Below are 57,671 nucleotides of genomic sequence, written 5' to 3'. Positions count from 1 at the left end.
ATATCTAGTTGCTCAGAAAATGTTTTTCCTATCAGGTTGTTGTCTTTATAATCTATTTTGATAAAAAGTGCTGATATAGCTTCTTTGTGTTTATTTAAAGCTTCTTTTAAGGCAATTTCATGAGTTATTGAAATTTCAGGAGACTCATTTCTTTCAAGAAAAGAGAGAAACGTAACGGGTATTTTCTCCTCCTGAATAGCACGATGAACAGATTGTAAATAACTTGAAGCATTGATGACAAACTGCCAATCTGTTCGTAGTTTTTGCCAATTACTTCCAAAAAGCCTAATTGCAATTGATTCCAAAGATTGAACAGTAGAAGCTAAGCGTTTCCCTTCCATCAAAGTATTAATGTATACGAGCTTAGTATCTAAATCTTCTGGCATAGAAGTATTCAACAAACCAGCTAATTGCTTAATACTTTTTTTATAATCACCAATTAAAAACTTATACCATTTATGTCCATGAGTAATTAAATTCTGTCGTATTTCTAGTAAATTTTGTTCCCATGCTTCTGGAATAAAGATAGAATCATATTTTTTATGTAATTCTGCTAGTCTAGAACCTGCTTCTAATATTTCAGAAATATCAATTTGATGATTTAGCCAAGCTGAATCATTTACAACCATATCTTTAATCCCTGGATTCTTAGATGCAAGTATAGTTATATCTATTAGCTTTATACTTGAGCTTCTATCAACAGGATTAGAGAAAGACATAAACTGTGAAATATCTTCTACCAGCTTAAATATATATTTCGTTATTTGTATCGCATTTGCTAAATATTCTTTGGTAATTTCTTCATCTCTGGGCAAAAAAATATTTAGTCCTACTCCGTAAAATAAAAGTTTTTCAGGTTGTCCTATTTTAGTTAATCTTGTTTGTATTTGTTCAGCTAGCAATTCCGCTGTTTTCATACTTGAAAGATTCCAAGACGCTAAATCTTCAATAATGATTTTAGGAAATTTATAATCTTTATTCAATTCTGAAATTTTAAGAAGTTGACCAATAACTTCTTGTGCAGATTGCCCACTTTCTGCTATTTGATTATTCACTTCGTTACAATAAGCATTAAGTTCATTAATTAGAAAACCCAAAATTCTTATTTCCTCTTCTAGATGAGTTAAAGTTGGCTTTCCTAACTCTAATACTTTTTTTAATCCTTCATGAAGTTCTCTTTTATTTGCCTTATGGCTATGCAATTCTAAACAAGCTTCCCCAAGATTAATATTATCTAGTCTTCTTTTTACAACTTCTAATGCAGCCATTTTTTCTGCAACGAAAAGTACTTTTTTACCATTCCCGACTGCATTCGCAATAAGATTAGTTATTGTCTGAGACTTTCCAGTACCTGGAGGTCCTTGTATCACCATATTGCGTCCTTCGTGAACAGCTAACATAGCTATAACCTGTGAACTGTCTGCGTCAACTACATGCAAAAGTTCATTAGCTTTCGTTACCCTATCAAGATGATGATTTTCATCTACTGATGGTTGAGGTTCATTAAATCCATTTCCAAAAAGAGATTGTATGATTTTGTTATTAAAAGGTTTTTTATTGTCTGGCCATTTAGAACTATCTAAATCATGATAAATCATAAATTTCCCAAATGAGAAAAAACCCAATTCTATTACATCAGCATCAACTTTCCAGTTTTCTTGATGGACTATACGTTGATTTATATCTTCAATATAGCTAACAATATCTAGCTCTTCTTGTTCAGGGAAATCAGGAATAGTAATATTGAAATCTACCATCATTTTAGCTTGTAATGACAAATTCATTCCAATATCAGCACCCGAATATCTTAATCGGAAACGCTCATTGGCACTTGAACGCTCTAAACTCACTGGCACTAAAATCAAAGGTGCAAATCTAGTTTCTTCTGTATTGCCTTTCTCATACCAATTAAGCATCCCTAGAGAAAGATACAATATGTTTACCCCTTGTTCTTCTATACTTGTTTTAGCAAAATAATAAGTATTAAGAATTTTAGTTTGGAGTTTTTGCTCTGTTTCATTAGTTTGAAGCTTAGTATCATTATACGCATCCTGCAATTCTGGCTCACTAAGCGATGGAAGGTCTAAAAAAGTTTCATCATCATCCTTACCCACACGACCTAAAAAAGTCATTGCCTTATTTTGCTTGACAAGAATATTGAAAATACTACTAGCTTGTTCTTGTACAATGCGTAGACCTCTTACTTTAGGTGTTTTATAATTTAATAGGGTATTTCGCATCCCAAGATCTAAAAGTTCTTTTCTTGAGGCTTCTAATTTAGGTAGTATTGTTTCTTGCATTTGTCGAACTTTATAAGTCTTTTAATTTTTAAAAAAACATTATATAATTTAATAATTTTATATGACTTTTTTGCACTTAATCATGAATTAATAATTTAGTAATTACTATATTATCACATTTTTCAAAGAAGATCTGTTCTTCATTGACTAACCTTACCATATATTAAATAAAACTAACGTACTATAATCATCAGAAAACAAAAATTGCCCACCAAAACCAAAGTCTTGATGGGCAATTTTATTTACTAAACTTATGTATTACAAACTAGTATTTGAATACTTTTCCGCCTGCTAATACTTCTTGTGTTTTCTCGTCAAAAGTAACTTTCAAGCCTGTTCTGTAAGCAGCGTTCGACATGATTGTTGCGATTGAGTGAGAATATCCTGCTTCAATTGGTGCATGGCTTTGCTTACGCGAACGTACGCATTCCATCCAGTTCTTGATGTGACTGAACGTCAATGGGTCTCCACCAGTGTTTGCTTCTGACGCCACTTTCTGACCTTCTAGCTTCATCGGTGCTAACAAATTAGCTTTCAAGCCCATTGTTTTAGCATGTCCTTCTGTTAAACCTCCAGTTGCTGAAATCTCGTTGGTATCCAAGTTAATCATACCACCGTTTGAATAATACAATTCTTTCGTTTCACCTGCTGAGTTAGAGAAACGTGAAGTAAACTGTACTTGGAAACCTGATTTAGGGTCATCTAGTGGGCCGTAATCAAATACTACTGTTAATGTATCTGCATTCGAACGACCATCTTTCCACTGATAAATACCACCGTTGGCTACTACGCTTCTTGGGTGTGGTAAACCTGTGAACCAGTGAACTGTATCAATTTGGTGACTCATCCATTGCCCTGGAATACCAGAAGAATATGGCCAGAATAAACGGTATTCTAAATATTTACGTGGGTCAAATGCTTCGAAAGGACGGTTCATTAAATAACGTTTCCAATCTACATCTGTTTCTTTCAAGTTTTTAACCAATTCTGGTCTTCTCCAACGTTCTGGTTGGTTTACGTTCCACATCAATTCTACCATCACAATCGGACCAAATTTACCTGATTTGATAAAATCTTCCGCAGCAAAGTAGTTTTCACCACTTCTACGTTGTGAACCAATCTGAACGATTTGCTTAGATGACTTCACTGCTTTTAATACCGCACGTGCATCTTCCATGGTTTCAGCCAATGGTTTTTCAGTGTAAGTATCACAACCAGCCTTTACGGCTTCTACCGTGTGTAAGGCGTGTTGGAAATCGGCAGTTGAGATAAATACGGCATCCACCATTTTAGAATCGTAAAGCTCTTCGTTGTTTCTGAACACCTTTACATCGCTACCCAATTGCTTATCTAAATAGGCTTTACCTTCTTCTCTACGACGATTCCACAAATCAGAAAGAGCCGTCATTTCAAAGTTCATTTCTTTTTGTAAAGCCTTGAATGGCCCTACGTGAGAAGATCTGTGACGGTCAGAAAAACCTACACAACCTACTCTTACGCGGTCGTTTGCACCGATAATTTTAGCGTATGATTTAGCACTAAATGTTAATGCTCCCAAGGAAGCAAAGGTTGTTTTTTGGATAAATTCTCTTCTTTCCATAGTTTATTTGTTGTTGTTTTGTGATTAGTAATTGGTGATTAGTGATTAGCATTCTAAATAAGTGATTGTTAAATAGTAATTAGTTTTTAAGTCTTGTAAAATCCATAAAAATCTACTCCCAATTTATTCTTCACTTTAAACTAATTACCAATCACTAATTACTAATCACCAAAAAATTACTAATCACTCTATTACAATGTTTTAATCTTCATATTCTTAAACGATACATTATTGCCGTGGTCTTGAATAAGGATGTTTCCTTTTTCACCAGCACCAAAGCCATTGTATTTCTCGTATTTACTTCTTGCTACTAAAGCCTTGAAAATATTACTATTACGTTCATATTCTACTACTTTGAAACCATTCAACCAATGTTGTACAATGTTGTTTGGATATACAATTACCCTCGCTTGGTTCCATTCGCCAATTTTACGTTGGAAACGCTTGTCTAATTTATACGAAGGAATCAAATCATACAAACTACTCATGGTACGGTTTCCTATAGATCCCATTTTTGCATCTGGGTGTTTTTCATCATCTAATACTTGATATTCTAAACCAATTCCAGATTTACCATTAGAATCAAAGGCTTCATTCACAAAGTATTTCACGCCTGAGTTCGCACCTTCTGTCAATTTAAAATCAAAAGTTAATTCAAATGCCCCGTACTGTTCGGTACTTACAATATCGTTGCCTGTTTCAGAACCGTCTGACGGACTAACATTGATTGTTCCATCAACTACTTTCCAGTGAATATCAGGCATTTTGTCTTGGTGAACGCCTCTCCAACCTGTGAAATCTTTACCATTGAATAATAATTTTACGCCTTGTGCTTTTTCTTGTGCAGATAAAGTATTTAACGTTAAATTAACCACTGGCTTATTATCCGTCGGACGAGGTTTTAAATTTTCAGTTTGGATTCTGATGTTTTTCCAGCTTATTTCCATGCCTTCTTTCATATCTGCATAAATAGAATGCACTTGCAAGGCGATAAAGCCTTTTGCTGTCATATCATCTACCAAATTAGCTACTGGTACATCGTTTACCCAAGTACGAATTACATTTCCGATGGCTTCGATACGATATTTATTCCATTGTCCGTGTAATTTAAAGGCTTTTTTACCTTCTGGGTTGATATTCGGAATATACAACCAGTCACGACGAGCTTCATCATAAATTCCACCCGACCATGCACGCTCTGAAGGATCAACTTCTGCTTGATAGCCGTGTACTCTACCATTTTGATAATCTGGGCTCGACAAACTTCTGAATTGAATTCCAGAATTCATACCATCAGCTACTTTAAGCTCTAGTTCTAAAATAAAATCGCCATAATCGCTTTCGGTACATAAAAATGAATTAGGAGTATCCTTTACGGTAGTGCCTACAATTTCTCCATTTCTTACACTGTATTTAGCTTTCCCTCCTAATTGCTTGAAACCTTTCAAGGTTTTTCCATCAAACAAATTAGTCCATTTTTCTTTTTGAGCAAATGACGAAAAAGATAAAATACTGATAATGAATAAAATACTTAAAAACTTTTGTCTCATTGTTTTATTATAAAATTAGATTTATTGTTATAAAGAATACAACATAATTTTTATACTGGATTTTATGAAAGAATATTGGAGGGTCTGTAGGGTATGGGAATTTTCATTGTACACAAGAATTAGACATTACTATCATATTATTAGAATGTTCATGACAAAACATTGTATTTCTATCTGGCAGTTTTATAGATGTGTATCTAAACAAATTTGCCGAACGATTCCTTTTTGTTTAATTTGATTTTCCCCAATATTAAATTTTACAGGTTCAGGGAGTTATTTAGACTAAATACAAAGTAATTATTGACTTTTAGTATTTTTAAAACTAGCTTTGTTCATTATTTATAATAAATCTAAATAAATATTCATTTTAAAAGATTGGATTAAAAAAAATGAAGATTGTTTAGCCTATAATATATGATAAATAGAAGTAGTAAACATATTCCATCAGCATAAACAAAACGCTGTCTGTAGCGCGTATGTATATAAAAACTAACCATGAAACAACAATATACTTTTCGGAAATTCATTTATGATATTCACTTATGGCTTGGTTTACCTAGTGCTATTGTGTTATTAATCATGTGTTTGACGGGTACACTATATGTTTTCCAAAAAGATATTACGCAATGGGTAGATAAAGACAAATTCAAAATTCAGCTACAAGCAGGAACAACAATACTTCCTGTCAATCAATTAGCGAAAGCCGTTGCAAAGGAGAAAAATGGAAAAGTAACCCTTATTCAGGTTCCTCAAAATGCTGATGAAGCATGGACTTTTACCATCTTACCAAAAAAAGATAAAAAATCAGACAAGGCCAGTGACGATAAAAAAGTAGCAAAGGCCTCTAAAGATAAAGCTGAAAACGGGAAAGAAGCTCCTAAACAAGAAAAAACAAAGAGCTATCTGGTAAATCCCTATACGGGTGTAATTCAAGGCGATGCCCAAACGCCTACTGCTGAATTTTTCGCTACGGCTTTAAAATTGCACAGATGGTTGTTGATAGAAAACCATGATATCGGTGGTGTTATTACAGGTGTGGCTTGTATCATGATGATTTTCCTACAAATCACAGGATTGATGTTGTGGGCACCTACCAAAATAAAAAACTGGGGAAAATTTAGTGCTTGGAAAGCGGGCTTCAAGATTAAAACAGATGCTAAATTCAAGCGTGTAAATTTTGATACACACAAGGCCTTAGGCTTTTATGCCTTTATTTTTGTTACGATAATGGCTTTGACGGGTCCTTACTTCGCCTTTACATGGTACAAAAATGCCTTTTCCCAAACATTGACTGGCAAAAAGCCTAGTCCAAAAGAAACTTCTGAACAATCTGTTTATATCAATGCCGAAACTAAACCATTGGCATTTGAGAAAATACTGGATAAAGTAAATACTATTTATCCATACCAAGGCACTACCCGCATTACATTACCCAAAGATTCGTTAGGTACCGTGAATGTATTAAAGTATAAATCTGGTTTCTTAACTTCCGCGGGTCTCGACCGTGTGATATTAGACCAATATTCGGGCAAGGTAATTGTGCTAAACAGCTTTGCACAAAAAAGCCTTGGTGAAAAAATTGTATCCTCCGCCAAGCTTATTCATACTGGCGAATTGTTTGGTACTTTCTCTAAGATATTATATTTCATCGCTTGTCTAATCGCCACTAGCCTTCCAGTAACTGGCTTCTTGATTTGGTGGGGCAGAAATGGTTATGGCGCAAAAAAGAAAACATTAATCACTAACAAAAGTATGAAAGAGACTATTTCTTAATTGGAATATAGGTTGCTTTAACTTTTACCCAATCGGCAACTGCTCCTACTCTTCTCGTTCAGAGAAGTAAATCTCATCTAGTCATAAAAACTTCCCACTGAAAAAGGTAGCAACTTTCACAGAGGCTGGAGAAGTAGTAGTTACAGATGACGTTTCATTTATTTTTTACGGTTTTTCTACCATGAAAAACCTATCACAATCGTATTTTTAACAATTTAATCACCATGAAATATTTATTACTTTTTGCGTTGTTCTTGGCATCATTAACAGCTACTTTTGCCCAAAACAATGGGAATATAACAGGACGCATTACGTCTGTAGAAAGCCTTCCCTTAGAGCTTGTCTCTATCTCTATCAAGCAGTTGAACAAGGCAACCCTTACGAATGTTGATGGACAATACCAATTTGCTAATGTTGCAGCGGGTAATTATACTATCACCATTCAGATGCTTGGTTTAGCAGAAAAAAATATTGCTGTGGAAGTAAAAGCAGGTGAAACCGCTACACTTAACTACCAACTTACTGAAGAAAATATTCGTGCCCTACAGGAAGTAACGGTAGTAGGAAGTGCTAACAAGTTTTCTCATAAAGAAAGCGTATATATAGCAAGGTTACCCCTTAAAAACCTTGAAAACCCACAAGTATATAATACCATCCCGAAAGCATTGATTCAAGAACAAATGGCGCTTGATTTAGGAAGTATCGGTAAAAATGTGCCAGGGGCAGGCATTCCGATGTTGGCAAACCAAGGTAGAGTAACGTTCCGTTCAAGAGGTTTTGAAACAGAACCAAATGCCCGAAATGGTGTAGCTGGACAGGCTTTTTCTTCTATCGACCCTGCTAATATTGAACGAGTAGAAGCTATTAAAGGGCCATCTGCTACATTATTCGGTACGAGTGTATCAAGTAGTTATGGTGGACTTTATAACCGTGTTACTAAAAAGCCTTACAATGGTTTCGGTGGCGAAGTAGGATATTTTGGCGGAAGTTGGAATTACAATCGTTTGGTATTCGATATTAATACACCTGCTAATGCAGATAAAACGGTATTGTTCCGTTTGAACGGTGCGACTACTTTTGAAAAAAGTTTTCAAGATATGGGCTTTACCAATTCGTTGAGCTTGGCTCCTAGTTTTTCTTACCAAATCACAGACCGACTGGCTTTGTTGGTTGACGTAGAGCTTGGTAAGGCAGAAGCAACTTCGGTCGTGCGTTTTAACCCTTTCACAGGAAGTAACAAAACGCAATCGATTGTAGATATGAAGTTTCCTTACAACCGTTTATTTGGGGCAAACGACCTTACCTACCAAACGGAAATGATGAATATATTTGCCCAATTCAACTATAAGATTTCGGACAAATGGACTTCACAAACGATTATTTCTCGTGCACGTTCTTCTATCAATGGATATATCTCAGCATTGAACGGACGTACAGATACAACATTGAGAGCATCCGTTATCAGAGGCTACACCGCTTTTATTGCGAATGATATTCAGCAAAACTTTATTGGCGATTTCCAAATTGGCAAATTCCGTAATAGATTGGTTGTTGGGTTAGACTATTACAATAACTCAAACTCGTTCGATAGACTTACTATCAACGGACCTACGCTTAATTTTGTCAATCCGGGAAATACGTATAAAATAACCAAACAAACGATAGACGGCTTGGCATCTACAGGAACTTTGCGTGCAGAAAACAATGGTGATAATACCTATGCGATGTATGCCTCTGATGTATTCAATGTTAACGATAGATTGATGGCTATGCTTAGTTTAAGGGTAGACCGTTATTTCAACCAAGGTGTGTATAACATCAATACGGCTGTGACTACTGGTACTTATAATCAGACTACGCTTTCGCCTAAATTAGGCTTAGTGTATCAATTGGTAAAAGATAGAGTTTCGTTGTTTGGTAACTACATGAATGGATTTTTCAATAGAAATGGCTCGGATGCACAAGGAAATCCATTTAAGCCAGAACAGGCTAACCAACTTGAATATGGCGTTAAAGCAGATGTGTTAAACCATAAATTAGTAGGTACAATTAGTTACTATGATATTCAGGTAAAGGATGTGTTAAGAATAGATCCAAAGGATGCGAATTATTCAATTCAAGATGGTACGCAAGAAAGCAAAGGGGTAGAAATTGAGCTTACGGCTACGCCATTTACAGGTTTCAACATCGTAGCGGGCTATGCTTACAACGATAGTAAATATACCAAAGCAGATGAAACTGTTCAAGGATTGCGTCCTGCTTTATCTGGCCCTCCAAGAACCCTTAATTTCTGGGTTAGCTACCGTCTTTCAAAAGGAAACTTAAAAGGTTTGGGTCTTGGGTTTGGTGGTAACTCAGGTAGTTCATCTTTCCAGACAAATACACAAAAAGCAAAGGTTATTATACCTTCTTATACCATGTTTGATACTACTGTTTTTTATGACCACAGCAAATTTCGTATAGGCTTTAAAGTTGATAACTTAACAAGCGAGCAAGCTTGGTCAGTACGTTTAACGCCACAAGCGCCTGCTAAATTTACAGGAAATGTTACGTTGAAGTTTTAGTAGGTAGCAACAAAAACTTTATTCTTCAAAGAAATAGGGTCAAACCATAATCCCTAGCGAGGTACTTAAGTGCCTCGCTAGGGATTATGATTTAATAACAATTAATGGTCACCAGAATTTCCACCAAGGTTTTATTGTCTCAGGTAATTGGTAATCATTATTCATATCGTTGTTATCATATTCGCCACGAAAAATACCCCCACTTGGCGTAGTGTTTACTTTTTCAAAGGATGCCCCAGCCAAATCATTATCAAAGGCATTAATAAAAAAGGTATTTCGATTAAAGCTGTTTTTATATTATGGGTATTTAATGCCATAGCCATAATTAGCAAAATGACAATAGCATTCAGTAAATTACCTACAAAATAAGTTTGGGGAAATAATACCAACAAACATATTGCTAATGACACCACACCTATCGGTAAAACAAAGCCTTGACTTAAACCGATGTCAGATAGCATTTTAGTTTCTTCAGGTTTCATGCTCATCGTAAGAGCAGACCATGTGTGTTTTGCATTTAAAAATACCGTAATGGCTATCAAGATTCCGCTAATGATTTTCATATTTATTGCTTTTTATTTGATTGTAACTATAACACAAAGATTATACTTTAGAAACAAAATATCCTTGCGAAAATCAAAGGAGGATTTGCGAAAAACAAAGAAAAAAGTCAACTAAACCCTAAAATTAATGGGGGAAAATGTAGTCTGACGCTTGAAAAAATTAGAGAAATGGGCTACTTCTTCAAATCCTAACGAATTGGATATTTCAGAAATATTCCAATTGGTTTGCTTTAGTAAGTATTTGGCTTCTTGGGTTATTCTACTAGCTATTAAGTAGGTTGTAGTTTTGCCAGTATGTTCCTTTAGGATAGTATTAAGATGATTCACGTGTATTGCCAAACGGTCGGCATAATCTTTAGCAAAACGTAATTGTAATTGCTGTTGTGGTGATTCAATCGGGAACTGTCTTTCTAATAATTCTATAAATAAAGAGACTACCCTTGTTGACGCATTTTGGGCTGAATATAAAGTGGTGGCTGGTTGTAATTTTTGTCCATAATGGATTAGTTCAATCACATAATTACGGAGTAAATCATATTTAAAAGCATAGTTTGAATTGATTTCCTTATGCATTTTCTTGAAAATTGCTTCTATTTCTAAATGGTCTTCGTCCGACAATTGAAATACAGGATAGCCATTTGCTTTAAAAATAGGCAATTCATCTAACACAACCCCACTTTTACTTTTCAATAAAAACTCTTCTGTAAAAACGCAAAAATGCCCCGCTTGGTCAAAGTTTACAGGTTCCCAATGATATGGAATTTTTGGTGTAGCAAACAAAAGGGCATTCTTTTCAATATTAATTACTTTATCAGCATATTCTGCTCGGTTTTGCCCACTAATCAGACTGATTTTATAGTATGCTCGACGGTTGTAAGGCATTATTTTCTTTTCCTTCATTTTTTCAAATAAAGCCTCCACATCAAATACATTAAAATGTCCAATTTCTTTACTGATTCCATCTGGCAGTAAAGTGTTGATTTCGCGATAAAATTCTTCTATGGATGTCGATTTCATATCCTACTTAATTTGCAAAATTCAAAAGTAGGATAAAAAGCCGAATACTTAAAATCAAAATATAAAGATTAGTAATACCATCATATTTGTGTATAATGATAAGTGCTTTTTTGAGTAGATTGTATAAAAAGATATTCCGAATTTTAGCATCAAAAAATCCATTATAAATCGGTTTTCTGACCGATTTATAATGGATAGTTATAGTTCTGTTAGGAAGACTATTATTAAATAAACATTCCACCAGATACTTCTATTCTTTGAGCATTTATCCATCTGGCTTCGTCTGAACATAAAAAGGCAACCACACCGCCAATGTCATCAGGCAATCCTGCTCTACCTAATGCTGTTACAGAAGCTACAAAACTATTCATGGCAGCATTGTCTCTTACACCACCTCCACCAAAATCTGTTTCGATAGCACCTGGGGCAACAATGTTGGCAGTAATGCCTCGTGGTCCTAATTCTTTGGCTAAATACCTTGTAAAGGTTTCAACTGCACCTTTCATAGAAGCATACGCGGCAGCACCAGGAATTGAAAAACGTGCTAAACCACTTGAAATATTAACGATACGTCCACCATCATTAAGTAATGCTAATGCTTTTTGTGTTAAAAAGAACACACCTTTAAAGTGTATATTCATCAGTGAGTCAAACTGTTCTTCAGTATTGTCGGCAATGGGTGTATGCAAACCAGTACCAGCATTGTTGACAAGGAAATCAAAATGAGTTGTGTTAAATGTGTCACTTAATACAGTAGTGATATTTGCAAAAAAAGCATCAAACGATTTGACGTCACCTGTATTTAACTGAAGCGCTACTGCTTTTTGTCCTAAGGTTTCAATTTCGGCAACTACTTTTTGGGCTTCTGTTACATTCGTATGATAAGTAAATATTACATCAATCCCTTTTTTGGCCATGCTTAAAGCCATGTTTTTACCTAAGCCTCTGCTTCCCCCTGTTATCAAGGCGATTTTGTTCTTTGTATCCATTTTGTTGTTTTATTTTAATGATACAAAGTTGAGACAAAAAGTAGCCATCCTGTTTGCAAAAAACAAAGTAAGGTTTGCGAAAATCAAAGATTGAAATTTACAAATGATTATTGGGAGGGAAAGCATCCGTTGTAGTCTCTCGCTTGGCGTATTGTTCTACTACGTCAGTGTGAACTGCAATGTTACATTGCAAAAATGAAATGCATTTTATAAGTTTGTCCAGTTGTGGCCTTGGCGTTACTTTCTAAAAACGCCTCACACACTGATGTAGTGAAACATTACACCAAGTGAGGAATTAGTTGTAGTAAATTCATTAAGATAGTTAACAAGTGTTTTAAAATATTAAAAATATGGGAACTTTATGCCATGTACTTAAAAATTGGGAAAATCACAATCCTGAAAAAGTTTTAGTTGATGTAGTTAAAGTTTGTTTAAAGATTGATGTCAAATTTATTTATGATAATTACAAAAAATACTTTGATGATGGTCGTTTGAGTTATACATTTATTAGCCTTGAAGATAATAAAAAGCTTGATGAAGAAGGATATAGCCCCGGATTCACATTCAACATTGAAGGCATTGATGTTAGACAAAGGGGATTAGGGGCTGATAAAAGATTTGATTTTTTAATTCCTAATAAAAAGTTATACAACCTTATTTTTATCGAACCTCTTTGGGATGAAAACTCAGAATTGATTTTTAAGTTTGCCTTTGAATATTTAAAAATTAATAAAGATGAATATTTTTGGTTTGAGGGAAACCATGCCTATTCTTTTGAAGATATGCAAATACTAAAACAGTTACCATTCAACAAGGATTGGTACTTTAATGAGGTGCCAACATCTTTTCGCTTGATGTAATACAACACTTACTCCAAGCGAGAGCAAAGGGTTTAATAAGATAATCCTCAAAATCCTTTCCTATTAGCTGGTGACTTAAGTCCTATTGATTACCCACATCTTTTAAAAAGTTGAAATAAGGATGTGATTATTGATAAAATAGGTTCAAATAGGCTTAAATCGCCTTTCAAATCGAGCTTTGGTCGCCTCATGTCACAGCCTGACTACGTGAATCTCTTATCCCTAGCGAGGGACTTAAGTCCCTCGCTAGGGATAAGAGATTGATTGTTAGTTATATACTTATGGGTAATCAGTAGGACTTAAGTCACCAGCTAATAGGAAAGAATTGAATTTAAACCGCAGCGTGTACCGCTCAAAACTCATCACTTATAATTCATCACTCAAAGCCCCACCTTCCCATCCGCCCAATATGGTTGTGTATAGATGTTTTTGCTAGATACACCTTTGTCTTTTAGTGCTTTCCTGAAATTTTGGATTGATTTGGCATTGCCCATCAAATAAAAAAATCCATTCTGCCACAGTTGCCAAATTTTATCGTCCAATTTATTTAAAGTCTCAATAGCAAACTCAGCTCTATTAACTGATTTGGGGACGGTATCCACCATCAATCCTAATGATTTTGGCACTTCTAATGATGTGTTGTCTAGTTCTAAAATACCTAGATAATTGTTTTCACTATGATTGATTTCGTCTTTGATACTTTTAAACACACTAATGCAAGATTCATCCCCAAAAAAGAATTGATATTTTGCTTCCTGTTTATAAATATTAAAGCCTCGGGGCAAACCAACGGTTACTTGGTCACCTTGTTGTATATTTTCTATAAAATGACTTCCTGGTCCATTGCTGTGAACATGGAAAATTACTTCAAATGTCCCTAAGTCACTATCCCATTTGCTAGGGGTGTAATTGCGGTAATTGGTATCATCTATTCTGATGATGATGGCTTGTCCAATTTTAAATTTCACTTGTGGAAATACTCCCTTAAACGTAACGATTTTTACGCTGGGACTTGGCATGACAGTTGAAACAACGTTTACTTTGCAGATTTTACTACTAAACGTTAACTCCATAAAGTCTCCTATTATTTTGGGTATCGACGGCATATTTTTCTTGTATTAATTCTCTTACAAAATTGATACAAAAACATCAATTGATGGTTGAATAGGCAAGGGAGATGATAGGACTATTCACGGAATTTATTCCGAAATCCAAGAGGGGTTTCTTTACTTATTTTTTTGAATAGCCTTGAAAAATAGGAATGGTCTTTAAAGCCTAAATCATAGGCAATTTCTTTTACTTCATTTTCGGTGTAATACAAAAGCCTTTGTGCTTCCAAAAGCATTGCGTTTTGTAACCAATAGGTGACAGATTTCCCTGTCGTTAAACTCACACAGTCGTTCAGATGCGTAGTGCTAATGTTTAGTTTTTTAGCAAAAAAAGAAGGGCTTTCTAAGAAGTTGTTTTTAGAAATTAACTTTTTGAAATTGGTAGTAATCAATGATGATTGATTTTTACGTTCGGGCGTAGGTGTTTCTGACGATTGAAATAAATTTGAGAAATGGTACACCAAAGCATTAAAAAGCCCATTGATAATTTGACCTTTGTATAATTGTTGTTTGATAAAAGCACTATTCAATAAAGCAATGTTCGCCATCAAGTCTTCTTGTAGTGGTTCTTCTATTTTTTTCGCTTGTTCAGAAATTTTCAAATTTTGAAAAATTTCTGAACAAAGATTAGGAATTAAAAATGGAGCAATGCTGATAAAATACCCTGCGGAACCTGCTGATACTTGTTGGACAGCATGAATCTGAAAGGGCTTCATCAAAAGCACACTTGGCGCTTCTATTTCAATATTAACGGTATCACACTCCATGATTACAGAGCCACTTGTGATGACAAAAAAAATAAAGAAATCGTCTCGATGTCTTCCCTTTTTATTATCATGAGAATCAACATCGTCCACAGACAATTTTGCGATATAAATACCTCCAATGGCTTCACTACTTTGATTAAAAACGGGTATATCACGTTTCATTTTCAATATTGTATTATTAAAATCTGCCTTTAAGTAGCTAAAGTAATGGTTTATTATCAAAGCTAAAAGGGGGTATCTGATAGCCTTAATTTTAATAACTCTAGCGCTTGGCGTAGTGGCTACGCCAAGCGTGAGTTTTTCATAGTTTAATAATCAGATGCTGAAAAGACTATTCTACTCCTTTCACTTGCATTTGTAAAGTATAAATCGATTCTGATGCCGTGATAAATAATGTTTTGCGGTCTTTGCCTCCAAAACAAATATTACCTACCCAATTAGATGGCACAGGAATATTACCCAATTTTACCCCTTGAGAATTATAAATAGTAACGCCCTTACCCGTAATGTATAAATTCCCTTGATTATCTAATGTCATTCCATCTGAGCCTTGTGCTACAAAAAGTTGTTTGTTAGATAATGTTCCATCATTATTTATCTGATACTTATACGTTTTAGAAGCACCAATATCAGCTACATACAAATACTTGCCATCGGGCGTGCCAACAATACCATTGGGTCTTTTTAGGTCAGCATCTACTTCTATGGGTTGACTAGCTCCTTTAGCTAAATAATATACTTTTTGCCCTTCGATGTCTGGCTTTTGTCTTGTCCAATAATCACGCTGATAATAGGGGTCGGTAAAATAAATCCCACCTTTGGTATCAATCCATAAATCATTCGGGCCATTGGCTTTATGACCTTTGATATTATCTAACAATACGGTTTTCTCTCCTTTTAAATTAATAGCCCATAGCTCGTTATGCTCGTCGGCACAGGAGATAATGTTACCTTTCTTATCAAAATACAAGCCATTAGAACGCCCCGATTTTTCCATAAAAAGCGTTAGCTTTCCATCAGTGCTATACTTCCAAATTTTATCATTGGGCTGGTCGGTAAAATAGATATTGCCTTTTTTATCGACTGCTGGACCTTCGGTAAAAGTAAATTGTTTGGATACTTGCACTAGCACAGCCCCTTTTTTAATGAGATTCAAAGAAGAAATATCATCATTCGACTGTGCCAACAATAACTGATTTGACAACAAGAGTACAGCAAGAATATGGCTAAACTTTATCATATATTTGGGGATTGTTTATACTAAAAAAGCAAGTTACAGATTAAGTGCTTGATTTGTGGTGAGATTTGTATGGTTTGGAGTGATTTAAAAATCAAAAAAAGCAACATGACAGGACATAATTAACGGTAAGTAGGAACTATGAAAATATTATTAAGCAAAAAATTGCGTATTTGCAGACAGAGTCTGCATTTTATCTATCGTTCCAAGTCTAAAAAGACTTGGAACAGCAAGGGGTTTTATCTTCTAAACCTCATTCAACTTTAAAAACTACAGATGTTTCATAAGGCATCTTTGAAGGACAGGTAATCGTTAATCCGTCAGGTTCAAGTTTCCAGTCCAGTTTTCCTTTGTGACCAAGCAAGGAAACTTTTTTTATCCTTTGAGCATAATTACCAGCATTTGAGCCTAAAGATTTTATTTTTATGGTAGTATTAGGTGCTGGCACTGTCATACAAAAAGCATAAAGTGCTTTGTCTTTCCCAACCGTAAACCTAAAATCCTTTTCATTAAACTTAAATTCAGCGTGTCTTTTATTTAATGCACCCCCTGGCAACATTTTCAACTTATTGTTGATGATTTCTCCTTCACCCGGAATACTCCAAGCCTTGCTACCATAAACAGCAACACCATTTCTACGTATCCAATTACCTACTTCTTTTAACATTTTCAAGCTACCTTCGTCTAAAGAACCGTCTGGTAATATAGATATACAAAGAGCAGCATTTCCATCACGTGCTATGGCTTCAATTACATATCTAATCATCATCCCTGAATCGTAAGTAAAGCCAGGAGCATAAAACCAGTCTCCTACTGGAGCTTCAGCAATCCAAGGTTGAGCAGTATTAATTTTTTCAGGAACACCAAATTCTTCTGTGTTCACTGTACCATTGGTATTATGGCGAAATTTTACGATACTGAAAGTATTAACTATTCCTCTTTTCTGTAATGTGCGGTTGTAGAAATCAGCAATTACGTGTTGCATAGCATCGGCTTTTATCCCTGTTCCTGTTCCATTCCCTGTAAAAGGCCCTTGTACAGTACCATCAGTATAAATAAAATCTGGGTCATAATGCGCTACAACATCCATCATTCGCAAAGCCCAATTAGTTGTGTACCATTTAGCATAATCAAGATGGTTTGAAAAAATACCAGCAGGAGGAGGCGACCATTCGCTATGTGCATTTTGTTCTACCCCTTTGTATTCTCGGAGGTCGATACCATAAAGCATTCGAGGGTCATAACCTTCCCACCATTTCCCTTTTCCATCTTCAAGACTAAGGTTTCCATCATAAGGAACACCTTTTTTCTCCCCCTCTTTGTCACTTCCAAAGGCTGTTTGCCACCACCACCATGTATATTCATGGTGAAAGGTTACACCAAAACGCATTCCATCTGATTTACAAGCCTTTGCCCATTCCCCTATTAAATCACGCTTAGGACCGATATTTACTGAATTCCAAGGCTGATATTTTGAATTCCATAAATCATAATTATCATGATGACCCCCCTGAATCATAAGATATTTTGCACCAGCATCTCTGTATATTTTAGTGAGTTTGGATGGATTAAGCTTGGTGGGATTCCAGTCACGCAATACTTCTTTATATCCAACCTCTGAAGGGTGTCCGTATTTTTTTATATGATTATCATAAGCCCTTTTTCCCGATTTATACAAATTGCGTGCATACCAGTCGCCACTTTCTCCTGCTGATTGTGGCCCAAAGTGAACCCAAATACCAAACTTGGCATCACGAAGCCATTGAGGTGTACCTGGGTAATTCTTTTCAATCGATTCCCATGTTGGTTCAAAAGGGCCTTTTGCAATAGGAATATTTAGCTTCATTTCTGGAAATGTTTTCCAATCTCCTAAGGTTTCACTATCAATTGGTTTTGGTTTTAAAATTGTTGGAAATGGATTCTTCTCTTGTGCATACACACAAGCAGGTATCATTAGGGAAACAAGTATTACAGATATATTTTTCATGGTTGAAGCTCAACAAGGCATTTTTATTAATGGGGCTGTCCAAAAAGTTTTTACGACTAAATATTATTCTGCGAAAGACCTCATCCCCAACCCCTTCTCCTTCAGAGAAGGGGCTTTTTGAGCTCAAAAGCTCCCCTCTCTGAAGGAGAGGGGTTGGGGGTGAGGTTTCCAACCAAAGAATATTTGGCAATGGTTTTCTTTTGGGACAGCCTTTTTTAAGAATATAACTTTAGCTAAAATTAATACCCAGGATTTTGAGTTAAGGCTTTATTAATGTCTCTTTCAGATTGAGGAATTGGCCATAATTCATTTTTCCCAGCAACAAAAGCCCTCTTTTGATACAATAAAAAGCCCTGAGCATCTACGGGATAATCTTTATAAGTAGCTGGTGAATTGGTAAGTTTCATCCCTGTAAACTGTCGGTTTAGCTCAGTTGCAGCAGTACCCCACCTCAGTATATCGTAATAATGAATACCCTCAAATGCCAATTCTACTTTACGTTCTCTTCTTATTATTGTTCTTAATAAATTAGCGTCTGTAACGGTTACTGGAGGCATATTAACAGTTGCTCTACCCCTAACCTTATTGATGGTTGCATCTAATAATGTTTGATTGATAGCATCTCCCGCTTCTACTTTTGATTCAAGATAACTCAATAGTACCTCCGCGTAGCGAATCAAAGTAAAGTTACCACCATAGTTCATCAAGTTTCCTGCAAACGTAGAATCCATGTATTTATTAATACAATAGCCACTCCAATTATATCTACTCATTCTATCAGGTGAATTAGATTCTGGTCTTGAAACATACTTAACCCCTTTAAATACGGTGCGGTCGGATATCATTATTGTTTGGTCGAGCCTTGGGTCACGATTATCGTATGGGGCATTCGGATTATACAAGGGAGATTCCTCAACCGTTTTGCCATCAATACATTCATAAGATTGTACTAATTCGTTATAGGGAGAGAACTGGTGCCAGCCTCCGTAACTTTCAGGATAAAGATATTGCAACATTACGTGTCCATAAGTATCCTCGTGATATTGTGAAGCCAAAATAATCTCATTGCTACTTTCTCCTGTTTGAATAAACAACTTTTTAAAACCACCCTGTTCTATCGAATAAACGCCGCTATCCAAGATTTTTTTATACGTTGCCGCTGCATCACTCCATTTCTTTTCTGCCATTTGTACTCTACCCAGAATCGCCAAAGCAGCACCCGCGGTAATACGCCCCATTTCGCTACTAGGACGAGTAGCTGGCAACATTGTAGCACTTTCCTTTAATTCATTTTCAACAAATGTCCATACTTCGGCTTTAGCAGTTCTGGTTATTGAATTAGCTTCTGTTACCGTCAGTAAATGTTTAGGCAAAGGGATGTCGCCAAAGTACAATGCCAGATTGAACAAAGAATATGCCCTTATAGTACGTACTTCCGATTTTAGTATATTCTTTTTAGTTTGATCAAAAGAGATTGCATCTATATGGTCTAAAAAATTATTGCATTTAGCAATTTTACTATACGTATTTGACCAAATACTGCTTGTTACCCAATACGAAGCATTCAATGTACCATCGGTAACATGATCTGGGATTAGCTCCTTTTCAGAACCTAATCCAGCCATAAAATCAAGGTAAAGCACCGCACGTGCATTCCAAAAATCCTCACCAGACCACCCTGCCCCAATGTTGTAACATCCAACTAAGGCCAGATTAGCATCCTTTTCTGTTTTCCAGAAGGTTCCATCAGAAATAGAATCAAGTGGCTGTTTATCAAAATAATCATTCTTACAAGCTGAAATGGAAAAGAAAAGTAAAAAGAGCAATCCTATTTTGAAAGGGGGCAATGTGGTATATATATTATTGATTTTCATGTCTTTCAATTGTTTAGTAAAAAATATGTCAGAATAATTTAGAATGATACATTTACACCAAAGGTATAAACACTTGTGAGCGGATAGAATCCACCGTTTTGTGCCATTTCAGGGTCCCAACCTTGGTAATATGAATTAATTGAAAGGAGGTTTTGTCCACTAAAATATATTCTGAGCCTACTTATCTTCATTTGTTCTATCAATTTATTACTGAAAGTATAGCCTAGTTGTAGGTTTTTGAGTCTTGCAAAACTTGCATCTCTGTTCCAGTAAGTAGATGATTGAATAATACCACTACCCTCGTTTAGGCTTGTCAACTTTGGATACAGCGCATTTGGATTAGGGTTTTCCATAGTCCAACGATTTTCTACTTGCCATCTCTGTATTTGCCCACCATTAAAGAAAGTAAACGCTTGGTAGTTATTCATCTGCTTTTTCCACCCTGCAAGTCCTTGAATTAATACTGACAAATCAAATCCTTTGTAATTGGCTGTAAGGGTAAGTCCAAAATTATATTTAGGAACGGTATTGCCTATAAAAGTTCTATCGTAAGTAGCATCTACCTTGCCATCAGGCACACCATCAGGGCCACTAATATCTTTGAATCTTATAAAACCAGGCTCTGCTGAATAGGGTTGTTTTGGATAAGTAGCCACATCATTAGCATCTTTAAATAACCCGTCGGCTATATAACCATAAGTTACTCCTAGCGGCTGTCCTACAAATAGATTGGCACTGATATTTTGCTGGAGACCATTGGCTAATTCTGTTACTTTGTTATTGACAATCGTAAAATTTGGCGATACTCCTAGTTTAAATTTCCCAATGGTTGTTCGGTAATTTAGACTTGCCTCAAAACCAGTATTCTCTACCCCACCAATGTTTACTGGAGAGGTACTAAGCCCTAAAGTAGCTGAACTTGCTATGCTGTAAAGCACACCCGAAGTTTGTTTTTTGAAGACTCCTAAGGTAAAATCTAGCTTACCTTTCCATAAACTTGCATCTATTCCAATATCAGTGGTAGTGGTGGTTTCCCAAGTAATATCTGCATTGCTAAGTCTGCTACTGGCAGCACCAGAAACCAATACGCCGCCAATAGAATAGTTCTGCCCAAGAGAAACAATATTTTGATAAGGGTATGTACCTACATTCTGATTACCTAATTTACCCCAACTAGCTCTTACCTTTAGGTTGTCTATCCAAAGTACATTTTTCAAAAAATCTTCTTCAGAAATTATCCAACCTGCTGAAAATGAAGGAAAATAGCCCCATCTACCTTTTTCGGGGAAACGTGAGGTAGCATCTGAGCGAATATTTGCTTCAAATAAATATCGGTCGTTGTAGATATAATTAACCCTACTAAAAAAAGAACGCATCGACCAAGCTGAGGCTGAACCCGAATTGCTCATCCCTGTAGCCGAACCTGCATTTAATTCATACAAGGTGTTGGTCGGAAAATCTTTTCGATAAGCCGACATCCCTAGGTCGTCATATTGTTCCTGAGAAACACCCCCTAATACTGTGAAGGAATGCTTATTGATTTGCTTGGTATATGTAGCAAGCGATTGAAGGGTTAATTGCTGTCCTTGTCCTGTTGATATGGTTAAATTATTAGGCCCAACCGTCTTGAAAGCATTAAATACAAAATCTGAGGCATAATCTTTATTATAGTAACTCCAATAGTTATACCCAACCTTTCCACTCAACGTAAAACCTTTGAATAGCTCCCATGCAATTTCGGTACTACCTAAAAAATATTTGTTGGTACCTTTGTAAAAAGATTCACTAGACATCCAAGCCTCTGGACTGTAATTGTCTTGATATCCATAGGTTCCATCAGATTTTTTCCCTGCAAAAATAGGTGCTTCACGCACGGCAAAGTTAATCATGTGGTTCATTCCTCCCTCGTAGTGTCTGGGCGAATGGTTTTCTGAAGTATATCCTGATAGGCTTACCTTTAACGTAAGGTTATCTTTAATTTTGCTATCGGTATTTAATAGAAAATTATACTTTGAATAGCCATTTTTAGCTACTATACCATCTTGTTGAAGATACCCTAGCGATAATAAATAACGTGTTTTATCATTGCCACCCATAAAACTTATATTATGGTTGGTCTGGAAGCCATTACCAGAAGTTAGTAGGTTTTTAAGATGTGGGACATTCGGATAATTGTCTGGATCTGACCCATTTCTAAATTTTTCAATTTCAGCATCCGTATAAGACAAACCAGCACCAGCATTCACATTTGCTTCATTTCTAAGTTTGGCAAACTCCCACGATTCAACAAAATCAGGAAGTTGAGTAGGTTTTTGCCAGCCAGCATAGCTATTGTAACTAACCTGCATTTTTCCATTTTCTCCTCGCTTTGTTTCAATCAATATTACTCCGTTGGCTGCCCTACTACCATACATGGCAGCCGAAGCGGCATCTTTCAAAACCGAAACACTCTTAATATTATTTGGGTCAACATCATTAATAGAAGTTGCTAAACCATCTACCAAAATTAAAGGTCCACCCCCTGCACCATACGAACCTATCCCTCTAATAGTAATGCTAGCACCATTATTACCGGGCTGTCCAGAACCCTGCGACACTGAAACGCCAGTGGCTAAACCTGCTAAAGCTTGGGATGATTGTGTGATGGGTCTATCTGCAATTTCCTTTGCAGAAACTGTTGAAACAGAGCCTGTTAAATTTACTTTTTTCTGAGTACCATACCCTACTACGACAACTTCATCCAAATTTAATTGATCTACAACCAATTGAACTTTCATATCGGAAGTCTTCCCTACTAATACTTCTCGTTTTTTATACCCAATAAATGAGAAAACCAAAATGCTATTATTGTCGGGGACACTAATATTAAATTTGCCCTTATCATCCGTTACTCCTCCTCTGGTTGTTCCTTTTATCGTAATGCTTACTCCCACTAAAGGCTCGCCTTTTTCGTCGGTTACGGTTCCTGTTATATTTTGCTCTTGAATCTCCAATTGAGGTTCAAGACTTTGGTCGTTTTTTTCGATGCTGACATTACTCTTCTTCAACAGAATACGTTCGCCCTGAATTTCATAACTGATGCTTAGTGGCGTGAATAGTTCTTTTAAGACATCTCTTAATTCACGATTCTTGGCCACTAGGCTAATTTTTCGTTTAGCACTAATATTCTTTGGGCTATAGAAAAAATTGATTTTCGCAGCATTTTCCAACGCTGAAAGTGCTTCCGACAATCCTTTTTCTTCGATACGCACAGTTATCTTTTGTTGCAGTATATCTTGTCCGCTTACCTCACTCGCATACGATAACGTAGTGAAGACAATAGCAATTAATATCTGTCCAGCTGAAATTTTCATAATGGATAGCAACGTTGCTAACGTTAATAGATTTTTTTTCATAAATTGTACTGTTTTTGTTGTTTTGGAAAAATTGGCAAAAATATTCCCTAACACTTCTTCCTAAGGAAGTGTTTGATTCGCGTCTAGAAGGGAATGGTATCAAGTCGATAAATGCTGAGAACATTTATCGACTTTTCTTTTTTTCAGGAGGAATTGGTAATACGTTTTTTCATAATTGAGATATTTTTTGAGTTAGAGAATTACTAATATTTGGTTAGAAAAAACAAGTCTTTTTATCTTAAAGTCCTTACTTTTCTTGTCTTGACACAAGAAAAGTAACAAAAGAAAGTCAAGAAATTCCAAACTCGCTTCGCTCAAACAGTGGAATTTCAGAAAATAGCACACGAATATTATTAAACAGTTAATTGTAAAAAAATATAGAATCTCTAAATAAAATAGTAGATGAATATTATTAACTAATTGTTTCTTAGTTATTTAAAAGTCCTAAACAAGTTATCTATTAGTAAGCTATCAATCACATCCTTTTCCAGATACAATAATCTGGGCATCAACTACTTGGTAATCTATTCCTGTAATTTTAGCAATACTGTTTAGTTTATCAAACATGGTTTCATCTGATAGATTTCCGTTGATGGTGCATTCTTCAAAAAGGTTTTCATCATAAATTATTTTAATGCCATAAGCCTTTTCTAAATCGGTAAATACCTTGGAAAGCGAGGCATTCTTATAGATAAATTCTTGTTTTTGTATGGCTGTAGTCAGTATGGTTGGTGTAGTAACTATTTTCTTCATCAATTTGGCGGTGGATGATGAGTAAATGGCCTCTTGATTTGGGGTAACCACAATGCCGTTTGCTTCTGAAAAATGAATGCCTTTTTCAACCGTTTTTGATTCTAATTGCGAAACCACCGAAACCCTCCCTGTTTTCACCACTACTCTTTCCTCTTCTATTTCGGGGTTTGCTTTAATGGTAAAACTTGTACCCAGCACTTTGGTAATTAATTTTTTGGTGTAAATCAAAAATGGTCTTTTAGGATTTTTGGTTACTTCAAAAAAAGCTTCTCCTACCAAAAACACTTCCCTTTTATCATCTTCAAAAACTTTTGGATACCTAATCCTTGCATTTTTTTCCAATACTATTTCCGACCCGTCAGTCATCATCACATGCATAGGTTGGTCAGTCGTATTTTCTTTTTCGACAAACTCCGTATCATCATTGCGGACTGATAGTTGTGGAATATCAAATATGTTGTCTGCTTGTTTTTGATAGTTCATCCACCAGCCTACGCCAATTAATAGGATGACAGATGCTGCCAATTGCCAAATGTATCTTCCCCAATTATTCGGGGTTTCTGAAACCTCCATTTCTGACTCTACGCCCTGCCATATTTTGGCGACAGACGCATCTTCATCGATGGAGGTATTTTGAATAGAGGCAAGCGTTTTTATCATTGATTTCGCCTCCATTATCATGGTTTCTTTTTCAGGATTCTCTTGTAGAAAATCCTGAAAAAATTCATTCGTATGTTTATCAGGATTTTGTACCCAGCGACAAAAAAAATCATCTTTGACAAAATCTATGGTATCGAATTCAGAGTAATTCATAGTATATGAGTGAGTTAATTATAGAATGACAAGGACAACAAAAATATATCCTATTTTTTGTATAAATTTTTACATTTAATTTATACAAAAAAGTTAAGTCCTAATAAATCAGTGATTTATCTAATCAAAAAATTAAAAATAAACAGCAGAAAATGTGCAGGGAAGTGAATAGACTGGCGTAAAGCGTATAAGGCTTTTTGGATAAGATTGCCTACAGAGGCATAATTAAGCTCCATCATTTCTGCGATTTGGGCATTCGAGAATTGATGGAAAAATTTTAAATTAATGACTTCTCGCTGGCGTTGCGATAATTGTCCGAAGGCTTTTTCAAGTCTTTCTAATTGTTCTTTTTGATTTTCTTCTTCAATCATCAATCCCTCAAAAGATGCTTCAAACAATGCTTCTACATTCTCTTCTATTTCATCAGCATGTTTAGTGAAGTCATACTTTACCGTCCGCATCAATTTGTTTTTGAGGGAGCGAAACAAATAAAACTTAATCGAATCGGTATCAGAAAGATTCTCTTTGCTTTGCCAAAGCTCTAAAAAAATATCTTGGATACAGTCTTCTACTACGGTAAGGTTTGAGGAAATCTTAAGAGTAATACCATAGTTTAACAAAGGCTTGGCATATAGTTGATAAATTTTGGCAAAGGCTTTTTTATCACCTTTTTTAAAGCTTTGCCAAAGTACTAAATCATCGCTATGTAGGGGCTTGATTGCCAAATGGATTGAAAGATTTTAATGCTTATCGCTAAGAATATATTTAATAAAACTCATTGTGTCGTGTTGACACAAGTAATAAGGTATAAATAGTAAAATATACTGATAAAATTATCATTTTTTTATATAATAATGTCAAAATAGATAATTTTTAGACAAGCATTAAAAAATAGAGCCAAAAAGTATGACTCTTTGACTCTAGCTACTATTATTTCAATCAAATTAATTTTATTTACTAGGTGTTTTTTTTATTAATCTCAAACCGTGGTCTGTGGCACACAGAACACAGCTAAATATTGATGATTTTATCAATCAAAAAAAGCTAAGTATTGTGTTCTGTGTGCCACAGACCACGGTTGTAAACTTTTATTCCTAGCGAGGGACTTAAGTCCCTCGCTAGGAATAAAAGTTTCCCATAGTCAGGCTGTGACATGAGGCGACCAAAACTCGGTTTGAAAGGCGATTTAAGCCTATTTGAACCAATTTTATCAATAATTACCTCTTCATTTCAACTTTTTAAAAGATGTGGGTAATCAGTAGGACTTAAGTCCCTCGCTAGGGATAAGTATTTGATTTCACCTTTGTTGGTATTTTTAATCCCAATTAAAATGCTCAATTTTCCCATTGAGCTTCCATTTTGTAGGGAAAGCATTTTGTTGCCAATCTAGTGGTTCACCTACTGGTAATTTTTGCGATGCCCATTTAAAGCTTTCTTTGATAAAGGCTTTTTGTGCTGTCCCTGTGGCTTCGGGCTGTGCAGAAATAAATAAAGGTGTACCACTTTTGGCGACTAATTCCATCCATTGCTTATTTTTCTCCCAAGATACCTGATTGGTCAACCCTACGCAATCGCTATCGGCTGCATAGAAAGTGCCATGTTGAACCCCTCTGAAAGCCAAAGTATTTACACCCATTTTGCGGGTTCTATCCCATTCTTTGCCAGAGGTATCATCGCCAATGCGGTTCAATTCAAAAAGCCCTGCTGATAAATGACTAATGGTATTACAGCCAATGATGTAGGTTTCCTCAGAGGCTTCTCTGATGGTTTGATAAAGCGTGTTGATAATCTCTGCATTGGTTTTAGTATTATCATACATTCGCCAGTTTGAGTCCGTCAGTTTGCCGTCTTTCAGCATTTCAAAGCCCCATTTTCCAAAGAGGTCAAAAGTCGTGAAATCGAATTTTACCATTTCATAACCCCAATTTTTATACAACTTAAAATAGCCTTTTATCCTTTCTAAATTTTCGGGAATACTGGGGTCTAGTACAGGCTTATTGATTTCTCTTCCTTTGATGAGAGGTAATACTAAGCTTTTGGCATCACTTGCACTGCCACAAAGTGGGCGTGTCCAGATACCGGGACGCATACCTGTCTTTCTGATGTTGTCAGTCAGACTCGCCATGTCTTTAAATTTGCTATTTGGCACATCCATACGGTCGCCCCAACAACAATCATTCGGTGCAGAAGGTGGACCAATAAACCAACCAGCATCTACTACAGAAAACGGACGATTGGATAAACCATCTGCCATCGGCGCCATCAATTCGGTATGCGCTAAAATCAGTTTATCAGAATTGTTGCCATAGCTAAAGTACCAATCATTGATGCCATAAACAGGTTCTTTGGGCATTCGTGCTTTGGCACACATTACACCCATAAATCTTCTAGTAGCCTGAAAAGCCGTTTCGCCAGTCTTACTTTTAAGAGTGACTATCTCGGCAGCTAATAATTTCCTATCTCCTAATTGTACGCCATCTCCTCCTGAGCGGGTATCTAACGTTAAGCTCAGATTTGTACCTGATACTTTCCAAAAACAAAAGGAATTTGCTCCTGTTTTTACGCCAAAACCATTCGTTTGCTGATGGTTATGCTCCACAAAATACCAAGGTAATATTTCTGTAGCGATAGGTTTATGCCATGAAATATCACCATAAGTACGTTCCCAATGATCATTTAAGATAACGGAGGTATCTTTTTGTGGTACTTCCCAAGATAAAGTTACTTCACTTAAACTTACTTTGGGTGCTTGAATTTCCACCTTGATACTGTCTTGTGTATTGATTAAGGTTACTACTGTACCTTGATAAGTCCACATTTGTTTTCCCTTGCCAATAAGTTTTACAGTTTGTCCATTGATGATAGCCGATACGTCGTCAGGTAAATTGATAAGTTGTTTAGTGGGTGGAGCAGTAGTAGCAAAAAGTCTATCACTGACAATGACTGATGCCAGAGACAAACCTGTAGTTTGAATAAAATTTCTACGGTTCATAAAGAATTTAAAAATGAGAGTGAATCAATTTTTTGGTTTTGTAAAGACAATCTGCTGATTAATATTTAGGGCTAAAAATCAATGCAACAAAATTGTGCAACAAATTTACTTCTTCTTAAAATAAGAAACCTTAGGGTAAACCCTAGGTTTGTTTTCTGGAATAAATAAATTTTTTCTGGCATTAATCCAGTTTTAAGGATGCGCTAAAACAAAAATCCCTCCTATTTTCATAAGAGGGATTTTTCATACGCAGTCATTCGTTTCGAACGATTCCCGCAGTCGCTCGCTTCAAGCGACTGACTATTCTTTTATTCCCGTATTCTCCGCAGGCTTTTCAAATTCGTATTCACTTCTTACCAATTTGTTCTGTGTTGGATAAATCTCATTCAAGGTATTTGCATCATAGATTCTTCCGTTTTTCATCACCATTTTCAAGGTATTTGAATTACGAATATTTTCTAAAGGATTTTTATCCATGATTAATAAATCGGCTAATTTCCCTTTTTCGATACTGCCAAGGTCTTTGTCTAAGCCCAAAGCTGTTGCTCCTAAAATCGTAGAAACTTTTAAGGCATCAAGATTTTTCATCCCTCCGCTTTGCATCGACCATAATTCCCAATGATACCCCAACCCTTGGAATTCTCCGTGACTACCAATACCTGCCAACGAACCATTTTCCACCATCGATTTCATTGATTTTGCATGTTTTTGGAACACATGTTCTTCTGGTAAAAACCAGCCAGATACCCTACGTGTTTTTTCTGCCAACTCTTCATAAGGCATAAAATACTGCATCTTTTTGTCGTGGTACGGGTTCTCGGTTTCAAAATAAAAAATCTCTGCAAACGGTCCTCCGTAAGCAACTAAGAAAGTAGGCGTTACTGCCATTTTAGAAAAAGCGATAGATTTCACCACATCGTTATACAAAGGATACACAGGAATAGCGTGTTCGTGACCAGGATATCCATCTAGCATATTAGTCATGTTCAGCTTATAGTTCAAACCACCTTCCGTCGTAGGCATCAACTTTTGGTCTTTAGCCGCTTTGATAATCCACTGACGGGTTTGTCGATTACCAGTCAAATACATTTTGATGTATTTTGTGTTGTAATATTTGCTATACTGTTTCAATGCATTAATCGCCCCTGTCGAGTCTTTAATATTATACGACCAGAAGCCAACCCCTGGACCAGTTGAATAAATTCTTGGGCCTGCCATTTTACCCGCATCCACCATATCGCTATACGTAAATACGTCGGTAGTAGCCGTTTGAGGGTCACGGGTGGTTGTTACGCCATAGGCCAAATTAGTGGCATAAATCCATACTTGGTTTTTCTGAATACCCCATTGTGGCCACATGTGCGCATGAGTATCAACAAACCCTGGGGTGATGGTTTTGCCCTTCACATCAATTACTTTGGCATTGCCCACTCCTTTCAACGTTCCGCTTTTGCCTACCGCTTTTATTCGGTTGTTTTCTATCAGTACGTCTCCGTTTTCTATGACCTCATTACCATTCATCGTAATGATTCTCCCTCCTTTCAACAATACATTTCCTGTAGGTATATCGCGTGTGAAATAAAGCTTGATTTCTACCTCCTCAGGTTTATACGTTGCATCTGCTTTCTTAACAGCTACTTTTTTGGCAACAGAATCCGCCTTTACTTTATTATCTACCTTGATTTTCACCGTATCAGTTTTCACTTTATGCAACGAATCCGCCTTGGCTTTTTCTAACGCTTTTTTAGCCGTTTTCACGCTGTCTTCAAAAGCTTTGGCTTTGTCTAAGTCAAACACAAAATGATAACGTCCTAACGACCAATGTACTTTTTTAGCATCGCTAGACCATGAAGGAAACTCTCCTCCTATTTGTGTTAATTTTTGTGCTGGGAATTGTGACGAAGCTGGGTCAGAAACAGAGATATTTACGGTCTTACCCGTTTTAGGTATCGTCATCACATAAATATCATTGTTTACTTGTGCCAAAGCCCTTTCACCATCTGGCGACATCATCACTTGCGAAGCATTCGTTGCCCTATTTACTTCCATAGCCTCGGCTGTTTTCTCCGAAATCATGCAGTTGTGTACATATTCTTCCCCTTCAATGCTCATGCCGTAGGTGGTAATACCTGTAATTTTAGCATGTACTTTTTCATCAGTACCGTCCCATTTAATAGAGATTAGTGAACCATCACCTCCACTCAAATAAATTCTATCGACGTTTTTAACAAAATGTGGCGCTCCTCGTCCCTGTGCTTTATCAATCACCGTAATGGCTCCTCCTTTGGCATCTATCCAACAAACTTCATCTTCTGAACTCGGAGCAACGGGGCCAACCGATTCTTTGAAGGCTCTCTTTTGGGTACGAATAAATACGATTTTATCATCTTTTGGCGTCCAAACGGGTTGACTGTACAAGGCTGAAACAGTCGTTAGTTTTTGCAAGTTCGCTGTACCACTTACATTCACTTTGTAAAGGTCTCCACCTTGAGCCGTCCACGTAATGAAAGCTAATTGCTTGCCATCATTCGACCACACAGGTTGTGCTTCTGTAAATTCATTATTTGTGATTCTGCGTGGTGTACCATTTGGATAATCCGCCACATACAAACGATTCAATGACGTGAAGGCTAGTTTCTTCCCATCTGGCGAAGCCACCGCATCACGAATTTGGGAAATCAAGGTTTGGGTAGTATCGGAAATTGGGTACTTAAATTCTAATCTTGGTCCCATTTCCACTTCCATATCTACCGTGAACGGAATCTGTACTGGCGTACCGCCATTAATGGCAATCTTGTAAATCTTACCTCCGTAAGATGCTATCAGTGCTTGATTGTCAGGTGTGAAAGACATCGCAGGCAATACACCCATCGTAGCAATAGATTCTTGTTCGTCTCTTTGTACTGGATAAGCCAACCATTTTTCATCCCCACTTTCCAAGTTTCTTAATACTAAGCCTGTTTTTTCTTCAAAACGTGAACCATACACCATCCATTTTCCATCACTAGATAATGTCGGAGAAAATGCCGAGCCATATCTGGAAGTAATCGTAGTGCGTTTAGCATTGTCACGGTCGTACATGCCGATTTGGTACTGTGGCATCATGGCATTGTAGTTCCAAGCACCACTTCTTTGCGAGAAATAGATGTATCGTCCGTCGGGACTTACGGCAGGGTCTATCGTTTTTAAATTAGCTGGCTGGTCGATTAACTGAACACCTCCACCACCATCTTTGTGCACCATCCAAAGTTGTACGTTCATACGTCCTTTAGCAAAGACGATATAATTACCATCGGGTGTCCATTCTGCAGCTTCAAAGTTTTGGTCACGGTCTTTCGTAACTTGTACCGTATCTTTTTTCTCAAAATCAATCACCCAAACATTATCAGAACCACTTTTATCAGAGATATAAAGCAGTTTTTTGCCATCTGGACTATACCGTGGATGGGTATCAAACGCCAAGCCTTTGGTAATGTTCGTAGCCTTGCCACCTGCAAAAGGCATGGTGTATAAGTCACCCATCAAGTCGAAAACGATGCTTTTAGCATCAGGACTAACATCTAGTGACAACCATGTACCTTCGTCGGTATTGAGTTTGAATTTACGGGTAGCCTTTAGGGGTAAGTCTTTGTAACCAACATACTTGGTCGTGTCTTTTTTGAGGGTATCGCCAGCAGTATTGTGCAACAGTGGCATTTTAGTGATTGAGTTAGCCATTCCTATCATCGCAAATACAGTGACGGCTAGGCATATCAATAGGTTTCTAGGATTAGTTTGTGGAAAAGTGATTTTCATTTTGTTGATTTAATGTTGTTGAATTGTTAAGCTAAAATAATGATTATTTTTTAGGATAAATATTTTGGAGAGGTGTTTTTTCGCACCCACTCTTTACAGACGATATAACTTAGTGCTATGCTATCGGTATTTATCCAGCACACAAAATCAATCAGAAAACGTTCAACATTTCCATTGATAAAAAACTGGGCAAGATTTTTTGATTTTAACAGGGACATAGGAGATAACAGGCATCGAAACTCTTAAGCAATATAGCGTTTTTTCTTTAAAAAACAAAATCTTTCCTCATGATTTTTGGAGAGCGAAAAGACTTTTTTTAAAAGCTTTTTCACTTTTTATAAAAAATATGCCCTCAGCTTATCTTTGATTTTTAAAAACTTAAATATCAATTCTTCAAAATAACAACAACTTTTTTCATTGCTGTTGTTGTTATTGTTTTTAATAGTTTTCTTAAGTTTTATATAGTTTTATTATACTAGCTTTGCTCCTGCTCTGCTTTAGTAGTTGCTTCTGCAGTGCTGTGGTAAAAAATGCTACAGCACTGCAGAAGCAACTACTAAAGCAAAGCTACTCCTTTTTAGCGCTCATTTCTCTTTACTTCCTTCACCATTTATTGACAAACGAACTTCACTAATTTGTTTCTTTTTGATAGGAAAAATGTAGTCTTTTTTGGGGAAAACTGAAAATTGTTTACATAACGATTATATTATACGTTGATGCGAATTTTATTACTTTCAGCGGGTCAGAATATTTTGGATACTCTGTACTACCCATGATAGAATGACCACGCACTGTTGAAGAACGCTGTTAAGTTAATTTCAATTTAACATTAATTTAATATTCAGGGAACGACCTCTTAATATTGGCTGCCTAGTTTTGTGCATCAATATGAAAAACATTAAGTACATATTTTTCTTTCTTGCTTGTATCAGTTTTCTCAAAGTTTCTCAAGGCTATGCGAAAAATGATGCAGGGGTGTCTATTCATCAGAACCAGACGCATAAAGAAAGTAAATGTGTTTCGGCAAAAGCATCAAATCAACTCCTCGAAATTGATATTGATGAAGAAGTTGATGATGAATCACAAATAGAGATTGATCAGCTATACACTTTAGCTGATACTAGCTTCAACAGCATCACTAACGCCCCAATTATTGCTAATTTTTCTCATTATTCAACTGTCTATTTTAGTAGTACAGTTAGCTTATTTATTCTTCTATTACAGATTTTAATTTAGATTCCTCTTATTTCCTTACCAATCCTTAGTGCATATATTCTATATGCAACGCCATTAATTATTTCATAAATTTCAACGTAATGAAAAAATTCCTTACTTTCCAACAGTCATTCAGACTGCTAAGTATCATGGCTATACTCTTTGCTGGAGTACAGGCTTTTGCTCAAATCACTACTTCTTCTATCTCAGGAAGAGTAAAAGACAAAACAGGTGCAGAGATTCCTGGCGCAACAGTAATTGCCACTTTCTTGCCAACTGGAGCTAAATATGGTGTTACATCAAGTACTGATGGACATTATGCCATTGGTAACATGAACCCAGGGGGGCCTTATAAAGTAGTGGTTACTTTTGTAGGATATAGCCCTAAAGTATTAGAAGGCTTGATGTTAAACCTTGGCTCTACGTCTAATATCGACTTTGTTATCCAAGAAGAAACTACCACGCTAAGCGAGGTCGTTGTAAAAGGAGAAAAAGGCGGTACCAAGCTTGGTGCAGGTATCAATTTGGGCGAAGCTCAGATTAAATCGTTACCTACTTTAAGCAGAAGTATCACAGATATGACACGCCTTACTCCGCAAAGTTCAAACAATTCGTTTGCTGGTACCAACTTCCGTTATAACAACGTGACGATAGATGGTACTATCAACAACGACGCCATTGGCTTTAGCCCATCTTTAGGCGGACAGGGGGGCTCATCAGGAATGCCGGGGAGTAGTACACGTACCAACCCTATTTCCCTAGATGCTATTCAGGATATTCAAGTTTACATTGCTCCTTACGATGTAAAAATCGGGAACTTTACAGGAGGTTCTATCAATGCTGTCACCCGTAGCGGTACAAACGATGTATCAGGTTCGGTATATGGTTTTGGTAGAAATGCAAGTATCACTGGCCCAAACAATGCTGGCGATGGTGCTAAAATACCAAGTAGCTACCATGACTACCAAACAGGTTTCAGAGTAGGCTTGCCCCTTATCAAAAACAAATTGTTCTTCTTTACTAACGAAGAAATTACGCGTCGCCAAGAGCCTCTTTTCTATGGCGCAGGCTATACAGATGCTAGTGGAAAGCAATTATCATTGATTGATGCAGCGACTGCTCAGAAAATTACAGACTTTGTAAAAACTAATTACGGGTTTGATGTAGGCGAAGCCAACAACTACAACATTTATTCAAACAGCAATAAATTCTTTAACCGTTTAGATTGGAACATTTCAGAGAAACATCAATTATCTATCCGTAATAACTACATTACGTCTGAAGCAAGTAACCTAGAACGTGACGCTGCCAACTTCCGTTTTGGAAGCATGGACTTTAAGCAAATCAACACGCAAAGCTCTACAGTGGCAGAATTGAAAAGTAGGTTTGGTAATGCTTCTAACAGTTTGATAGTAGGTTATTCTGATATTCACGATTACAGACAACCACTAAGTGGTAATGTTTCGATGCCTCAAACAGAGATTTCATACAATGGTGGAACCATCTTCTTTGGTAACGACCGTGAGGCTACTGTATTCAACATGAAACAAAAAACATTTGAATTCACTGATAACTTTACTTGGTTCAAAGGCAAGCATACTTTCTTGGTAGGTACACACAACGAGATTTATAACATCAATTACGGTTTTGTAAACTCTTGGAATGGTAGAATTGCTTACAGAACATTAGATGAATTCTTTGCTGGAAAAGTAAACCGTGTACGTGGTTCATACAACTTCACTAACAACGACCGCGACTATAACTTCAACAATCCTTATGCCAAATTTAGCGTAGGTATGTATAGTATATACGCACAAGATGAAATTCAAGTAACGGATAAATTAAAAGTATCACCAGGTATTCGTTTTGATTTAGCTTCTACAGATTCACCATCAATCAGTACTGCCACTAAATCAACACCAATAGACCCAAATGCTGGTACAACGTATACTGCTACGCCATTGGCTAAGATTGACAACAAAATCTTCGGACAAGTATTGGTTTCACCAAGAATTGGCTTTAACTATGATGTAAACGGTGATAAATCGGTGGTGTTAAGAGGAGGTACTGGTATTTTCACTGGTAAAATTCCATTTGCTTGGTTAGGCTATGCTTTCTATAACGATGGCGTTGGTTACGGTTCATTTGATGTTAACAACCTTGCTACCAAAGCAGGCGTAAACGGAGATGTATTGAAAGACGGTGCGAAAACGTTTGCTTTCAATAACGGACAAGGAAACCAAACACAAGTAGATGCTGTAAGCAACAATTTTAAAATGCCACAGGTATGGAGAAGTAGCTTTGCGGTTGACTATACGACTAATGGCTATAAATTGACCTTGGAAGGTATCTATACAAAGGTTATCAACGACTTGAAATTCCAACAAGTTAACTTGAAAGACTCTGTTAGGTATTTCAGCTATGATACTCAACACCAAATGCCAATCTATTTGTCAGGCGGTGCTACTGGTCAGAAAATCAATACTGGTTTCTCTAATGCCTATATGTTATCTAACACTTCGCAAGGGTATAGATATAGCTTAACAGCACAACTTGCTAAAACATATCCTTTTGGCTTGAACTTCTCGGTAGCATATACGTACGGACAGTCGAAAGATATTACGAACGGTATCCGTAACTCGATGGAATCTAACTGGCAGTTAAATCAATCTTTAACACCGAACGATCCTAAATTAAGTTATTCAAACTTCGATATTAGAAATAGAATTGTAGCTACAATAGGTTATAGAAAACAATGGAATCCACGCCATGCGACAACGGTATCGGGTGTAATCATTGCTCAATCTGGTAATCCATTCACATGGGGATTTGTCAACTCAACGCTTGCTAACACACCACAAGCTGCTGGTTTAGCTTATGTGTTCAAAGATGCTGCTGAGGCTACAAAATACATGGTTGACTACAAGGATGCTAACGGTAATACAGTAACAGCCGCTCAACAAGGACAACAGTTTATGGACTTTGTAAATAGCAATTCGTACCTAAGCACAAGAAAAGGAGATTTTACTGAACGTAACGGTGGACGTACGCCTTGGAACACAACGGCAGACATCAGATTGATGCATGATATTGCTGTAAACGTTGGCAAGAAAGCGCATACTATTCAGATTTCATTAGATATTATCAACTTTACGAACTTATTGAATAGGGAATGGGGTAGAGTTTATTTTGTATCAAATACTTTCAACTCGACAGCAAGTCTTGGTTTAGTACGTAAGAATTCAGGAACAAGCGCTGACCCTACTTATAACTTTATTCAGCCAAGTACGCCATATTCAATTGACCAATTGGCATCAAGATACCAAGCTCAATTCGGATTAAGATATAGTTTCTAAGCATTTGAATTAAAAACATCATATTGGTATTGTGGAAAGTTCGAAGTGCTTCACTTCGAACTTTTTTTTGGTTGCAATCACTCTTCTAAATTATTTATTCCTAGCGAGGGACTTAAGTCCCTCGCTAGGAATAAATCCTGCTCTTCGAGATGTTTCGAAGGACATCTCGAAGTATAGATAAAAAGGATGTTAATCCAAAAAAGCAACATATCGACTTCGTTGCATTCTTCTAATAAATAGCTTGGACAATCATAGATTGTCGTTTATCTGTACCACAAAGTCAGAGACTTCGAGGAGCGAGATTCAATTAGATGGTTTACTATTTTTTCAATAACTTATCAATTGCTTTAAGGATGGTATCTCTATTTTTGGCATCCTTAATGAAATTAGGAAGGCGTTCTACCATTGTAGTATGTGTCATATTTTGTCTTTCTCTTAATTTTGATGCAACGTAGTTTTTTATCTCTAACAGGTGCGACCTATTATAAGCCCAAAATAAATTCCCTCTTATCTCACATTGAAACCATAAAGGAAGGTTAAAAACGGGGTCTCCTTCTAATGAGTTTTTATAAAATAATCTATAATCATCATTTCGTGGTTTATAAGTTCGCACTATTCCACAATGTTGACAAGGAATGGTTAATTCTTCTACTTTTTCTTTATTATTAGGAATAGTAATATCTATTGACTTCCCACAATTATCACAATTTCGATTTACTCTAGCATTGTATCTCACAAGCTCTTTCGCATCTTCAGTAAATTTACAGCTACTGCAAATCAATTTACTCCTATTAGTAAATCGACCTATCACTAACGCTTCATGCAAACACTTGGGACAATGAACGAGATATTCATGTTTGTATGTCCATCTGACGTCCTTTGATTCAATATATCTTTTGTTATTTTCTTCCATTGCAGGTAATATGTACATTCACTTATGGCATGACTTCAAGTCATGTCATGAGTAATCTTATCTCTCTAATTTAAACCCCTTATCCGTGGCTGGTCTGTTGGTTGCATTGGATACCTTCCACCCTGTTCGGTACATCCAATCAGCCATTTTTTTAAGCTTCGGATAGTTGATGCTCTCTGCATTATCTTGTGGCGTGTGATAGTCTGGGTGCAAAAGACTGGTGTACATGATAGCAGGAATGCCTAGTCTTGCATACGGTAGATGGTCACTCCTAAAATACCAACCTTCTACGTGCGTTACGTCGTCCCAAGTATCATCTAATTTAAACTTAGTGCCTTCTTTATTCGCATCAAGTGCCATCGTTACCAAATCAAGGGAATTTCTGTGAGGAGGTTTCATGCCTAAAATGGCAGCACTATCAATGGTATTTCTTCCAATCATATCTCCATTCAATACCGCTACAATATTCTTAATAGGAACAGTAGGGTGTGACGAAAAATACCTCGACCCTAATAAACCTCTTTCTTCTGCCCCATGAATCACAAAAATCACAGACCGTTTGGCAGGCTTTTTAATAAATGCTCTGGCATTAGCAAGCATTGCTACATCTACACTACCGTTGTCATCGGCACCATAATAGATAGAATCATTTTTGATTTCATTTCTAATACCATGTGCATCGGTATGTCCACTATATAACAGGTACTCTGCTTTTAACTTTGCGTCTGTTCCATCAATTTTACCAACTACATTTACTGATGGATATGGATATTTAGCGACTATCAAGTTGGCTTTAATTGTAGCAGTATTTTGTTGTAATAATGCTTTCGCACTGGCATGAAACCACAAAACAGGCAAGGTAGTCGTAATATTTTCATTCACGCCTCCGTCTATGTCATACGTACCTCTTTTAAAGTTTTCAGCGGCATCTTCCCACGCATTTTCAGCTACGTCGTCTGCAATAAAAATGATGGCTACTGCTCCTTTTTTTATCAAAGGCAAGCCATACTTCGTGAAAATATATCGGTTGTATCGCCAAGTTGGTAACGACACATTCAAATTAATGCCCTTCGCATTGGCCTCAATGGCTATTACTTTGCCTTTTACATCTACTTTACTAGTATCAATATCCAATGCATTCCCTAAATACATAATGGGTGCATTTAACGAAATATTAGCCATCTGTGCCACAGCAACGTCTTTCCAAAGCGAGAAAGAGGTATTATTAATCACGACACTAGAATTATCTGCAATATGATTTCGCCATAAGGTAAAGTACTGAAAATAAGTGCCATCATCACCTGCTGGTTTTAATCCAATAGCTCTGTATTGATCAGCCAACCAAATAGAAGCCTTTAGTTCATCCAACGTTCCAGCAGAACGACCATTAAAATGGGCATCTGCAAAGGCATATAAATCTTTTTTCAAATCCTGTATCGTTATGGCGTTCAACGCTGGAGGATTATTCAGTTGTGCCAACACTGTGTTTGTCACAAGCAGGAACAAGAACAGTAAATTACTTTTTTTCATTTTCTATTTATGGCTAAGTTTTGTTAAGTAAGTATTACAATTTAAGCATCGCTTTCATTTATCACAAACAACTGATAACTAACAACTTAAAACATTATCGCAACGATAGACCGTTCACCAATCACTATTTACTAATAACTAATTAATGAATTATTTTGAATTGGCTTAAAATAAACTCTGATACGAAATCAACCCAATGGCGATTACCGCCAACAGCAAGCCGATTTTATTGAGCAAAGTGAATTTCTCTTGAAAGAAAATAAAAGCGACCAGTGCCGACCCTACAATGACACCAATATTATAGATGGGTAATACAAAAGCACCATTGTTCTGATAAGCATCAAGGGCTTTGAGTAAATAATAAAACGATAGGAAATTAGGAATGCCTAATGGAATTGCCGCTAACAGGCTCTTGACTTCTAGTTTTTCTTTACCTTGTATCATTCTGATAATCAACACAATTCCCCCAATCACGACAGAGCCTACCAAGATTGTTAATGTAAAAGGAATAGTAGTACCTGCGGCAGTAACGTATTTGGCATTGAGGTAATTAAAGGTCGTATTCGTAATGCCGTACATCGTAAATACTGCAATGGGTAACAACCAATCTGCTGTTTGTTGCTTGTTTTGATTGCCCCCTTCATCTTTTTTAAAGGTACTCAACGCTACTGCTATGACGGCTAGTACTAATCCCAGATAATTAAAGGCATCAAAACTGGTACTCGTTTTCAGGATTACTAAGCTGAAAATCACGGGTACTACCAATGACATATTATTTGCTAATGAAGTAGTAGCCATCCCGATTCGCTGAGTAGAGATACCCGAAAGCATAAAGGTAATCACAAAGCCAACGCCTAATAACATGGCTAAAATGGTGGAGGTTTCGGATAAATCTAAGTTAAGGTGCTGATTTTCTGGCAAAAACAATAAGCCTGTAATGATGCAAACTGGATAATTGAAAATGATGGTTTGAAAAGTATTGATGCCAAAACGAGGATGCAAACGGAAGTTAATCAATAATAAAACCGAGAAGATTATACTAAGTAGCAAATGTATCATAGCTGATGATGATTAAATATTTTGGGATTTATTAAACTGTTTAGGTTTGAAAACAGGTAATTACCCAAATGTAAGAATATCCATTCAAAAGCTTAAACAAATATTCTCGAATTTAATTGAGCTATGAGGTGTAAGTGATGAGTTGTGAGCCTTGAGGGGGGCAATGTCATCTTTCTCTTAGGGTGCGACTTAAGTCCTACTGATTACCCACAAGTATATAAATATATCCCTAGCGAGGGACTTAAGTCCCTCGCTAGGGATAAGAACTTCACTCACGTATTCAGGCTGTGACATGAGGCGACCAAAGCTCGGTTTAAGCCCTTGTTGGTGTCTTCACCAACAAGGGGGTGCGACAGCAATGCACCTCTAACAATTGTAGCAAAAACTAACTATTGGGCTGGAGTGTTGCTGTCGCACGAGTTGTTGGTGAAGACACCAACAAGGGCGAAAAAACACTAAAAAGAGCAAAAAAACGAAAAAAGCTCATTACTCAAAGCTTAAAGCTCACAGCTCTATCACGCTTTCTTAATCAAGTCCTCCAATAAATCTACCCACATTGGCGAGTTATTCAAGCTTTCTACCAATTGCCAATGTTGTCCGCCAAAGCTTTCAAACATTTCGCGGTATTCTTCTCCAATCTCGATAGTTGTTTCTAAGCAATCCGCCACAAAAGCTGGCGAGAATACCAAGATGTTCTTTTTGCCTTGGGCGGCTAATTCTTTGATAACTACGTCTGTATAAGGTTTTACCCAAGGGTCGCTTCCTAACCTCGACTGGAAAGTAGTCGTATATGTGTCTTCTTTCAAGCCTAATTCTTTTACTAACAAGCGAGTCGTTTCATGACACTGCGCACGATAGCAATATTGGTTCATTGAATGGATGGTATCGCAACAAGACCCAAACTTACAAGTATTACCCGTACAATCTCCTTTCTTAATTTGGCTTTGTGGCAGTCCGTGATAACTAAACATAAAGTAATCATAGTCATGTTTTGCCATATAATTACGCGCTGCATTAGCAAAATATTCAATAAACTTTGGATGATCATAAAAAGTATTGACAAAGCTTATTTCAGGAATAATCTGCCAATCTTTCACGATGCTCATCGTTTTTTCATACACAGAACCCGTACTTGCCGAAGCGTATTGTGGGAAAAACGGAACAACAACTATTTTTTTATAGCCCGATTTCTTGAATTGTTCCAAGGCAACATCCATACTAGGGTTTTGATAACGCATGGCCAATTTCACGTCATAATCTTCTCCTAACTGCACTTGAAGCATTTTCTCGATGTCCTCCCCATAAAACTTTAATGGCGAACCTCTATCAGTCCAAAGCTCTTTATATACTTTCGCAGATTTTGGTGCTCTAAAGGGTGCGATGATAAGGTTTATCAACATCCATCTGAAAGCGTAAGGGATATCTATTACCCGTCCATCCATCAAAAACTCCCGTAAATATTTACGTACATCTGGTGTATTGGGGGAATCTGGAGTACCTAAATTAACGATTAATACCCCTGTTTTAAGCTTTGCTGTCAACGATTTATCAGACAACGTGTATGGTTCTTGTACTTGCATTTTTATAAATTAAATTTCTCTTATTTACGTAACTCTTCGCTCACGAGATTGTTTGAAGACAAAATCTAAAATGCAAATTTGTTCGATTTTAATATTTCTTCCGCTCTTTTATGGATTTATTTTCGAGAAACTTTCTAATTAATTTTTCCAACCTACTGGCTTAAATGGCGTTCTGTATAAACCATCAGCACACTGAACGTACTCTTTACAATTGGCAGAACCCGCAGGGCATGCAAATATATCACCGACAATCCTTACAGGAACAGGAGCTTCTCCTGCTGGAACTCCTACGGAACGGTCTATATAAAATATCTTTTTCTTCAATGAGTGTACATCAAAAATACCGAGTATCTTTTCGCTAGTATTGGTTGTTGATTTGATATTATAACTAAATCGTGTTTCGGCAGGCACATCAAATAAAGTACCACTATTTTGTGTTTGTGCTACCAGACTTTGATAATAGTTATATGTATTTTTGGTGATAGAACGCTGTTCAAAATGAAGATAGTAGGGGCTAATATCATCAAAAGGTATGCGGGCTACCTTTCTTCCTGTAATCCTTTGTCCATTCAAATACGAATCTGAAAAAACATTCAGCTCATTAGAAAAGGTTATGTTCCAACAATCTCCATCACATTTATAATTCAAAATTACGTCTGTTGGTACTTTAGGGAAAGTACAGGTATTCTTGGTAAAATCATAGTAGCCATTCGGACAAGTCTCGCAAATAAAAGCACGTTCATAATGTTTCCAATACCATTGATAGTTATCTCCTGTAGTAGGGAAGTCTTGAAAATCTGCATAGATATTAAAACCTCCACGACGAGGGTCTCCTTTGGCATAATTGTCTTGTACGTCAAATTTAGTAATCACATTTTCTATTTCTGGAACTGGTCTCATCGTTTCAGCCGCAGAAACATACTTTTTACCATCTAACGTTTCGATAGATAAGGTATACGTTCCACCCACACGTCCAGTATATCCATCGGAAGTCTGGTAATAACCTGTAGATTTAGGGTCTGTTAAGTTTTCAACAACACCTTTTTCATCTGTTAAATAAACCTTGGCTTTTAATACTGGCAAAAAATATCCTCCCGAAATTTTATCTGAAGACATATATAAATGCACTTTATGTGGGCCGGGTTGGTCTGTCAGGGTAGCCTCTATCGTAAGAAAGCTTTTTGAAGATACTTGTACAAAGTCTGTAATTGGGGTAATACACGAGGCTACCAGTATACAGAAAAGTAAGGAAAATATTGGAAATTTAGTTTTCATGATAATATATTTCAATCTTTCTAAACGAAAGCAATACAAGTCTTTTTATAAAAATTTAAAATTATAAGTCAATGAAATCAATGGGTTAGCGAAAACACTTAACTCATAAGGTTTCAAGGCAGCACCGGCAGATTTGAAGAATACTGAATAGGCATTTTTTCTGCCATAAAGATTATACACGGTAAAAGTCCAGCTTCCCTCCCAGCGCTTTTCTTTCATACTTGGATTCGTAATTGTCCATGAAAAATCTAGGCGGTGATAATCCGAAATCCTGTCATTGTTTCGGGCTTCATACACTGGGTATCTTTTATTATCAATCTGAAAGAAACCTGATGGTGACGAAAACGGACGACCTGTATTATAGGCAAACGTAAAAGAGAAACTATGGTGAATAGTTGGCTGTACGTTCATCATAATATTCAAGCTATGCGGTTTGTCATAATTTGAGGCATACCAATTACCATCAGAAATTTGTTGGAGTTGAGGATAATCGCCTGTTACTTGTTGTAAAGAACGGGCAAATGTATAACTCACCCAACCATTCAACTCGCCTCTTTTTTTCGTTAACATCAATTCTAATCCATACGATTTGCCTTTGCCTGAAATTAATTGTGTTTCTATCGCTTTAGCCAATTGTAGGTTTGCTCCTGAAATATAATCCACGACATTCTGTGTTGAACGATAATATCCCTCTGCTGAAAACTCCCACACATTATCTTTATAGGTTTTGAATACGCCTAAAGATACAAAATCACTAATCTGAGGTTTAATATATTCATCCGCGGTTTTCCAGCGTGCCGTAGGCAGTGGCGTGGTGTTATTAGATAATAATTGAATGAATTGCTGCATTCTATTATAGCCTACTTTCAAGGTACTGTTTTCACCCAAAGAATATTTTATGGCTAAACGAGGTTCAAAACCGCCATAAGTTTTCTCTACAGCACCACTAGAAATAATTTCTTCCCCGATTTGAGATGAGGTTGTTCTTGGCTCTCCATCTAAATATTTTCGAGTAGTAGTAGGCCCTAAGCTTAAGTATTGTGCATACCTAATGCCAGCTTGTATCGTTAGCTTTTCATTGGCTTTGTATTCATCATCCACATACAATCCTAATTCTAACGATTGTTCCCTTGGCAATAAAACGCTCGAAATCCTTGATTTTATATTTTCATTCAATTTACCTGGTGAAATCTGGTAATTGATTGCGCTAGCACCGAAATTGATTTTGTGTTGCTCGTCTGGATTATAATCAAAATTTACCTTGATGTTTTTATAATCAATGCTGTTGTACAAATCTATTCTATTGACACTATCGGGTGCATACGTTCTAGTTTTATAATTACTCACTACTCCTACTACATCTAAACTCAATTTTGTATTAAAATAGTGGCTCCAACGAGCAGAAAAATTCAAATGTCCATAGTCAAACTGGGTTTGTTTTGCCACTACGTTTTCTAAACTAAACAACGAATCTACCTGATAGAAATCTTTGCTCATATACGTAGAAAGCGAAATGGTATTATTTTTATTCGGTCTGAAATATATTTTAGTTGCTACGTCATAAAAATTAGCACGCGTATTTCTCATATTATCTGGCCCAATCCATTTAAACAAAAAATCATTAAAGGATGCTCTCCCTGCTACTACAACCGATAATTTTTCTTTGATAATGGGTACCTCAACCATCGCTCTGTTAGATACTAAACCAATTCCGCCCGAAAGTTTAAATTTTTCTAAGCTAGGGTCTGTCATTTTAATATCTAACACAGAGGCCGTCCGACCACCAAAGCGAGATGGAATACTTCCTTTGTATAGCTCCAATTCACGAATAGCGTCGGAAGCAAATACTGAAAATAATCCAAAAAGGTGGGTAGGGTTAAAAATAGGAGCTTCGTCTATATAGATTAAGTTTTGGTCAACATTCCCTCCACGTACATTTATGCCATTTGAGCCCTCTCCTACTGATGATACTCCTGGTAAGGTTTGTAACGAACGGATAATATCTACCTCACCCATCATCGCAGGCAACTTCTTGATACCTTTTATACTCAGCAAAGTAACTCCCAAAGAAGGTGTCTGTATGCTTTTGCGGGTAGCCTGACTAGAAACAATTACTTCTTCAAGTGTCTTAGAGACATCCTCTAAAGTAACATCCAATTGAGTATCTGCTTTTATGATTAGTTTTGTACGATAAGGCTTATACCCCACATGACTAACTTTAATGATGTATTCGCCTTGGGGTAAATACAGTTGGTAATTGCCCAGCGAGTCGGTGATTATACCTGATTTTTTGAAATCCAAAAAAATCGTTGCACCCGCAATTGATTCCCCTGTGTTGGAATCTCGCACTTTTCCTGATAATAAAGGCAACTTAAATTCTGTATTTTGTGCAAAAATTTGTGTAGTAAAAGAAATGTAAATACAGCAAAAAAATAAGCTCTTAAGGATTAATGTTCGTAAAGTTAGTTTCATAGTTTATTTTTAAAGTTGATGCCAGTCATCAAGATAAACTGGTTTTACAAAGAACGGCATTTTAACAGAAATCTATAGCATGATTTGTCACCTTATTATTACATATTGTATCAAATACTGACAATGTGCTAAAATTTCAAGACAGAATACTTAAAAAAAGCGTCGAAACAAAGTCCTGCCCGACTCGTTCCGACGCTTTTGGCATCTAAAAAACTATTAAAACTTACTTCACACTATTGATGTTTCTGTGGCATAACCGCAGCAGCATCAATCCCTAGCCCCTGAGCGATTCTCATACCTAAACCAATGTCTGCTCTGAACCAATGACATAATTGCAAATTGGTAATTTTATCTTTCATTGGGCCAGTAATGCCTGACATCGCACCTACGATGTTTTCTACAGTTCTCGCCTTGGCATCATCAGTCATCAAACGCCACAAATTACCCGGTTGCGTATAATGGTCGTTCTCTCCTTCGGCATTTCTATCATACCAGTTAGCAGTAGCGCTTTCTAGTTCCCAAGCTGGTTCACGATAGCTTTCATCTGCCACAATATCGTCAAATGAATTAGGAAAATAGTTTGGTCCTTTTCCACCATTGCCATCTACCCTCATCTGTCCGTCACGTTGATAATTGTTCACCGCAAATGGACAACGGTTGACAGGTATTTGTTCATAATTGCCTCCTAAACGATAACGATGCGCATCTGGGTATGATAACAATCGTCCTTGCAACATCTTGTCAGGCGAATAACCAATACCATCAATTACGTGAGCAGGTGCAAAAGCCGACTGCTCAACATCTTGAAAATAGTTATCAGGGTTTTCGTTCAATTCCAATACGCCAATATCAATCAAAGGATAGTCGGCATGAGGCCATACTTTGGTTAAATCAAACGGATTCCATCTATACGTTTTAGCTTCTTGCTCAGGCATCACTTGAATCTTTACATTCCATCTTGGGAAATCGCCTGCGTCAATGTGTTCTATCAAATCTCTTTGGGCAAAGTCCAAATCGTGCGCTTTCATATCATTGGCCTCGGCAGCAGTAAAGTTTTTAATTCCCTGTGCAGTAATGAAGTGGAATTTAATCCAGAAGCGTTCGTTATTTGAATTGATAAATGAGAAAGTATGTGAACCAAAGCCGTGCATGTGGCGATAACCATAAGGTGTACCTCTGTCAGACATCAAGATTAATACTTGATGCAATGATTCTGGGTTTAACGACCAAAAATCCCACATCATGGTTGGAGATTTTAAGTTGGTATGAGGGTCACGTTTTTGAGTATGGATAAAGTCACCAAATTTCTTAGGGTCTTTGATAAAAAATACGGGTGTATTATTACCTACTAAATCCCAATTGCCATCTTCAGTATAAAATTTCAATGCAAAACCACGTGGGTCACGTTCTGTATCTGCCGAACCTTTTTCACCTCCTACTGTTGAAAAGCGAAGGAACACGCGTGTTTGTTTTCCAATCTCGGAAAATACCTTTGCTCGTGAATATTTTGTAATATCCTCTGTAACAGTAAAAGTACCAAATGCACCAGAACCTTTGGCGTGTACAACACGTTCAGGAATTCGCTCACGGTTGAAGTGAGCCATTTTTTCATGCAGGATAAAATCTTGCAATAAAAGTGGACCACGCGGACCGACTGATTGAGAGTTTTCATTTTCATAGTAGGGTCTCCCAGAAGCAGTAGTTAATTTCTTAGTTGATTCAGACATGATAGTAAGCTATTTATATGTGAAGATTATTATTTGATGTCACAAACTTAGAATTTTTAGATATATAAATCAAATCGATAAATTTTATTTGTCAATAGAAAATAACTATACAACATATCTATTTTACTACTAAAAAAGGATTTTTTGAAGATAAAAGCCCAAAAAGTGGCAGATTTGATGGAAGAAAGGAATAATGAATCCCAAAAAAGTATAACATTTAAGCACTAATTGTTAAACATTTCATGGAATTGTGAAATTTGTTCCCTAATTTTGCACCTGAAAAATAAGTAATTTATTAATTAAAGAATTCAGCGAGCAACGATAGAGTATTTATTAATATTGTAAGTCTTTAATAATTAATCTCTAATTGATATTTAACTAATTCTTATCTAGTAGATTAAATACTATTCCAAATTCAAAATCACAAAACAAACTTATTATAATGGCATCAGTCAGACCAGATGAAGTATCAGCAATTTTGAGAGAACAACTCTCAGGAGCAAAATCAGAGGCTGAACTTCAAGAAGTAGGTACCGTATTACAAATCGGTGATGGTGTAGCCCGTATTTACGGACTATCGAAAGTACAGGCGGGTGAATTGCTCGTTTTTGATAACGGCTTAAAAGCCCTAGCTTTGAACCTTGAGGAAGATAACGTAGGAGCGGTATTATTAGGGGATTCGTCTGAAATCAAAGAAGGAGACACTGTAAAACGTACTGACGAAATCGCATCTGTTAAAGTTGGCGACGGTATCTGCGGTCGTGTTGTAAACACACTTGGCGAGCCTATTGATGGTAATGGACCAATCACAGGTGATTTGTATGATATGCCTTTGGAACGTAAAGCTCCGGGTGTAATCTTCCGTCAACCTGTAACTGAGCCCCTTCAAACAGGTATCAAAGCGATTGATGCGATGATTCCAGTAGGTCGTGGACAACGTGAATTGGTAATCGGTGACCGTCAGACAGGTAAAACTACTGTTTGTATCGACACTATCATTAACCAAAAAGAATATTATGAAGCTGGAAACCCTGTTTACTGTATTTATGTAGCTTGTGGTCAGAAAGCCTCTACTATCAAACAAATCGAACAAACACTTCGCAAAGCTGGTGCGATGGACTATACTGTAATTGTAGCGGCGGGTGCTTCAGATCCTGCTCCGATGCAATTCTTTGCTCCATTTACAGGTGCTGCAATTGGTGAATTCTTCCGTGATACAGGTCGTCCAGCATTGATCATCTATGATGATTTATCTAAACAAGCTGTTTCTTACCGTGAAGTTTCATTATTACTTCGTCGTCCTCCAGGACGTGAAGCTTACCCAGGTGACGTATTCTATCTTCACAGTCGTTTATTAGAGCGTGCTGCTAAGATTAACTCATCTGACGAAATTGCTCGTAGTATGAACGATTTACCTGAATCTATCAAGCATTTGGTAAAAGGTGGTGGTTCATTAACAGCACTTCCAATCATCGAAACACAAGCGGGTGACGTTTCAGCATATATTCCTACAAACGTAATCTCAATTACGGATGGACAGATTTTCTTAGAATCAAACCTTTTCAATGCGGGTATTCGTCCAGCTATTAACGTAGGTATCTCGGTATCACGTGTGGGTGGTAATGCTCAAATCAAGTCGATGAAAAAGGTAGCAGGTACTTTAAAGCTTGACCAAGCACAATTCCGTGAATTGGAAGCATTTGCTAAATTTGGTTCTGACTTAGATGCTGCTACGAAATTGACTATCGAACGTGGTCGTCGTAACCTTGAAATGTTGAAGCAACCAAACGGTGCTCCACAAAGAGTTGAAGAGCAAATCGCTATGATTTTCCTTTCAACAAAAGGTCTTCTTGATACGGTAGCGGTAAGCAAAGTTCGTGAATTTGAAAAAGATTTCATTAACGTAATGAACGCTACGCAAAAATCAACAATGGATGCTTTGAAAGCAGGTAAATTTGATGATTCTTTGACAGATGTCTTGACAAGAGTATCGAAAGAAGTAGCACCGAAATACGTGTAAAAAATAATTTTCAATTTTGAATGATAGAATGATAGTGATTTTACAAAGTAGATTAATTCACTATCATTCATTCATTCTATCATTCATTTATTAGAAAAGATAATGGCTTCATTAAAAGAAGTAAGAAACAGAATAGTCTCGGTAAACTCTACTCAGCAGATTACCAAAGCCATGAAAATGGTGTCGGCAGCAAAACTTCGCCGTGCGACAGATGCTATCGTTCAGATGCGTCCTTATTCAAGAAAATTGACTGAAATGATTGCTACCGTTTCTGCTAACGCAGAAGGAGCAAAAGAAAACCCATACACTATCGTTCGTGCTATCAACAAAGTATTAATCATTGTTGTTACTTCAGACCGTGGTTTGTGTGGTGCTTTCAATGCCAACGTAGGTAAAGCAGCTGTTAGCTTAATCAGCGAAAAATATGCAGCGCAACAAGTCGCTGGAAATGTTGAAATTTTGGCACTTGGCAAAAAAGGTGGTGAATACCTTTCGCGTCGTGGATATAATGTAAACACTGAGTATGTTGATATCTTTACAAGACTAAGTTTCACTAACGTACGTACTGCGGCAGAAGCAGCGATGAAAGGTTTTGAAGAAGGCAAATACGATGTTGTTGAATTGGTATATAACGAATTCAAAAACGTAGCCACTCAGATTTTAAAGACAGAACAAGTATTACCAATCGTTGAACAAAAAGACGACAAAGTGAAGGCTTCTTCTGTGGATTATATCTTTGAACCTTCTGAAGAAGAAATCATCAATGAATTAATTCCTAAGGCGTTGAAGTTACAAATCTACAAAGCCGTTCTTGAATCAAATGCTTCTGAGCATGGTGCTAGAATGACAGCGATGGATAAAGCAACAGATAATGCTGGTGAATTATTGAAAGAATTGAAATTACAATATAACCGTTCTCGTCAGGCAGCGATTACTAACGAAATCCTTGAGATTGTTGGTGGTGCAGAAGCTTTGGCAGCGGCATAAAATACGATATTTCATCAAAAAACTCATTCTCAAAAGGAATGAGTTTTTTTTTTGTTCTTGCTCAAATCAATTATCTCTTAAATGATTAATTTCCTCCTCAGAAAGACCAGTAGCTTGAATAATTGTTTCGATTGAAATTCCTAAAGAAAGCATATTACGAGCTACTTCTAACTTTCCTTTGTATATACCCTCTATCTCTCCTTCTAACTTCCCTTTCAATATTCCCTCTATCTCTCCTTCCTCTCTAGCAGTATCCAATGAGTTCTTTAAATCTCTGTAATACTTCAATGCAACCTCTTCATCGGCACTAATATATTTCTCTACAAATTCTGCCATTTACATATAATTTTAAACAAATATACATCATTTGGAAAATTGATAGATTAAATTTTTATTAGTTAAAAGTCTATTATACAAAAACTCAATAAAATGTATATCCTAAGAAAAAAGAATTCATCGAAGGTGAAATATTTTCACCCACCAATATTTACTGTTTATCTAAAAATTATATAGAATAACAAAAGCTAAAGAATTGTTAATGTAACTATCCTTAACTTTGCAGGATATACTTTAACAAATATTCTTCTCATGAAAAACTTTATTATTTCAATTCTTGCAATTTTTACCTTAAATGCTTCATTAAACGCTCAGGGAATTAAAACACCTGCACCGAGTCCTACACAGACCATCAAACAAGACTTTGCTTTATCTTCTATCGAGGTAGTGTATTCAAGACCAAACATCAGAGGCAGAGTAGTTTTCGGTGATTTAGCACCATTCGGTAAGCTATGGAGAACAGGTGCGAACGCTGCTACCAGAGTAACTTTTGGCGAGGATGTAAAAGTAGGTGGCGTAGCTTTAAAAGCTGGTACGTATGTGTTGTACACTATTCCTAACAAAGATGAATGGGAAGTGATTTTCAACAAAGGTTTGAACAATTGGGGCATTGATGGCTATAAAGCCGAAGAAGATGTTGCCAAATTCAAAGTAAAACCGATAGCCTTAGCAAATTCTGTTGAAACGTTTACGATTGAGATTGCCAACCTAACGGCTTCGTCAGCAGACCTTGAAATCAGTTGGGAAAAAACAGCCATTGCTATCCCAGTGACTGCTGATATTGATGGCAAAATCACCAAAGCCATTGAAACGGCATTAGCTGTTGATAGTCGTCCGTACTTTCAGGCAGCTAGCTATTATTTTGAAACAGGCAAAGATTTAAACAAAGCGTTGGCTTGGGCAGATAAAGCCGTTGAGCAAACACCTAAAGCATTCTGGATTATGCACTTAAAGGCAAAGATTCAAGCAAAGCTAGGAAATAAAGCTGTAGCGATTGAAACAGCCAAAAAATCAATAGAACTTGCTAAAGAAGCCAATAATATGGATTATGTAGCGTTAAATGAGAAGTTAATTGCTTCAATGAAGTAATATCATTGACTTCTTTTTTTGAACCTGTAAGAGTATTTAACGCTTACAGGTTTTTTTATGCATAAAACGATAGAAATCAGAAAAATAATTATACCTTTGCACCACTAACTTTAAAACGATTCTTTCAGTATCATTACTAACATGAAGCTAAGACAAATTTTCTGCTAACATCCTCTCTCGGCTCTGCAAAATCCAGTCTTCATGGATATTGCCCTCCGAAAGGGCAGTAATTTCAACATCAACCATTTCTGTTTAAACTTGTTTTTAATTTCTGTAAGATAAAACCAATTGCGTATCTTTAAAAATACTCAATCAGTTTAATCGTCGGCTTTTAGCTAGACAGTAATTAGGACGAATAGAAACAATATTAACGAAAACAACAATGTCAATATAAGATAACACTCGCAAAATTGTACATGCATTCCTTCAACAACAGGATTTAGAAACAATCATTATTGAAAGGTAATCATGTAAAAGCCTGATGACTTTAGGCTATTTATAAAATTCCAATATTGAACATCAAGATATTATGCATACTACCGAAGAAGTAAAAGAGACAGCCGTTTTAGTGGCTGTACAAACACAAAAACAAACAGCAGAACAAACAAAAGAATACCTAGACGAATTAGCTTTTTTGGCAGATACGTCGCAAATCAATACACTTTATACTTTTACACAAAAATTAGAAAAACCTGATACACGTACTTATGTGGGGAAAGGTAAGATGCAAGATATTATCGCTTATGTAGTAGATAATGATGTAGACATGGTAATTTTTGATGATGATCTTTCGCCTGTTCAAATCAGAAATATTGAAACTGAATTTGCGAAATTTCAGCATGAAGTAAAGATTCTTGACCGTAGCTTATTGATTCTAAACATCTTTGCGATGCGTGCCAAAACAGTGCAGGCAAAAACGCAAGTGGAACTGGCACAGCAACAGTATATTTTGCCAAGATTAACAAGGATGTGGACTCACCTTTCTAAACAACGAGGTGGCGTGGGTATGCGTGGTCCGGGTGAAAAAGAATTAGAAACTGACCGTCGTATTGCTAATGATAGAATCGTTTTCTTGAAAGAGAAACTCAAGCAAATTGATAAGCAAGCATTTACGCAGCGAAAAAATAGAGACCGAATGGTACGTGTATCCTTAGTAGGTTATACCAACGTTGGTAAATCTACGTTGATGCGTCGCCTAGCAAAGGCAGAAGTATTTGCAGAAAATAAACTTTTTGCTACGGTGGATGCTACGGTTAGAAAAGTGACTTTTGATACTATTCCTTTCCTGCTTTCAGATACTGTAGGGTTTATCAGAAAACTACCTACGATGTTGATTGAATCATTTAAATCGACTTTGGATGAAGTAAGAGAAGCTGATATTTTATTACACGTTGTTGATATTTCTCATCCAAATTACGAGGAACACATCGAGGTTGTCAATTCAACTTTAACAGAAATTGGTGCAGCCGACAAGCCGACAATTCTTGTTTTTAATAAGATAGATTTATTCTCGTCAGAAGAAGTTGTTATCAATGATTGGGAGATTGGGTCTGGGAATGAACCTGAAAATCAGCAAAGCAGGATTGAAAAAGTAACGGCTTTCTTGAAAAATTCGTATATGAATAATCCTCAACCTCAAACGGTTTTCATTTCGGCTGAACAAAAAGAAAACATAGAAGAGCTAAGAGAAACTATTGTGAAAGCAGTAAAAGAAAAGCACATTCTTATTTTCCCAAATTGGCTGAATGAAGTACATTATCCAACTGAAGAGGTTGAAGAGGAAGAAGAATAACAAGCGAATATTCCTCTCTTGCCTTGATTATTAAAGAGTTTTTAGAGAAATTTGCAGTTATTGAGATTACAAGGAATTTTTTCCTTGTAATCTCTACAAAGGCGCCATAGTTCAACGGATAGAATAGACGTTTCCTAAACGTTAGATGCGGGTTCGATTCCCACTGGGGCCACAGCGTTAAGAATGATGAATTGTGAATGATGAGTTGTATTAATACTTTAACCTTCGATGGCTTACTACTCACAATCATCAACTCACAAATCGTTCATATACAACGTTTTACGAACTAAATTTATACATTTTGAAGACCATTTCAATAGCTTTGTGTACATATAATGGTGCTAAGTTTTTAAGAGAACAACTTCAAAGCATTGCGAATCAAAAGCTTTTACCTAACGAAATCATTATTACAGACGATTGCTCTACTGATGATACAGAAAGTATTGTAAATGACTTCAAAAGCCTCCTCAACATTACCTTCATTCGGAATTCAACGCCTTTGAAGGTTAGTAAAAATTTCGAAAAAGCTATTTCCCTTTGTACAAGTGATATCATTGCGTTATGTGACCAAGATGACCTTTGGCACCCTGAAAAATTATCCACCATTTATAATTACTTTCAAAAAAATCCTTCAAAACTAGCCGTATTCTCTAATGCTAGATTGATTGATGAAAAGGGAAAAGATTTAGGGCAAACCTTTTGGCAAAAAGTAAGGTTAAATACTCCACAAATTGAAGCGTGGCAAAAAGGCAAAGCGCTTGAAGTGAATCTGCATGGTAATAGAGTAGCAGGGTGTATGTTGGCTTTTAAAAAAGAATTATTAACATTTTGTCAACCATTTCCTATCTTCAAACCACCCATGATTCACGATGGCTGGCTAACGTTGATAGCTTGTATGTTTAATGGCATTGGATTGATTGATAAGCCATTAATTTCGTACCGTCAGCATGAAGCGCAACAGGTAGGAACTAGGGCTGTACAACAAGGTAAGGTATTAAGTCTAAAAGAACGACTAGCACGCCCAAGGGCAGAAAAACTTGCTCCTTTTATCCAGAAAAGAGATGAATATAGCTATTTAAGCACCATCATTAAACAATATTTAGGTCAAAAAGATGGTTTAATAGTAAGTAATAATTTAAAAAAGATAGATTCCGTCATAGATTTTTATGAAACCAGAGCTACCCTACCTATATTTCATTTATTAAGAATTTTACCTGTTATGAGATTATTAATAATGGGCGCATATCATCGCTATAAAGACCAAGAGGCTTCATGGAAAGCCCCTTATATTGCAGCTTTTGGTGATTTATTTGAATAATGAAAAACCCTTACCCATGAAATTAATATATACCGTTTGTACTTCTAATTATCTATATCAAGCCCTTACCTTGGGAGAATCTATCGAAAAGACTAACCCTGATTACAAGTTTATCATCTGTCTTGCTGATAAAATACCCGTACTTGATTTCGAAATTCCCTATCAAATTATTCCTGTAGAAAGCATCAACTTTCCTGCGCTGGAAGACTATAGCAATAAATTTATTACCCTTGAGCTTGCCTGTGCATTAAAGCCTATTTTTGCCCTTCATTTGTTAGCGATATATCCAGCTTTAGAAAAACTGATTTATTTAGACACGGATATTTATTTGTACGAGTCGCTAGAGGGTGTTGAAAAGAATCTTGATGAGCATGATATTATCATTACCCCTCATATTACGAAGGAAATTGCCTTATCTGAACGTTGGAACGAAAAGCAGTACTTGAATGCGGGTTTGTATAATGCAGGTTTTATCGCTTTTAAGCGAACGGAAAATACGTTGAAATTCTTGGATTGGTGGCAAACGCATTTAAACAAATACGGCTATGTAGACTACTGCAAAGGAATGTTTGTCGACCAGTTATGTTTGAATTTTGTGCCCGTATTCTATGATAAAGTATTGATTGATTACAATCCTAGCCTGAATATAGCTTATTGGAATTTACAAGAACGACAGTTAAGTGTTAAAAACGGTAGCTATTTTGTGAATGACACTAGCCCTTTAGTATTCTTTCATTTTAGCGGATATAATCCTGAGAAGCCAAAGTTGGTTTCAAAACATCTTAAATTATCAAGCAATAAAAATCAGCAGGCTTTAAAACAAATCCTTCAACAATATAGAATTGCTTTAATCAAAAACCACTTCAATTACTTTAAAGGCATTATACCTGCTTATGGTATTTATGTGGTGCCTCCCAAAGAAAAGCATATTGTTGGAAAATTGATTGAGAAGTCGGCTTGGAAAGTAATTAATTACATAGAAAATTTTTAAGGATTTTCTATGTAATTAACTTCTATAGCATATTAAGCCTTTGCGATGGCCTTGTTAATTTCACTTGCCAAAGCAGGCCCTTCGTAAATAAAGCCTGTGTAAATTTGTACTAAGCTGGCTCCTGCATTGAGTTTTTCGATGGCATCTTCCGAAGAATGAATCCCTCCTACTCCGATAATCGGGAATGCTTTATTTGATTTTTCTGATAAATAACGGATTACTTCTGTAGAACGCTTTTCGACTGGCTTCCCACTCAATCCTCCCATTTCAGATTTCAATGCCTCCGCAGAGACTAATCCTTCACGAGAAATGGTAGTATTGGTAGCAATCACGCCTGCGATATGCGTTTCTTGGACAATCTCGATGATATCATCTAACTGAGAATCCGTCAAATCTGGTGCTATCTTCAACAAAATGGGTTTAAATTTAGCCCGTTTTTCATTTTCAGTTTGCAATGTTTGTAGTAAATTCTTCAAGGGTTCTTTTTCTTGTAAAGCCCTAAGATTAGGCGTATTGGGCGAACTTACATTTACCACAAAATAATCAACGACATCGAATAATTCGTGAAAACAGATTAAGTAATCATCCACTGCATTTTCATTGGGCGTTATTTTATTCTTACCAATGTTTCCGCCAATCAAGATTGTAGATTTTCTTTGCTTTAATTTGATAACGGCTTCTTTTACGCCTTCGTTGTTAAAACCCATTCTGTTAATAAGGGCTTCGTCTTCTTTCAAACGAAACAAACGAGGTTTATCATTACCCGGTTGTGGTTTCGGTGTAAGTGTCCCGATTTCAATAAAGCCAAAACCCATGGTAGAAAGCTCGTCAACCAAGAGGGCATTTTTATCAAACCCAGCGGCTAAACCTACGGGGTTTTTGAATTTCAATCCAAATACTTCTCTTTCCAATACTGGATTTTCATAATGATATAATGCTTTGAAAATCGAAGGAACAAAAGGGATTTTAAACAAGAATTTTACTAAACTAAAAGTAATATGATGGGCTTTTTCAGCATCAAATTGAAATAAAAGAGGCTGGAGAAAAAATTTGTACATGGATTACGTTTTTCATGAAAAATAATGGCAAAATTACTAAAAGCCCAAAGAAAAACCTCTCAAGTATTAAATAACTTGAGAGGTTTTTCAATATCTACTATCGTAAAGCTTATAACTTAGCTTTTAAAATTACTTCTTACCTGGTTTTTTAAAAACCGATTCGTCAATAGTTGGGTTCAATTTAATTGATTCTGTTTCAATAGTCATCGTTCCTCCCATTGGGTTTGCTGTTTCCATTGTGTAAGGAAAAGTTAGTCCATCGATTTGTTTAAAGTTCGAGAAAGTCACTTCTGCTTCAATTTCTTGCCCTTGTACTTTACGTTTTCCTGTTGTTTTTAAGGTATAGTATGTTGATGTTGACACATATAAGTAGGTAACATCTCCATTTTTTTCAGTTAGTTTCAACTTATAAGCATCAGCACCATCTACTTTTTCAGTTCCCACTAATTCTACTGTAGAGCCTTTTTCTTTATAATATAATAAAGAACCTCCTAAATCTACTTGTTTGCGAGATTCTCTAATCATAGCAATAGGCATATCTTCAGGTTCTCCTGTACCGCCCATCATTGCTGGTCTAACAGACCAACCCGTTTCTCCATCTACAGCCGTAATAATTGATTGCCCCATTACTGAAACATCACTTCTTAATGCTTTACCATTCACAATGATTGTTTTACTATCAATGTCCATGCCTTGAACCGAGAATTTATTTTTCATCTCTAAGCCCTTCAAAGCTTTCCATTTTTCCAATCCACCCATTGCTTGAATGTGTTTTGCCACAATTTCATCTGTAGTTTGGGCAAATGCACTAGCAGTAGTTGCTATTACAATTAGCGCCGAAGTAATAATTTTTGAGATCTTCATCGTTGTTTTTTTAATGTTCTTAACTAATAATTGCTTGGTTTAATGATATACTATTATGTATAATAGTAATTACGCTTGAAATGTAGCGAGTATTATATTCATGACAAAATATAATCATGATAATCAGTGAATTTAGAGGATGAATGGAGCT

Annotated in this window: 37 protein-coding genes and 1 tRNA gene (1 of these 38 running past the window's edge); 12 read left to right on the top strand and 26 right to left on the bottom strand. The window is 36.5% G+C overall.

Annotated elements, in window-relative coordinates:
* The 3 genes from AC07N0_RS10165 to AC07N0_RS10155 all read right to left on the bottom strand — a co-directional run.
* Positions 1-2,300: the 5' end (the start) of a DUF3320 domain-containing protein gene (locus AC07N0_RS10165; protein WP_494589085.1), read on the bottom strand. It extends 2,347 nt beyond the left edge of the window; the window shows 2,300 of its 4,647 coding nt (coding positions 1-2,300); it begins with the start codon at positions 2,298-2,300; its stop codon lies off the left edge, out of view.
* 265 nt (positions 2,301-2,565) lie between these two features.
* Positions 2,566-3,900, bottom strand: coding sequence for a Gfo/Idh/MocA family protein (locus AC07N0_RS10160; protein ID WP_492802794.1), 1,335 nt, complete (start codon positions 3,898-3,900; stop codon positions 2,566-2,568).
* 191 nt (positions 3,901-4,091) lie between these two features.
* On the bottom strand, positions 4,092-5,450 hold the full coding sequence (locus tag AC07N0_RS10155; RefSeq protein WP_494589084.1) for a 3-keto-disaccharide hydrolase: 1,359 nt from the start codon (positions 5,448-5,450) through the stop codon (positions 4,092-4,094).
* A gap of 495 nt (positions 5,451-5,945) precedes the next feature.
* Between AC07N0_RS10155 and AC07N0_RS10150 the strand changes: the two genes are divergently transcribed.
* Positions 5,946-7,223 (top strand): PepSY-associated TM helix domain-containing protein, encoded by a 1,278-nt coding sequence (locus AC07N0_RS10150; protein ID WP_494589083.1) that lies wholly within the window; start codon positions 5,946-5,948, stop codon positions 7,221-7,223.
* A gap of 224 nt (positions 7,224-7,447) precedes the next feature.
* The gene (locus tag AC07N0_RS10145) at positions 7,448-9,787 is read left to right on the top strand and encodes a TonB-dependent receptor domain-containing protein (RefSeq protein ID WP_494589082.1); all 2,340 of its coding nucleotides are present in this window, start codon (positions 7,448-7,450) and stop codon (positions 9,785-9,787) included.
* 215 nt (positions 9,788-10,002) lie between these two features.
* On the opposite strand, the gene AC07N0_RS10140 is transcribed toward AC07N0_RS10145, so the two are convergent.
* From AC07N0_RS10140 to AC07N0_RS10130, 3 genes are all read right to left on the bottom strand, one after another.
* Positions 10,003-10,350, bottom strand: a complete 348-nt coding sequence (locus AC07N0_RS10140; protein ID WP_494589081.1) for a hypothetical protein — start codon at positions 10,348-10,350, stop codon at positions 10,003-10,005.
* A gap of 111 nt (positions 10,351-10,461) precedes the next feature.
* On the bottom strand, positions 10,462-11,367 hold the full coding sequence (locus AC07N0_RS10135; RefSeq protein ID WP_494589080.1) for a helix-turn-helix domain-containing protein: 906 nt from the start codon (positions 11,365-11,367) through the stop codon (positions 10,462-10,464).
* 224 nt (positions 11,368-11,591) lie between these two features.
* The gene (locus AC07N0_RS10130; protein WP_494589079.1) at positions 11,592-12,356 is read right to left on the bottom strand and encodes an SDR family NAD(P)-dependent oxidoreductase; all 765 of its coding nucleotides are present in this window, start codon (positions 12,354-12,356) and stop codon (positions 11,592-11,594) included.
* Between the two features lie 350 nt (positions 12,357-12,706).
* Here AC07N0_RS10130 and AC07N0_RS10125 point away from each other — a divergent pair, with 350 nt between their 5' ends.
* A complete protein-coding gene (locus AC07N0_RS10125; protein ID WP_494589078.1) occupies positions 12,707-13,216 on the top strand; it encodes a hypothetical protein in 510 nt (169 codons plus the stop codon).
* Between the two features lie 380 nt (positions 13,217-13,596).
* Here AC07N0_RS10125 and AC07N0_RS10120 read toward each other — a convergent pair whose 3' ends face one another.
* The 10 genes from AC07N0_RS10120 to AC07N0_RS10075 all read right to left on the bottom strand — a co-directional run bounded on the left by AC07N0_RS10120 (position 13,597) and on the right by AC07N0_RS10075 (position 31,938).
* On the bottom strand, positions 13,597-14,235 hold the full coding sequence (locus AC07N0_RS10120; RefSeq protein WP_494589077.1) for a siderophore-interacting protein: 639 nt from the start codon (positions 14,233-14,235) through the stop codon (positions 13,597-13,599).
* A 167-nt stretch (positions 14,236-14,402) separates the two neighbouring features.
* Complete coding sequence (locus AC07N0_RS10115) at positions 14,403-15,254, bottom strand: AraC family transcriptional regulator (protein ID WP_494589076.1); 852 nt, start codon at positions 15,252-15,254, stop codon at positions 14,403-14,405.
* Between the two features lie 169 nt (positions 15,255-15,423).
* Positions 15,424-16,332 (bottom strand): SMP-30/gluconolactonase/LRE family protein, encoded by a 909-nt coding sequence (locus AC07N0_RS10110; protein WP_494589075.1) that lies wholly within the window; start codon positions 16,330-16,332, stop codon positions 15,424-15,426.
* 250 nt (positions 16,333-16,582) lie between these two features.
* Positions 16,583-18,316, bottom strand: a complete 1,734-nt coding sequence (locus AC07N0_RS10105) for an alpha-L-fucosidase (protein WP_494589074.1) — start codon at positions 18,314-18,316, stop codon at positions 16,583-16,585.
* Between the two features lie 239 nt (positions 18,317-18,555).
* Positions 18,556-20,190, bottom strand: a complete 1,635-nt coding sequence (locus AC07N0_RS10100) for a RagB/SusD family nutrient uptake outer membrane protein (protein WP_494589073.1) — start codon at positions 20,188-20,190, stop codon at positions 18,556-18,558.
* A gap of 38 nt (positions 20,191-20,228) precedes the next feature.
* Positions 20,229-23,585: a TonB-dependent receptor gene (locus AC07N0_RS10095; protein WP_494589072.1), complete on the bottom strand. Its 3,357-nt coding sequence runs from the start codon at positions 23,583-23,585 to the stop codon at positions 20,229-20,231.
* Positions 23,586-24,056: 471 nt separating this feature from the next.
* Positions 24,057-25,151, bottom strand: a complete 1,095-nt coding sequence (locus tag AC07N0_RS10090; protein ID WP_494589071.1) for a FecR family protein — start codon at positions 25,149-25,151, stop codon at positions 24,057-24,059.
* A 116-nt stretch (positions 25,152-25,267) separates the two neighbouring features.
* On the bottom strand, positions 25,268-25,876 hold the full coding sequence (locus AC07N0_RS10085) for an RNA polymerase sigma factor (protein WP_494589070.1): 609 nt from the start codon (positions 25,874-25,876) through the stop codon (positions 25,268-25,270).
* Positions 25,877-26,466: 590 nt separating this feature from the next.
* Positions 26,467-28,143: an alpha-amylase family protein gene (locus AC07N0_RS10080; RefSeq protein ID WP_494589069.1), complete on the bottom strand. Its 1,677-nt coding sequence runs from the start codon at positions 28,141-28,143 to the stop codon at positions 26,467-26,469.
* Between the two features lie 300 nt (positions 28,144-28,443).
* The gene (locus AC07N0_RS10075; RefSeq protein WP_494589068.1) at positions 28,444-31,938 is read right to left on the bottom strand and encodes an amidohydrolase family protein; all 3,495 of its coding nucleotides are present in this window, start codon (positions 31,936-31,938) and stop codon (positions 28,444-28,446) included.
* Positions 31,939-32,826: 888 nt separating this feature from the next.
* On the opposite strand from AC07N0_RS10075, the gene AC07N0_RS10070 reads away from it, so the two are divergent.
* Both AC07N0_RS10070 and AC07N0_RS10065 read left to right on the top strand, forming a co-directional pair.
* Positions 32,827-33,174 carry a hypothetical protein gene (locus tag AC07N0_RS10070; protein WP_494589067.1) on the top strand — a complete coding sequence of 116 codons (348 nt, stop codon included), beginning with the start codon at positions 32,827-32,829 and terminating at the stop codon, positions 33,172-33,174.
* An 80-nt stretch (positions 33,175-33,254) separates the two neighbouring features.
* Positions 33,255-36,509: a TonB-dependent receptor gene (locus AC07N0_RS10065; RefSeq protein ID WP_494589066.1), complete on the top strand. Its 3,255-nt coding sequence runs from the start codon at positions 33,255-33,257 to the stop codon at positions 36,507-36,509.
* Between the two features lie 319 nt (positions 36,510-36,828).
* On the opposite strand, the gene AC07N0_RS10060 is transcribed toward AC07N0_RS10065, so the two are convergent.
* The 7 genes from AC07N0_RS10060 to AC07N0_RS10030 form a co-directional block, all read right to left on the bottom strand.
* Positions 36,829-37,440 carry a hypothetical protein gene (locus tag AC07N0_RS10060; RefSeq protein WP_494589065.1) on the bottom strand — a complete coding sequence of 204 codons (612 nt, stop codon included), beginning with the start codon at positions 37,438-37,440 and terminating at the stop codon, positions 36,829-36,831.
* A 39-nt stretch (positions 37,441-37,479) separates the two neighbouring features.
* A complete protein-coding gene (locus AC07N0_RS10055) occupies positions 37,480-38,952 on the bottom strand; it encodes a M28 family metallopeptidase (RefSeq protein WP_494589064.1) in 1,473 nt (490 codons plus the stop codon).
* 165 nt (positions 38,953-39,117) lie between these two features.
* Positions 39,118-40,011 (bottom strand): EamA/RhaT family transporter, encoded by an 894-nt coding sequence (locus AC07N0_RS10050; protein WP_494589063.1) that lies wholly within the window; start codon positions 40,009-40,011, stop codon positions 39,118-39,120.
* Between the two features lie 515 nt (positions 40,012-40,526).
* Positions 40,527-41,591 (bottom strand): ferrochelatase, encoded by a 1,065-nt coding sequence (hemH, locus tag AC07N0_RS10045; RefSeq protein ID WP_494589062.1) that lies wholly within the window; start codon positions 41,589-41,591, stop codon positions 40,527-40,529.
* 138 nt (positions 41,592-41,729) lie between these two features.
* Positions 41,730-42,866, bottom strand: coding sequence for a DUF4249 domain-containing protein (locus tag AC07N0_RS10040; protein ID WP_494589061.1), 1,137 nt, complete (start codon positions 42,864-42,866; stop codon positions 41,730-41,732).
* A gap of 45 nt (positions 42,867-42,911) precedes the next feature.
* Positions 42,912-45,338, bottom strand: a complete 2,427-nt coding sequence (locus tag AC07N0_RS10035; protein WP_494589060.1) for a TonB-dependent receptor — start codon at positions 45,336-45,338, stop codon at positions 42,912-42,914.
* A gap of 233 nt (positions 45,339-45,571) precedes the next feature.
* Positions 45,572-47,065, bottom strand: a complete 1,494-nt coding sequence (locus AC07N0_RS10030) for a catalase (RefSeq protein WP_492802684.1) — start codon at positions 47,063-47,065, stop codon at positions 45,572-45,574.
* 442 nt (positions 47,066-47,507) lie between these two features.
* On the opposite strand from AC07N0_RS10030, the gene atpA reads away from it, so the two are divergent.
* Both atpA and atpG read left to right on the top strand, forming a co-directional pair.
* Positions 47,508-49,085 (top strand): F0F1 ATP synthase subunit alpha, encoded by a 1,578-nt coding sequence (atpA, locus tag AC07N0_RS10025; protein ID WP_323252552.1) that lies wholly within the window; start codon positions 47,508-47,510, stop codon positions 49,083-49,085.
* Between the two features lie 102 nt (positions 49,086-49,187).
* The gene (gene atpG, locus AC07N0_RS10020; protein WP_492802682.1) at positions 49,188-50,072 is read left to right on the top strand and encodes an ATP synthase F1 subunit gamma; all 885 of its coding nucleotides are present in this window, start codon (positions 49,188-49,190) and stop codon (positions 50,070-50,072) included.
* 66 nt (positions 50,073-50,138) lie between these two features.
* On the opposite strand, the gene AC07N0_RS10015 is transcribed toward atpG, so the two are convergent.
* A complete protein-coding gene (locus AC07N0_RS10015; protein WP_494589059.1) occupies positions 50,139-50,408 on the bottom strand; it encodes an Rpn/YhgA-type helix-turn-helix domain-containing protein in 270 nt (89 codons plus the stop codon).
* Between the two features lie 252 nt (positions 50,409-50,660).
* On the opposite strand from AC07N0_RS10015, the gene AC07N0_RS10010 reads away from it, so the two are divergent.
* The 5 genes from AC07N0_RS10010 (at position 50,661) to AC07N0_RS09990 (ending at position 55,598) form a co-directional block, all read left to right on the top strand.
* On the top strand, positions 50,661-51,497 hold the full coding sequence (locus AC07N0_RS10010) for a DUF2911 domain-containing protein (RefSeq protein ID WP_492802679.1): 837 nt from the start codon (positions 50,661-50,663) through the stop codon (positions 51,495-51,497).
* Between the two features lie 529 nt (positions 51,498-52,026).
* On the top strand, positions 52,027-53,289 hold the full coding sequence (hflX, locus tag AC07N0_RS10005) for a GTPase HflX (protein WP_492802678.1): 1,263 nt from the start codon (positions 52,027-52,029) through the stop codon (positions 53,287-53,289).
* Positions 53,290-53,389: 100 nt separating this feature from the next.
* Positions 53,390-53,461 (top strand) — tRNA-Arg (locus tag AC07N0_RS10000).
* A gap of 129 nt (positions 53,462-53,590) precedes the next feature.
* The gene (locus tag AC07N0_RS09995) at positions 53,591-54,607 is read left to right on the top strand and encodes a glycosyltransferase family 2 protein (RefSeq protein WP_494589058.1); all 1,017 of its coding nucleotides are present in this window, start codon (positions 53,591-53,593) and stop codon (positions 54,605-54,607) included.
* A gap of 16 nt (positions 54,608-54,623) precedes the next feature.
* A complete protein-coding gene (locus AC07N0_RS09990; RefSeq protein ID WP_494589057.1) occupies positions 54,624-55,598 on the top strand; it encodes a hypothetical protein in 975 nt (324 codons plus the stop codon).
* A gap of 32 nt (positions 55,599-55,630) precedes the next feature.
* Here AC07N0_RS09990 and AC07N0_RS09985 read toward each other — a convergent pair whose 3' ends face one another.
* Complete coding sequence (locus tag AC07N0_RS09985; RefSeq protein ID WP_494589056.1) at positions 55,631-56,656, bottom strand: quinone-dependent dihydroorotate dehydrogenase; 1,026 nt, start codon at positions 56,654-56,656, stop codon at positions 55,631-55,633.
* A gap of 129 nt (positions 56,657-56,785) precedes the next feature.
* Positions 56,786-57,520 carry an outer membrane lipoprotein-sorting protein gene (locus AC07N0_RS09980; RefSeq protein WP_494589055.1) on the bottom strand — a complete coding sequence of 245 codons (735 nt, stop codon included), beginning with the start codon at positions 57,518-57,520 and terminating at the stop codon, positions 56,786-56,788.
* Between the last annotated feature and the right edge of the window lie 151 nt (positions 57,521-57,671).

It is taken from the genome of Arcicella sp. GW821-FHT09D11, from assembly GCF_059416265.1.
The sequence above is the reverse complement of the archived record's forward strand: the minus strand, read 5'-3'. Positions and strand labels throughout refer to the sequence as shown.

Bases quoted from the DNA above. Each gene is read 5' to 3' on its own strand.
- AC07N0_RS09990 (WP_494589057.1), top strand. From the start codon at position 54,624: ATGAAATTAATATATACCGTTTGTACTTCTAATTATCTATATCAAGCC.
- AC07N0_RS10155 (WP_494589084.1), bottom strand. From the start codon at position 5,450: ATGAGACAAAAGTTTTTAAGTATTTTATTCATTATCAGTATTTTATCT.
- AC07N0_RS10120 (WP_494589077.1), bottom strand. From the start codon at position 14,235: ATGCCAAGTCCCAGCGTAAAAATCGTTACGTTTAAGGGAGTATTTCCA.
- AC07N0_RS10135 (WP_494589080.1), bottom strand. From the start codon at position 11,367: ATGAAATCGACATCCATAGAAGAATTTTATCGCGAAATCAACACTTTA.
- AC07N0_RS10110 (WP_494589075.1), bottom strand. From the start codon at position 16,332: ATGATAAAGTTTAGCCATATTCTTGCTGTACTCTTGTTGTCAAATCAG.
- AC07N0_RS10035 (WP_494589060.1), bottom strand. From the start codon at position 45,338: ATGAAACTAACTTTACGAACATTAATCCTTAAGAGCTTATTTTTTTGC.
- AC07N0_RS10070 (WP_494589067.1), top strand. From the start codon at position 32,827: ATGAAAAACATTAAGTACATATTTTTCTTTCTTGCTTGTATCAGTTTT.
- AC07N0_RS10055 (WP_494589064.1), bottom strand. From the start codon at position 38,952: ATGAAAAAAAGTAATTTACTGTTCTTGTTCCTGCTTGTGACAAACACA.
- AC07N0_RS10145 (WP_494589082.1), top strand. From the start codon at position 7,448: ATGAAATATTTATTACTTTTTGCGTTGTTCTTGGCATCATTAACAGCT.
- atpG (WP_492802682.1), top strand. From the start codon at position 49,188: ATGGCTTCATTAAAAGAAGTAAGAAACAGAATAGTCTCGGTAAACTCT.
- hemH (WP_494589062.1), bottom strand. From the start codon at position 41,591: ATGCAAGTACAAGAACCATACACGTTGTCTGATAAATCGTTGACAGCA.
- AC07N0_RS10010 (WP_492802679.1), top strand. From the start codon at position 50,661: ATGAAAAACTTTATTATTTCAATTCTTGCAATTTTTACCTTAAATGCT.
- AC07N0_RS10080 (WP_494589069.1), bottom strand. From the start codon at position 28,143: ATGAACCGTAGAAATTTTATTCAAACTACAGGTTTGTCTCTGGCATCA.
- AC07N0_RS10115 (WP_494589076.1), bottom strand. From the start codon at position 15,254: ATGAAACGTGATATACCCGTTTTTAATCAAAGTAGTGAAGCCATTGGA.
- AC07N0_RS10065 (WP_494589066.1), top strand. From the start codon at position 33,255: ATGAAAAAATTCCTTACTTTCCAACAGTCATTCAGACTGCTAAGTATC.
- AC07N0_RS10100 (WP_494589073.1), bottom strand. From the start codon at position 20,190: ATGAAAATCAATAATATATATACCACATTGCCCCCTTTCAAAATAGGA.
- AC07N0_RS10095 (WP_494589072.1), bottom strand. From the start codon at position 23,585: ATGAAAAAAAATCTATTAACGTTAGCAACGTTGCTATCCATTATGAAA.
- AC07N0_RS10140 (WP_494589081.1), bottom strand. From the start codon at position 10,350: ATGAAAATCATTAGCGGAATCTTGATAGCCATTACGGTATTTTTAAAT.
- AC07N0_RS10030 (WP_492802684.1), bottom strand. From the start codon at position 47,065: ATGTCTGAATCAACTAAGAAATTAACTACTGCTTCTGGGAGACCCTAC.
- AC07N0_RS09985 (WP_494589056.1), bottom strand. From the start codon at position 56,656: ATGTACAAATTTTTTCTCCAGCCTCTTTTATTTCAATTTGATGCTGAA.
- AC07N0_RS10090 (WP_494589071.1), bottom strand. From the start codon at position 25,151: ATGAATTACTCTGAATTCGATACCATAGATTTTGTCAAAGATGATTTT.
- AC07N0_RS10130 (WP_494589079.1), bottom strand. From the start codon at position 12,356: ATGGATACAAAGAACAAAATCGCCTTGATAACAGGGGGAAGCAGAGGC.
- AC07N0_RS10060 (WP_494589065.1), bottom strand. From the start codon at position 37,440: ATGTACATATTACCTGCAATGGAAGAAAATAACAAAAGATATATTGAA.
- AC07N0_RS10125 (WP_494589078.1), top strand. From the start codon at position 12,707: ATGGGAACTTTATGCCATGTACTTAAAAATTGGGAAAATCACAATCCT.
- AC07N0_RS10075 (WP_494589068.1), bottom strand. From the start codon at position 31,938: ATGAAAATCACTTTTCCACAAACTAATCCTAGAAACCTATTGATATGC.
- AC07N0_RS10150 (WP_494589083.1), top strand. From the start codon at position 5,946: ATGAAACAACAATATACTTTTCGGAAATTCATTTATGATATTCACTTA.
- AC07N0_RS10160 (WP_492802794.1), bottom strand. From the start codon at position 3,900: ATGGAAAGAAGAGAATTTATCCAAAAAACAACCTTTGCTTCCTTGGGA.
- hflX (WP_492802678.1), top strand. From the start codon at position 52,027: ATGCATACTACCGAAGAAGTAAAAGAGACAGCCGTTTTAGTGGCTGTA.
- AC07N0_RS10015 (WP_494589059.1), bottom strand. From the start codon at position 50,408: ATGGCAGAATTTGTAGAGAAATATATTAGTGCCGATGAAGAGGTTGCA.
- AC07N0_RS10040 (WP_494589061.1), bottom strand. From the start codon at position 42,866: ATGAAAACTAAATTTCCAATATTTTCCTTACTTTTCTGTATACTGGTA.
- atpA (WP_323252552.1), top strand. From the start codon at position 47,508: ATGGCATCAGTCAGACCAGATGAAGTATCAGCAATTTTGAGAGAACAA.
- AC07N0_RS10105 (WP_494589074.1), bottom strand. From the start codon at position 18,316: ATGAAAAATATATCTGTAATACTTGTTTCCCTAATGATACCTGCTTGT.
- AC07N0_RS09980 (WP_494589055.1), bottom strand. From the start codon at position 57,520: ATGAAGATCTCAAAAATTATTACTTCGGCGCTAATTGTAATAGCAACT.
- AC07N0_RS10050 (WP_494589063.1), bottom strand. From the start codon at position 40,011: ATGATACATTTGCTACTTAGTATAATCTTCTCGGTTTTATTATTGATT.